This window comes from Aurantivibrio infirmus (assembly GCF_054767315.1).
Genome location: NZ_BAAFSK010000004.1, coordinates 461,126 through 514,639, shown reverse-complemented (window position 1 = coordinate 514,639; position 53,514 = coordinate 461,126). Strand labels below are relative to the sequence as shown.

39 protein-coding genes (1 of these 39 running past the window's edge) are annotated in these 53,514 nt (G+C 44.2%); 19 read left to right on the top strand and 20 right to left on the bottom strand.

Annotated elements, in window-relative coordinates; genetic code table 11:
- Positions 1-1,288: 1,288 nt before the first annotated feature.
- The 3 genes from ACYUCY_RS11720 (at position 1,289) to ACYUCY_RS11710 (ending at position 6,748) form a co-directional block, all read left to right on the top strand.
- The gene (locus ACYUCY_RS11720) at positions 1,289-4,072 is read left to right on the top strand and encodes a TonB-dependent receptor (RefSeq protein WP_460226674.1); all 2,784 of its coding nucleotides are present in this window, start codon (positions 1,289-1,291) and stop codon (positions 4,070-4,072) included.
- A gap of 561 nt (positions 4,073-4,633) precedes the next feature.
- A complete protein-coding gene (locus ACYUCY_RS11715; RefSeq protein ID WP_460226673.1) occupies positions 4,634-6,088 on the top strand; it encodes a multicopper oxidase family protein in 1,455 nt (484 codons plus the stop codon).
- 249 nt (positions 6,089-6,337) lie between these two features.
- On the top strand, positions 6,338-6,748 hold the full coding sequence (locus tag ACYUCY_RS11710; RefSeq protein WP_460226672.1) for a DUF1330 domain-containing protein: 411 nt from the start codon (positions 6,338-6,340) through the stop codon (positions 6,746-6,748).
- Between the two features lie 77 nt (positions 6,749-6,825).
- On the opposite strand, the gene ACYUCY_RS11705 is transcribed toward ACYUCY_RS11710, so the two are convergent.
- A complete protein-coding gene (locus ACYUCY_RS11705) occupies positions 6,826-7,863 on the bottom strand; it encodes a hypothetical protein (protein WP_460226671.1) in 1,038 nt (345 codons plus the stop codon).
- 140 nt (positions 7,864-8,003) lie between these two features.
- Complete coding sequence (locus ACYUCY_RS11700) at positions 8,004-11,087, bottom strand: TonB-dependent receptor (RefSeq protein ID WP_460226670.1); 3,084 nt, start codon at positions 11,085-11,087, stop codon at positions 8,004-8,006.
- 404 nt (positions 11,088-11,491) lie between these two features.
- Here ACYUCY_RS11700 and ACYUCY_RS11695 point away from each other — a divergent pair, with 404 nt between their 5' ends.
- Complete coding sequence (locus ACYUCY_RS11695) at positions 11,492-12,391, top strand: LysR family transcriptional regulator (protein WP_460226669.1); 900 nt, start codon at positions 11,492-11,494, stop codon at positions 12,389-12,391.
- A gap of 331 nt (positions 12,392-12,722) precedes the next feature.
- Here ACYUCY_RS11695 and ACYUCY_RS11690 read toward each other — a convergent pair whose 3' ends face one another.
- The 5 genes from ACYUCY_RS11690 to ACYUCY_RS11670 form a co-directional block, all read right to left on the bottom strand.
- Positions 12,723-14,258, bottom strand: a complete 1,536-nt coding sequence (locus tag ACYUCY_RS11690; protein WP_460226668.1) for a carboxylesterase/lipase family protein — start codon at positions 14,256-14,258, stop codon at positions 12,723-12,725.
- Between the two features lie 411 nt (positions 14,259-14,669).
- Positions 14,670-15,719: a hypothetical protein gene (locus ACYUCY_RS11685; protein ID WP_460226667.1), complete on the bottom strand. Its 1,050-nt coding sequence runs from the start codon at positions 15,717-15,719 to the stop codon at positions 14,670-14,672.
- A gap of 400 nt (positions 15,720-16,119) precedes the next feature.
- Positions 16,120-17,370: a dihydrodipicolinate synthase family protein gene (locus tag ACYUCY_RS11680; RefSeq protein WP_460226666.1), complete on the bottom strand. Its 1,251-nt coding sequence runs from the start codon at positions 17,368-17,370 to the stop codon at positions 16,120-16,122.
- A gap of 21 nt (positions 17,371-17,391) precedes the next feature.
- Entirely contained in the window at positions 17,392-18,981 is a 1,590-nt protein-coding gene (locus ACYUCY_RS11675) for a carboxylesterase/lipase family protein (RefSeq protein WP_460226665.1), read from the bottom strand.
- Between the two features lie 99 nt (positions 18,982-19,080).
- The gene (locus ACYUCY_RS11670; RefSeq protein WP_460226664.1) at positions 19,081-19,908 is read right to left on the bottom strand and encodes an IclR family transcriptional regulator; all 828 of its coding nucleotides are present in this window, start codon (positions 19,906-19,908) and stop codon (positions 19,081-19,083) included.
- Positions 19,909-20,088: 180 nt separating this feature from the next.
- Here ACYUCY_RS11670 and ACYUCY_RS11665 point away from each other — a divergent pair, with 180 nt between their 5' ends.
- The 8 genes from ACYUCY_RS11665 (at position 20,089) to ACYUCY_RS11630 (ending at position 30,852) form a co-directional block, all read left to right on the top strand.
- Positions 20,089-21,537: a carboxylesterase/lipase family protein gene (locus tag ACYUCY_RS11665; protein WP_460226663.1), complete on the top strand. Its 1,449-nt coding sequence runs from the start codon at positions 20,089-20,091 to the stop codon at positions 21,535-21,537.
- 65 nt (positions 21,538-21,602) lie between these two features.
- Complete coding sequence (locus ACYUCY_RS11660; RefSeq protein ID WP_460226662.1) at positions 21,603-23,216, top strand: carboxylesterase/lipase family protein; 1,614 nt, start codon at positions 21,603-21,605, stop codon at positions 23,214-23,216.
- The gene (locus ACYUCY_RS11655) at positions 23,185-24,744 is read left to right on the top strand and encodes a serine hydrolase domain-containing protein (RefSeq protein WP_460226661.1); all 1,560 of its coding nucleotides are present in this window, start codon (positions 23,185-23,187) and stop codon (positions 24,742-24,744) included. Before ACYUCY_RS11660 ends, ACYUCY_RS11655 begins: the two co-directional genes overlap by 32 nt.
- A gap of 38 nt (positions 24,745-24,782) precedes the next feature.
- A complete protein-coding gene (locus ACYUCY_RS11650) occupies positions 24,783-25,910 on the top strand; it encodes a serine hydrolase domain-containing protein (protein WP_460226660.1) in 1,128 nt (375 codons plus the stop codon).
- 233 nt (positions 25,911-26,143) lie between these two features.
- Positions 26,144-27,580 carry an MmgE/PrpD family protein gene (locus ACYUCY_RS11645; RefSeq protein WP_460226659.1) on the top strand — a complete coding sequence of 479 codons (1,437 nt, stop codon included), beginning with the start codon at positions 26,144-26,146 and terminating at the stop codon, positions 27,578-27,580.
- A 58-nt stretch (positions 27,581-27,638) separates the two neighbouring features.
- Positions 27,639-28,736: a hypothetical protein gene (locus ACYUCY_RS11640; protein ID WP_460226658.1), complete on the top strand. Its 1,098-nt coding sequence runs from the start codon at positions 27,639-27,641 to the stop codon at positions 28,734-28,736.
- A 107-nt stretch (positions 28,737-28,843) separates the two neighbouring features.
- A complete protein-coding gene (locus ACYUCY_RS11635) occupies positions 28,844-30,331 on the top strand; it encodes a tripartite tricarboxylate transporter permease (protein ID WP_460226657.1) in 1,488 nt (495 codons plus the stop codon).
- Positions 30,328-30,852 carry a tripartite tricarboxylate transporter TctB family protein gene (locus tag ACYUCY_RS11630; protein WP_460226656.1) on the top strand — a complete coding sequence of 175 codons (525 nt, stop codon included), beginning with the start codon at positions 30,328-30,330 and terminating at the stop codon, positions 30,850-30,852. The genes ACYUCY_RS11635 and ACYUCY_RS11630 overlap by 4 nt, the downstream gene beginning before the upstream one ends.
- A 9-nt stretch (positions 30,853-30,861) precedes the next feature.
- On the opposite strand, the gene ACYUCY_RS11625 is transcribed toward ACYUCY_RS11630, so the two are convergent.
- Positions 30,862-31,743: a hypothetical protein gene (locus ACYUCY_RS11625; protein ID WP_460226655.1), complete on the bottom strand. Its 882-nt coding sequence runs from the start codon at positions 31,741-31,743 to the stop codon at positions 30,862-30,864.
- 321 nt (positions 31,744-32,064) lie between these two features.
- Here ACYUCY_RS11625 and ACYUCY_RS11620 point away from each other — a divergent pair, with 321 nt between their 5' ends.
- Both ACYUCY_RS11620 and ACYUCY_RS11615 read left to right on the top strand, forming a co-directional pair.
- Positions 32,065-33,570 (top strand): amidohydrolase family protein, encoded by a 1,506-nt coding sequence (locus tag ACYUCY_RS11620; RefSeq protein ID WP_460226654.1) that lies wholly within the window; start codon positions 32,065-32,067, stop codon positions 33,568-33,570.
- Positions 33,567-33,863, top strand: coding sequence for a hypothetical protein (locus ACYUCY_RS11615; protein WP_460226653.1), 297 nt, complete (start codon positions 33,567-33,569; stop codon positions 33,861-33,863). Before ACYUCY_RS11620 ends, ACYUCY_RS11615 begins: the two co-directional genes overlap by 4 nt.
- 163 nt (positions 33,864-34,026) lie before the next feature.
- Here ACYUCY_RS11615 and ACYUCY_RS11610 read toward each other — a convergent pair whose 3' ends face one another.
- From ACYUCY_RS11610 to ACYUCY_RS11590, 5 genes are all read right to left on the bottom strand, one after another.
- Positions 34,027-35,046: a serine hydrolase domain-containing protein gene (locus tag ACYUCY_RS11610; RefSeq protein ID WP_460226652.1), complete on the bottom strand. Its 1,020-nt coding sequence runs from the start codon at positions 35,044-35,046 to the stop codon at positions 34,027-34,029.
- Positions 35,047-35,298: 252 nt separating this feature from the next.
- The gene (locus ACYUCY_RS11605; RefSeq protein ID WP_460226651.1) at positions 35,299-37,371 is read right to left on the bottom strand and encodes an outer membrane protein assembly factor BamB family protein; all 2,073 of its coding nucleotides are present in this window, start codon (positions 37,369-37,371) and stop codon (positions 35,299-35,301) included.
- A gap of 364 nt (positions 37,372-37,735) precedes the next feature.
- Entirely contained in the window at positions 37,736-38,692 is a 957-nt protein-coding gene (locus ACYUCY_RS11600) for a hypothetical protein (protein WP_460226650.1), read from the bottom strand.
- A gap of 62 nt (positions 38,693-38,754) precedes the next feature.
- Positions 38,755-39,726: an NAD(P)H-dependent flavin oxidoreductase gene (locus ACYUCY_RS11595; protein WP_460226649.1), complete on the bottom strand. Its 972-nt coding sequence runs from the start codon at positions 39,724-39,726 to the stop codon at positions 38,755-38,757.
- 361 nt (positions 39,727-40,087) lie between these two features.
- Positions 40,088-40,336 (bottom strand): hypothetical protein, encoded by a 249-nt coding sequence (locus tag ACYUCY_RS11590; RefSeq protein WP_460226648.1) that lies wholly within the window; start codon positions 40,334-40,336, stop codon positions 40,088-40,090.
- Positions 40,337-40,821: 485 nt separating this feature from the next.
- Here ACYUCY_RS11590 and ACYUCY_RS11585 point away from each other — a divergent pair, with 485 nt between their 5' ends.
- A complete protein-coding gene (locus ACYUCY_RS11585; protein WP_460226647.1) occupies positions 40,822-41,700 on the top strand; it encodes a 3-oxoacyl-ACP synthase III family protein in 879 nt (292 codons plus the stop codon).
- Positions 41,697-42,599 (top strand): helix-turn-helix domain-containing protein, encoded by a 903-nt coding sequence (locus tag ACYUCY_RS11580; protein ID WP_460226646.1) that lies wholly within the window; start codon positions 41,697-41,699, stop codon positions 42,597-42,599. Before ACYUCY_RS11585 ends, ACYUCY_RS11580 begins: the two co-directional genes overlap by 4 nt.
- Positions 42,600-42,702: 103 nt before the next feature.
- Here the strand turns inward: ACYUCY_RS11580 and dapE are convergent, their stop codons facing one another.
- The 3 genes from dapE to ACYUCY_RS11565 form a co-directional block, all read right to left on the bottom strand.
- A complete protein-coding gene (gene dapE, locus ACYUCY_RS11575) occupies positions 42,703-43,839 on the bottom strand; it encodes a succinyl-diaminopimelate desuccinylase (protein ID WP_460226645.1) in 1,137 nt (378 codons plus the stop codon).
- Positions 43,840-43,896: 57 nt separating this feature from the next.
- Complete coding sequence (gene dapD / locus ACYUCY_RS11570; RefSeq protein WP_460226644.1) at positions 43,897-44,931, bottom strand: 2,3,4,5-tetrahydropyridine-2,6-dicarboxylate N-succinyltransferase; 1,035 nt, start codon at positions 44,929-44,931, stop codon at positions 43,897-43,899.
- Positions 44,932-45,012: 81 nt separating this feature from the next.
- Positions 45,013-45,357 (bottom strand): ArsC family reductase, encoded by a 345-nt coding sequence (locus ACYUCY_RS11565; RefSeq protein ID WP_460226643.1) that lies wholly within the window; start codon positions 45,355-45,357, stop codon positions 45,013-45,015.
- 412 nt (positions 45,358-45,769) lie between these two features.
- On the opposite strand from ACYUCY_RS11565, the gene ACYUCY_RS11560 reads away from it, so the two are divergent.
- Positions 45,770-46,102, top strand: coding sequence for a hypothetical protein (locus ACYUCY_RS11560; RefSeq protein WP_460226642.1), 333 nt, complete (start codon positions 45,770-45,772; stop codon positions 46,100-46,102).
- Positions 46,103-46,152: 50 nt separating this feature from the next.
- Here ACYUCY_RS11560 and nth read toward each other — a convergent pair whose 3' ends face one another.
- The 4 genes from nth to map all read right to left on the bottom strand — a co-directional run bounded on the left by nth (position 46,153) and on the right by map (position 51,650).
- Positions 46,153-46,806 (bottom strand): endonuclease III, encoded by a 654-nt coding sequence (nth, locus tag ACYUCY_RS11555; RefSeq protein WP_460226641.1) that lies wholly within the window; start codon positions 46,804-46,806, stop codon positions 46,153-46,155.
- An 11-nt stretch (positions 46,807-46,817) separates the two neighbouring features.
- Positions 46,818-48,008 carry a succinyldiaminopimelate transaminase gene (gene dapC, locus ACYUCY_RS11550; RefSeq protein ID WP_460226640.1) on the bottom strand — a complete coding sequence of 397 codons (1,191 nt, stop codon included), beginning with the start codon at positions 48,006-48,008 and terminating at the stop codon, positions 46,818-46,820.
- A gap of 63 nt (positions 48,009-48,071) precedes the next feature.
- The gene (locus tag ACYUCY_RS11545; protein ID WP_460226639.1) at positions 48,072-50,840 is read right to left on the bottom strand and encodes a [protein-PII] uridylyltransferase; all 2,769 of its coding nucleotides are present in this window, start codon (positions 50,838-50,840) and stop codon (positions 48,072-48,074) included.
- Between the two features lie 12 nt (positions 50,841-50,852).
- Positions 50,853-51,650 (bottom strand): type I methionyl aminopeptidase, encoded by a 798-nt coding sequence (gene map / locus ACYUCY_RS11540; RefSeq protein ID WP_460226638.1) that lies wholly within the window; start codon positions 51,648-51,650, stop codon positions 50,853-50,855.
- 565 nt (positions 51,651-52,215) lie between these two features.
- Here map and rpsB point away from each other — a divergent pair.
- Positions 52,216-53,019: a 30S ribosomal protein S2 gene (gene rpsB / locus ACYUCY_RS11535; RefSeq protein ID WP_460226637.1), complete on the top strand. Its 804-nt coding sequence runs from the start codon at positions 52,216-52,218 to the stop codon at positions 53,017-53,019.
- Between the two features lie 199 nt (positions 53,020-53,218).
- Positions 53,219-53,514, top strand: the 5' end (the start) of a protein-coding gene (tsf, locus tag ACYUCY_RS11530) for a translation elongation factor Ts (RefSeq protein WP_460226636.1). 571 nt of this gene lie beyond the right edge of the window; only the first 296 of its 867 coding nucleotides appear in the window; the start codon lies at positions 53,219-53,221; its stop codon lies off the right edge, out of view.

Genomic DNA, 53,514 nt, shown 5'->3' with positions numbered 1-53,514 from the left:
ATACAAAAAAGGCCCCCTGTTTATTACAGGGGGCCTTTTTTGTATTTAATGTCTGTGTTTGACGTAGTGTCACTACAACGGGCCCCATGTGACAAATTTGTCAGGAACACATTTGGACTGCGAAGCAGCCCGAAGGGTGAGGCCCGGGACGGGCCGAATCACTGTAGGTCATTGTCAGGCTTTTAACTAGAAAACCCCAGTTGTGAAAGCAACTGGGTTTTTTTTGTGGGGAATCGAATACTTGCTCAGCGGTATCTGAATTCCAAAATCCTTGTATTGAAAGGCATGATGCTCTTTGAGCAGCTGGTTCTTATGAAAAACGTGGCACTTAAATTTTGTTTTGCTAAATTTGTCAGGTTTTAAATTAAAATCTATAGCGATGGAATTAACCAGGGCTTCTTTAGTTGTAAGTTTGTACCTAAGTTTTTCCTCAAAAGGTACTTCCGATTTGTGTGGGTTAGAGACGGAGCGGGATCTGGCTAGCTATAAATTTTTGGTATTACAGTGTTTTATAGATTTTGTTAACCCAGTGAGGCCTCTTTTGTTTTTTGCTTGGTGTGGAAGTGGTCTTTGTGAAAATAAAGGTTTTTAATTATTTTTTTAATAAAACTATCATGCGAAAAAAAGATACTGATGTCGCTATTGGTTTTTAATGGTTTCAGTTCTATACGAAAAAATTTGATGAGTTACAATAAATGTGTCTCTCGTTAACTTGATGGAGTATTTTCGCTCTTTATATAACGCAGAAATGCTAGTTTTGACTTAACACAAAGAAATGTTTAGAAATGAGTGTAGAATCATTTTTTTAAAGGAAGTCTGGGTTTAGTGCGACGGTTTTTTTAAGTGCAGATAGGTAAGACAAACAAGGGTGTTACCAAACGTTCGATAGGATAAGCCTAAAGAAGAGACCTAACGCTTGATTAAATATGGTGATTACCGCGATTGTTTGATGCTAATTTATTTTGTCAAGAACATGTCAATCGAGCACGAACTATCATCCTTTTAAAATAAAGTGCTAAGTTTGGATTTCGGAAAGGTCGCTGAGACTGCTGAGTTTTTAAAGCCGCGCTGATTAAACAACCAATTTGACTGATGAGTTTACTTTGGAAAAGTAAAATACTTCGCTCGAAATTACTTAATTGACTGTAAGTTGGACCGAAACTATAATTCGGTCGTTCGTAATCCTATCTATCTCGAATTTACTAGCAACGAGAATGGTGTAAATAAAACAACATTTACCTTCTTTCATACCTCTACCTTAAAATCGAAAAATCCTTATGGAGGACTTATGTCCAGGATATCTACTAAATTTTGTCTTAAGGCAGCATTGCTTAGCACCTTTGCTACTACACCGTTTCAGTCGGCCTATTCTCAAGAACAGGTTGGGGCATTGGAGGAAATTGTCGTAACCGCACAACGGCGGGAGGAAACGGCACAAACAGTTCCAATCGCATTGTCGGCTTTTTCATCGGAAGATCTAAGTGTCAAGAAAATTGAATCTGGTATCGACTTGCAAAACTACGTACCTAATCTTAGCTACACCGGTGGTGGTGGTATCGACTTTTCAATTCGAGGAGTAGGTGCGGCTGTGGGTGGCACGACTGGCGATAATGGAGTTGGCGTACACATTAATAATATTCCTATTGTGGTCCAAAGTGCGGGCAGAGAAATTTACGATTTGGAGCGGGTAGAAGTACTTCGTGGCCCTCAAGGGACACTTTACGGCCGAAATGCTACCGGCGGCGTCGTTAACTATTTATGGGCGAAGCCGGGCAATGACCTGTCAGGCTCAGTATTGTTTGAGCTTGCCGACCCGAACTCTACAAAACTGTCTGGCCACTTCAATTTGCCCGTCAACGATTCCCTAGCTTTCCGATTTTCTGGAATCTATTTTGATCGAGATGGTTATACGAAAAATGTTGATACGGGTAACGACGTAGACGGTCGTGATGAATGGTCGACTCGTGTCTCAGCGATCTTCGCACCAACTGAGGATATGCAATTTACTTTTATGTGGCAGCATTCAGAAGAAGATTCTACGCGTAACGGTGGCACCAATAATCGCTGTATAAACGACCCGGGCCCAACGACCATTGGTTCAACAGCTGTTGATCCAGCGTCACAACTATTTCTGTCGCGCGGTTGTGCCCAAGGCTCGGTATACGGTGACCAAGCCTTTGATAACTTCAATAGTGTCGCGACGTTTGGTGGGCGTTATGCCTACGCTTTATCTGCCGGTGGTGCGGTTCCAGGCTTAGTGCCGGGCGACGTATTCGCTGGTCAGGCGCGCTCGACAGATCCTAGAGACGCTACTTACTACATCGATCCTGAGTATATCGCTGAAACTGATTTCGTCAGTTTGGATTCCCAATTCTATCTAAGTGATACTTTACAGCTTAATGTGTTGCTCGGTTGGGAGGAAGATAAGCTAGATACTCGAACAGGAAGCCAAGAAGCTGCAATCGGTTTTGGCAATACTGCTTTTACACCCGGCGGAATTTTTACTGATGTACAGGGTGGGCCTGCGACGGGTATTCGTACCTTGACGACTACAGACAACTACACCGAACAGTTTTCTACCGAGATTCGCTTACAATCAGATTTTGACGGGGCCTTTAATTTTAGCTTGGGAGGCTTCTATTACGATTTGGAGCGGGAAAATATACTTTTTATTTCCACGAACTCTACAACTATCTTCGCTGATTTTGTCAATCAGACTGTAGGTATTCCAAACTTTGGTGTGCCCCTTTACTACTTTGACCCCAGTCCTGACCCAAGAGATTCTGACTATGATGGTCACCAATACTTTGTTGCTAAAACTCCTTACGAGTTGAAATCACAAGCCCTATTTGGTGAAGCGTATTTTGATTTAGACGATACCGTTCGCCTCACTGCCGGTTTCCGTTATACAGAGGACGAAAAAGTTACTGATTCCGTTCCCGTTCTACTTTTTATTTCTGAAGGCGCGAATGGAACTGGTACTGCAGGGCATCCTGCTACTGGTTCTGCGTCTATCAGGACTCAAGAAGCAGATTTTGATGAATGGACGGGCCGTTTGGTATTAGATTGGAGCCCAACAGAAAACTCATTGATATATGCTTCTGTAGCGACGGGTTACAAATCTGGCGGTTTCAATTCACCAGACGACCCTTCAAGTAGCGCAACGTTTAGCGCTTACGATCCAGAAACTGTGACCTCATTTGAAGTGGGTACTAAAAATCTATTCTATGACGGTCGTTTCCAATTTAACGCTACTGCTTTCTTTTACGATTACAAAGACTATCAAGTATCTTTTGTTGAGCAGTTCTCTGCGCGTAATACCAACGTTGATGCGGAAGTTTACGGTTTAGAGCTTGAACTCGCACTTGAGCCGATCAACAATTTATTGTTGACCGCAAACATCGGTTTGCAAGAATCTGAGATTCTTAAAGGTAGTTCTATTGATCCTTTTGATCGTATCCAAGGCCAAGCTGGACTTACTTACCTAGTCACTCCACAAACCGGCTGCGTTGTATCGACCGCTGCGTTAGAGCCATTAATTCAGGCGATTAATGCAGGAACAAACCTTGCCTTTGCAAACCCAACTACCCTAGCAAATAACACGACAGGTGCGGGTAACGATATTTGTGAGGGAGGGTATATGGCCGGTACTACCCGAGGAGATGCATTAGGAGTTGACATTGTTCCCAGTGCGGGCAACCCAACGCCACTTGAAGGCAACGAACTGCCCAACTCACCTCCCTTGTCATACAGCTTAAGTGCCGCGTACACCTTCGCAATGGGTGATTGGGATGCAACCTTAAGAGCTGATTACAGCTGGAAAGACGATTCTTATACGAGCTTTTTTAATGGGGAAGATTACGAGTTGAGGGCTTGGAAGAACGCCAATCTGGTATTCGATATGCAGAATGTCGATAGCGGTCTAGGCTTTCAGCTGTTTGCCAAAAATGTACTCAACGATGATGACACTGTCGTTGGCTACGCTTTAAGTGGGCAGGGCCTTGGATTGGCGAGAAACGTAACTTTGCTTGACCCTAGGGTTTTTGGTGCAAGTGTTAGATACCAGTTCTAATTGAAATGTTTTATTGGGATGGCGCATTGCTCTTGTCAACGAGAGCTGTGCGTGCCCAATTGGTTTAATTTTAATTGAGCGTTGGCTACAGCGGGCCACATGTGACAAAAAACTGTTCCTGAGATTTCTGTGCACAATACGTCCGTGTAGACGACAAAATTGTTAGGTTTTATATGAAAGCCCTGTTGAGAAATCAACGGGGCTTTTTTAATTTCCTGTAATCGCTTACCCTTTTTGAGAGCCGTCATGGCGATTCGCCACAATCATTTTTGGGTCTGAGCTACACTCCGCCATTGTGCTTCAATGTCCAGATTTGTTCTCAAAAGATTTTATATGGAAATGATTTTTATTGGCCAAAAAGTATCTGTTTAAAAATAAGGTAAGAAAAGGTTTTAATGCTTGATTTAACACATCATTTACTTTGATATTTCCTTATAGAATCATCAGGCTGAGGTGGACTTTTCTGTAATGTTAATTTATCGGGATATCTCAGTCCCAAAATAAATCAGTTCTCACTTCCCGTTTGAGAAAAATAAAAATTCATTCGACAAGGCTCCTTCTGTGCAATCAAAACAAAAATGGTTTGTCTTCTTGCTGGTCTTACTCATCACGGCTTGCGTTACGGAAAACCCAATTCAGTCACTTGAGGATACGCGCCAAGACCCCCTTCGTGCGTCCCAAGTCGAACAGCCAAAAGGCTGGGATGATGACCTCGCGTTAACCATTCCAAAAGATTTAAACCCAGACCCCAATATTCTTGAGATAAATATCGAAGCCAAAATTAAAAAAATGGAAATAGTACCGGGTACCAAGACGCCGGTTTGGACGTATAACGGATCGTTACCAGGCCCGCTTATAAAAGCGAAAGTGGGTGACAAGGTGATTATTCATTTTAAAAATAAACTACCAGAAGCGACGAGTATACATTGGCACGGAATACGAGTGCCGAACAATATGGATGGGGTTCCTAATGTTACTCAAGATTCTATTTCCCCAGGCGAAAAATTTACTTACGAATTTATCGTCAAAGACGCGGGGACATTTTGGTATCACCCACATATTAATACTGCGGCACAAGTTGGTTGGGGCATGTATGGCCCCATCGTAATTGAAGATCCGAACGACCCCGAAATTTTTGGTGATGAGCTGGTAGTGATACTTTCCGATATGAGTGTTAGGGAAAATGGTGAATTAGTTCCCGCCGATCAAGGAGGCGACATTGCCAATTTACTGGGCCGAGAAGGTGAAGTGTTATTGGTGAATGGTAAGGTGATGCCAACACTAAAAGTAAGAAAAGGTAAGCAACAACGTTGGCGGGTGATTAATGCCGCCCGCGCCCGTTACTATTCAATCCGTCACGATGATGCTGTGCTAACAAAATTGGGTGGTGACAATGGGCTCGCTGAAAAATCGGAAGCGCTTAAAGAAATAAAAATTGTTCCATCCGAGCGGGCGGATTTTGTGTTCACTCCTAGTGATGAACCTGGAACGCTTGCGACTTTATACTGGCATGCGATTGATCGGGGTTGGGGTACGGCGTTTAATCGTCCGGATGTAAAGATGATGCATATCGAAACCGTTAATCAACCGGAAGTGATAGCGGAAAAAATTCCAACGAACTTACGTAGTATTGCTCCTATTGATATAAGTAAGGCGAAAGAATTGCTGATTGATTTAACTGTTAGTCAGCCCGAAGGTAAGCCACTTGAAATGGGTATTAACGGCAAACCTTTTTGGGAAGTGGAACCTATACAGGTGAAGCTAGGTGAAACGCAAATATGGACTGTGCGGAACAATACAGACTTCAATCATCCGTTTCACTTGCATGGCTATTATTTTCAAGTGTTAGACGAAAATCTTGTACCTGAGTGGAAAGACACAATAGATATTCCAGTAAAAAGCGAAGTGAGGCTGGCAGTACATTTCGACGAGCGTCCGGGGACGTGGATGTATCATTGTCATATCCTGGATCATGCTGAAGTTGGCATGATGGGGCAGTTGGTTGTTTCGCCCTGAATAAGATATTTGTGAGATTTTCTTTTGCTTGGAAGTTAAAGTGGCTATGGTTTTTGATTGTGGTTATGGATTACGATTGATTCAAGAATCATGAAATCGAAAACGATTTATTTTGGTTTTGATATGTCGCCCGGTCATCGATGAATAATTACAAGCCAAAGATTAGGCGAATAAAAAAATTAATAAATGCCATTGAAGTTCATTAGTTTTTATCTTTCATCATAAGTATTTTTCTAGGAAGTGGTTAGTATGAAAAAAATAATGCCCCATATTATTACGTTAACTGTTGGCATTCTATTCGGTGCTTCAATTTCTTTCGTCGTTGCCCAAGAAGGTTCGCAAGCCAACCCAGATAAAACTAAGTTGGCTTATCTTATTGTTAGTGCCGACCGTATACCAGGCGTTACCAGTGAGGACTATGCACCTTATCGAGAAGCAGCAGGCCCTCTAGCCCAAACGGCCGGGATTAACGTAATCGCTCCTTCGCAGAAACCTCTCGTTTTAGAAGGTTCATGGCCACATGAAAATGTAACGATAGAAACCTTTAGCTCTATGGACGAGTTGAAAAAATTTTGGTATTCCGACGAGTATCAAGAGGCAAAAAAATTACGCGAAGGACTGTCAAAGGTAAACTTTATTATGGCTGTTGAAGGCACTTAGAATAACGTAAGCCAGATTTGTTTACCTAGGTCTTCTCAGATTCAATGTTTAAGCATGAAACAACCAATAATCGGTAATTACTGTTCATTGGTTGGTTCGTTTTGCTCTTGAAGGCGTGCACCTTTTAATATTCCGGGGAGGGCATAATTGCCTTCGTGGCAGGCATACTCATAGACCTGCTGATCTGATTTGTTAAAGATTAGCTCACCACCCCAAGAAGCTTGAGTAAAGCTTTCCGCATCGTCAATTTTAAATTCATATTTAATTGTGTTTGGGCCGACGCGAGTTAAACGTTCGGTGTATTTCGCGTTGGCACCGGCGCCGCGAAACCCTTGCTCTGGACGCAGGTTCACAGTTTCAATTATTAATGAATTGCCTTCGTAGTGACCGATCGAATCACCCATCCAGCGTTGTACGGCTTTAGGGTTGTGTTTGTCATCAATTCGTATGATGCGAACGTCGTGAACCATTTCAGCAAGAATCATTACTGAGTTTTCGTTTTGTACAATTTGATAATGGTTATTGTAAAGCTGGGGTAACATCGGAGGACCAGCGCTTGACCCAAAGGACATGATGCAGCGTTCACCTAAAGAACGCGATTCAGGTCCTGCGTTGGCGCCGTTGCGACGACTAGCAAACATTGAACGGCGACGTTCTTGTGCTGTCGGCGTTAGTGATGGCGGTTGACCATTTTTAGGATCCGTTATCATTGAAGTGCGCGGCTCTCCGTCGACTACCATTACCTTTGTACCGGGGTCTATCCAAAAGTGATTGTAGCCACAACTCACTCCGACGAATCCGCGGCCACAGTCTTTGGGTAAATCTTCGATGGTGAAGCTCGGGTCGGTGGCCTGATTAAATTTTTCTAGCTCTTGTGCTTCACCTTGTTCAATTTGGCGTACTTCTTTTTCTGTGTAGACGAGCTTATCACCCAATTCCGTAGGTCTTTGGAACGGCGTTAATGTGGCAGTGTCCCAATAGCCTTGCAAATCAGGATAACCTTCAGACGTTTTTGGTGGCGACCAATCATTGTTTGATGCCGCGAAGACTAAATTCGCGAGAATAAGTGAAAGTAATATAAAAGATAAATTCTTGCTAAAAATAGAAAGCGACATAGGGAATTTCCATTGACAAAATTTTAAAATATTAGTTTTTTATGGTTATACATTTAAAAATAAAGTTTTTAAGGTCCGAGCCTCCAAAAAAAGCCGGGCAAAAGCCCGGCATGAAGGGGTACTACAGGAGACGTTATAAATTAAAACTCGTAAGTTAGGCCGAGTTGGAACACCCGACCGCGGGCGCTCGCTTGCAACTGTAAATAGTTCATGAATGTCCGCGCTTGAGGTGGTTCCTTGTCTGTGACATTGTCGACACCCGCGCGAAGAGTTAATTGTTCGGATGCTTCCATCGTGTAAAACATATTTACGATGCCGAAACTATCGATATTTTGTGCGAAAGTATTTTCCGGTGCAGGGATGTCGAAACCTGTTACTGGTGAAAAACCCTGAATGCTTAAGTCTCTTTGTTGTGGTCGACGGTCCTTAACACCGGAACGGTAAACATAATCGACACGAAAATTATGGCGATCTTGGTTGTAGTTGAGAAATAATGTACCGCGTTTTTTTGAGTTGGGCTCTAAGCTAAAGCCTTCGTTCAGAAAACCATTCCCGTCAACGGGGGATTCAAATTCGATGCCTTGATAGGTAAACGAATCTTGCTCATACCTGGTGGTAATAGTTGATCGCAATCCCAGCGTAAACTGACCAGGTGTGAAAGGTGTATTAAAATTGTAGGTCAAATCAAAATCGAATCCAGCAACTTGACGACCAGGGCGATTAGTTCTGAATGTTGTGACGCTTCCGATATCTTGGCCACTTAAACCAGCAGTACAACTACCTCCGATCCAAGAAATAAGCCCGGCTAATTGATGACTACAATCAACCGCGCCGGCAGCTGAGACGACTTGATTCACAATCGCATCGGCATTAATCGTCGCAACTTCATCGTTAATAGTGATATCGAAATAATCTAAATAAATCGACATGTCACCTTCGCCAATTGAAAAGTCAAATAGCAATCCAACGTCCCAAACATCGGCAGTTTCTGGTTCGAGTGAGCTAGCTGTAATGATATCTATTCCAATCCAGCGGCCGTCGGCACGATCAATACTGGCAACGAAATTCGTTGTGTCGCCAGGAACGATAGATGGGTCGGGCTGTGCGAAGTTAGTTCCGTAGGATGCGCGAAGAGCCATCCAGTCAGTCGCTTGCCATCGCGATGCAAACTTCCATACCGTAGTATCGATACCTGAATCATATTCTTCGTATCGTGCGGCGAGATTAAAATCTAAATTGGATGTCACGGGGATCGCAAACTCAGAGAATATTGCGTTACTGGTTTGGGTTCTGCCACTTACGTTTTCATTTAGGGTTGTATACATGTATGGGCCTTCCAATCCAGGACACCCGATTTCCCCTACCTGTTGTTCTGGCCAAGCGCAGGGTTGTAAGGTGTTGGGGCCTGCATCAACACGAAATGGACTCCCTTCTTTTCGACTAAAATCGGTTTTTAAATATTGATAACCAGCAGCCCAAGAAATGTTCGCGACGGGAAAACCGAAGGGCATTTCTCCGTCCATGCCAAGGTTCAGCTCTGTCACTTTGGTTGTGGATTTTTGAGGTGCTCTATCAAATAACCAATTACTCAGTTCAACGGGGTTTTCATTTCCGGCTACAAATCGTGGATTGTTGGCGCCATTTATAGCGCCGCTTGCCCATGCTGAGGCAAAAGGATTGAAGTACATGCAGTCGCCTTGCCCTGCGAGCGCTGAGTTTTGTGTACCGAAAGTCGAGTAATCACCTTCTACATAAGGTACTAAATCAGGCGCGTTACAATTCGGGCCACCGAATCCATTGAGCGCTTCCTGAATTCGGAAGCCAAATTCTGTCGGGCCGGTCGTATCCAGGGTCGATTTTCTATAGCCGGCAGAGGCATCCCAGCTCATGGAGGTATCTGCGATATTGCCATTGAAGTTAAAACCGAGTTGTTGTGTGTTTTGTTCAATTCGCGAAGCGGCGGCTCCGTTTTTCGCTCTAACACTACTTGCTTCGTTGCCGTTTAAACCATAGGGCAACCACCACACTGCTGAGAAGCCGTAGCTCGATGGGTCGTTGGGATCAATACCACCGTATGTATTAAGATCGACGCCGCTTTGTGCTAGAAAGTCTTGAACGTAGGGGTTTGAACCGGGGACGGTCCACTGATCCGTAGCGCCTCTGTTAACGGCATAGCCGCCTGGACCAATAGATACGGCATATACAGGCGAGCGACGGCTTTCCGGCATCAGCGATTTAAATAAATTTAACGACACAGAAAAATCAACATCGTTTCCAAGGCTGCCGGATAGTTGGCTGTAACTGCGAGTAAAATCTTGCTGTGCCTGTACCGTAATAAAATCAGTGTAGTTCCAGCTACAAACAGGAATAGCAAAGCCGGATGCAAACAATCCTCGATACGCTCCTCCAGGATCTTCACATGATTGTTCATCGAAATCGGGAATAATCGTCGGGCCGTTGAATGATGCGCTCGGAGATCCAAGCAAACCATAATTTCCTGACGCGTCGCGAGACATTATCCGAAAAGTACCGGGGTTCCCAAACGGTGCAGAGCTGGTTGAATTTACCGAATAGGGTAGAAGTGTGTAAGGTCGGTCTCTCGCATCAATTTCTGGTCGCGATTCATGTTCAACCGAGGTATAAAAATTTAAGTCTTCGCCACCAATTCCCCAGAGAAAACCGAGATTATATTCAGCGTCTGCATCAGCAATGTGATTGTACTCGGTGGTAATTTTAAAACCTTCGTAATGATCTAAGGTTAAGGCGTTAACAACACCACCGACTGCGCTTGCTCCATAAAGTGCCGCTGCACCCTCTCGTAAAATGTCCAGTCGATTCATGGCAAGTTGTGGGCTGGCATTTATGTCCGGATTAGTTCGCAAGCCATTCAGCAAGGTCAAGGTTCTAGCATTTCCCAGGGCCCGAAGATTAAATTGCGTCGACGCGCCGGCTCCGGTTAAGTAACTGTTTTCTCCACTCGTGTTGCCTTGAATACTTAAAGACTTGGCAAATTGCACCGGTGAAGGCGATCCAATTTTTGCCAAATCTTCACTGGTATAAACGTCTACTGGCAATTGTCCGTTTTTTGGAACACCACTAATTTTGGTGCCGGTGACAACAATTTCTTCGACTTGATCTTGTGCTAAAACATAGGCGGGTGAAACGAACGATAAACTTGATACAGCAACAGCTAATGACAATTTATTGAAAACTATATTTTTCATGGAGCGTCTCCGACTGCTAGATTTTATTTATTTTTTATAACGAACTACTTCCTACTGACGTGATTGATCCCAAGCAAAAAAATTGCTTGCAATAAAAACAAGTTGAAAACTTTTTAATTGACTTTAAATGTTAGGTTTAACTGTAAAATTTTTAATATTTATTGTTATGGGGCTTGTGTTAACGAACTTACATTTGTTTGCGGGATGCTTAATGTTTCCTGAAGGCTTTGCATCCGGCATCCCCGTCGCCTGGTCTTTATTCGGCCACTTGTCGATTCGGCTTTGTCACCAAATCATTATTTTTACGACATATCCATCATAGAGAATACCAAGGTATCATTGAAATCAATTTACATAATAAGATAACATTCAGAGTTTGAATAACGAGGTTGAAGGGGTGAATTATGAGACTGGATAAGATTGATCTAAATTTATTTCGTGTACTCGATGCGGTTTACAGTGAGCGGAACCTCACGCGTGCAGCGGATACGCTGCACCTCACTCAACCAGCTATAAGTAATGCATTGTCTCGCTTGCGAAGTGCCTTGGATGATCCGCTTTTTGTGCGAACGCCCCAAGGTATGGTGCCGACCCCAGTGCTTGACGGTGTTATGCCGACAGTGCATGAAGCCTTACAACTACTAGGAAAGAGCGTAGATGCTTTGCGAAAATTTGAACCAGAGCAGTCACGACGTACTTATCGTTTAAGTGTGAATGATCTTGGCGAGGCTTTATTGCTTCCGCACTTGCTGAAACTTTTAGAAGAGGAGGCACCTTTATCTAACATCAGTAGTTTTAATGTAGCGAGAAATGAGGCATCGGCAGAACTCGCAACCGGACAACTCGATTTGGTCATCGATATTCCTTTGACGAAAAGTTCGCAATTAAATCAGGTACCCCTGGTAAGCCAGCCTTATTTTTGCGTGATGCGACATGATCACCCTTTAGCGAATGGTGAATTGACAATGGAAAAATATCTCAATGCAACTCACGTTCATGTATCCAGTCGGCGGCGGGGGCGAGGGCAGGTTGATATTGCTTTAGATAAGTTGCAGCTTTCAAGGCGGATTGTTCTACGCGTTGTCCATTATCTTATTGCAGCGCGAATTGTTGCAACGAGCGACCAACTGTGGACAGTGCCGAAAGCACTCGCGCAACACCTGCAATTACATATTGCGCCTTTACCTTTCGAAGTGGATGATCTCGATTGGCATTTATATTGGCATCGTAGTGCAGATAGTGATCCTTCTAATCTTTGGTTGCGAGAAAGATTGTTGCAGATATGTAATGAGCAGTTGTCGTAGTATTGAAAGTATTTGCTAAAAATATTTTTGATTAATTCGAAAATTTGCTATTTATTTTCTAGTTTGTGATTCGCGATTGAGAAATTCAGTGATCAAACATTTTTTATCACTTAATTTATGTGCTAGCTATTAAGTATCTGATGCGTTTTATTCTTGTTGTGAAAAATAAGAAACGCGGTCAAAACGCGGTGCAAATGCGATAGAAAGTATGAAAAAATATTTGTTCATATAATTCGTTTACGCGTAACAATGATCGAGTTGAAGCATAAAATAAAAAAGCCCCCGGCCTTTAAAAAAGATCGGGGGCTTTTCTTTTGCGGCCTAATTTTTATTACTCTCCTCTGGGTGGGGGGGCTACATAAGAATCTTCGATTCCTGTTTTTGCAGTTAAAGGCGCACTGATATCGAGGTAATTACTATTTTCTTCAGTGTACGCTGGCCATTCAATCAAACCTTCAACACTTGGGTCGCCGGTTCTCGCAAACTGTGCCCACACCGTTGCAGCTTGTTCTGCAACTTTCATATCTTCATCATCATGTTCTGGCACTGCTACTGAACAACCACCGCCCGCTGCTAAAAATTGTGTGGTGCGTGATGATAAGCCTAGTGGAACTGCACCGAATACGTAAGTTAATTCGAGACCGTGGAAGGCGACACAACCTTCTTCTTCTCGCCAGCCTTTTGGTAATTGTGTGAAGTTATAGGTATAAGTGTTTGGTGATCCGGTTTTGCTGTGCAAATTTGCCATCAAAGGAACACTGGTTTGCAAGCTTCTTTCACCTTCATTCGCACCGACGATAAGAGGAACTTTTGCTTGCAAGCCTTCACTAAAAATATCGCTAACGGGTTTGGGAATAACATGGCCGTCGACAACAACGTTCGCGCGGAATCCTACTTCTTCACTGGAAGCAGCGGCGATAATATCTTCCCAGCTAACTTCGCGAAGGGCAGATGCAACATCTTCAGCGTTTTCTAAACCAAGCTTGGCAACTAATTTGTCGCCAATTGCTTCGGCATCTTCAAGCATCGTAACGCGTTGTGGAGAAACTAATGCAGAACCGCTTTCAACAATGGCGCGGTGGAAAAGGTCTCTGGCTAAAGGTGTCGCCATTTGTGAAATGGTTTTAGTACCGCCGCCGGACTCGCCGAAAATGGTGACATTATCTGGATCACCACCAAAGGCTTTGATGTTGGCTTTAACCCAATCCAAAGACGCTTTTAAATCAAGGGTGCCGTAATTACCGGAACCAAATTCGGATTCTTCAGTAAGTGCTGTATGTGCTAAGTAACCAATAGGTCCAAGGCGGCTGTTGACGGTGACGAGTACAACACCCTTATTTGGAAGCATTGGGTGGTTATAGGTTGTTGAATTACCTGTACCGGATGTTAAACCACCGCCGTGAAAGAAAACCATTACGGGTAGGTTGTCACCAGCGGATTTTGCGGCAGTAACGACGTTGACGTGTAGACAGTCTTCAGAGATCGGACCACCTGCGCCCATGCTACTTTCCCCCTGCGGACAACGGTTGGGCCATTCGATGGCGTCGCGTATGCCTTCCCAGGATGCTGGTGCTTGTGGTGCTTTCCAGCGCAATTCCCCAATCGGTGCCGCCGCGTATGGAATGCCACGAAAAATTTGCGCCGATAAACCAATTTCAGTGACGGTTTCACCGCGTACGGCTCCTTGTTGGGTTTGTACTACATCAGTTATTGCTTCGGCTGCACTGCTTGTTTCGCTGGCAGTTTCGCTAATTGCTGCATTAGCGGTGGATTCGCTTTCTACTGAATCACTAGATTCATTACTACATGCTGCCAAAAACGCGGCAACAAAAAATGCTGCGGGAATTCGGAGGTTAAATTTAGACATGGGGTTCACCTGTATATAAGTTGATATTTATTATCGGGAATCTGATGCTGTTTTTTTTAATACGATGCCGCTGGACAAAAGAGAAGGTTATTGTACAGAGCGAGTAAACTGATCTGAAACCCAAGATTATTATTAGAATTAGCTTTCTAGGCGTGTTTTTCAAAACAGTCCAAGCGTATTGCAAACCAGAAAGAAAATCTACAGGTTAATCTGCGAAATGCACAATGAAAGGAGACTGAAAGTTGGACCCAGAGAGAAAGAGCAACTCATGAATAATTTTGGTCACAAAACAGGTAAAGAGGCAGGGAAAATTGTTCGGAGTACTTAGCTTTATCTGGAAGGGTGGTAGATAAATCAAAAGGGGTGCTATTAGCACCCCTGTAAATATTTACGCTTAGTTATTTTTCGAGTTTACTCGTCGGCCGCTCTCAGTAAACCATTCAAAATTCCAGGAAGAGCGTAGTTTCCTTCGTGACAAGCGTATTCATAAATCGGTTGATCTAGCGCGGAAAATTCATATTCACCACCCCATGGTTTCTCCCACATTGTTGGGTCTTCGATGGTAAATCCGTAGTGTAAGCGCTCGTCAGAGACACGGGTAAATCGCTCGGTTACCGTTAAGTTCTCCCAAGATCCACTGTACTGTAATCGCGCTGGCATATTGGTCGTTTCAACAACCAAAGTATCGCCTTCCCACCAACCGATTGAATCACCCAGCCAGGGTCGAATGCCATCGGTACGGTGTTCGCTATTCATGCGGATAATGCGCGTTTCGTGGATCATCTCCACCAAAATCACAATATTCTCTGGCGTCTGTACAATTTGGTAGTTGTTGTTGTAGAAGCCATTGGCAAACATTGGAGGTTCTGCGTTACGACCAAAACTTTTAATGCAGCGATCATTCAAGCCCCGCGTTTCGTAGCCAATGTAGCCAGCAGGCCGATTACCTCTAAAAAAACGACGGCTTGGCGTGGAGCCGTCAAGGCGCGCTGGGTATCTGCCATCTGGCGTAGTTAACAAAGAGGTTCTGGGTTCACCACCAACACGCATCACTGAATTGCCGGGGTCTAACCAAAAGCGGTTATAGCCGCCGACATCACCACCACCTGCGCGACTTGCCGCCGAACGCTCGAAAGTGGTTTCTGCGCGAAATTCAGCGGGTGCGTCGGGGTCAGTGGCTCGATTAGCTTCTTGCTCCATGATGTCAGCGCGATTTTCTATTTTTGCCACTTCCTCTTCTGTGTATACGGCAGTTGTGACATCCCGTGGTCGAGACACTGGGGTTAACGTAGCGTTCGTCCAAAAGCCTTGTAGATCAGGTTGGTTAAATCCAGTTTTCGGAACCTTGTAATCGCCATAGAGTTTTTGTGCTTGCACCGGGCTGGCACTAATTAAAATTGTTGCCACTATCAACGCAATGTTTTGGGCAGCGAAAGTGCATTTTGGAAAAGGTGTTTTCATCAGTTGTCTCCTTAATGACCAAGGCGTAATTAATTGGACGCTTGGCGTCATACAATGTTTCCGTTTTTCTGTTGGTAGGCAATAGACAGGCGGTGACTATTGCCCGGTTATTATTCTTGGTTCGTTGTCACTGCTCATGGGCATAATTAAGCGGCAGGGGAGATTAACACTGGCTCTGCGAATTTGTAACAATTCCTAAAATTATTAAGGTATAGAAAGGTAATTAAAGGTTTTGTAGGTTTGGGGTGTCTACCTAAAGCTAGCGTTGCTTGTAAAGAGTATAAGACTAGTTCAACTGAAACTTTTGCCGATTTTAGTCTCTTTTATAAAAGATTGAAGAAAAAATTAGCCAGCACGGAAAATACAATACGCTCACGATTTTCTAGTTTAATTTTAAAAACTATGCGACGTATTGCGGTAATGCTGGTAAATCTTTTGGTCGCACGCCGCGTTCGTAAGCAGCATTGCCAACCACAAATGCATCGTCAGGAAGATCAACAATTTTTATTCCAACGCGATGAAAAATTTCTCGGCATTGAGCACGACCTTGTGGGTCAAGATGGGGGACAAAATCCGTTGATTCATTTAGATCTGCTAGCAGTCCGCCGTTGCCACCTGTTAGCCACTTCATATATTTAATATGCAACCACGGGTGGCCGCCAATACGTAGAGAGGGTTCTTGCAGTCGAAAAAAATTGCTCGCAATGGGTTCGTAGCGCCAATAAAGTTCGTAAGCTTGTTGGTTTTTTCCGGTGCGCAATAAATCAAGAAATTGATTGACCCATGGTGTTTCTGGGGATTGCAAAGAGTCGATGCCCCACTGACCAGTCCATTGCATTTTGTATTTTGCCGATAGGGCCAACATAATTTCTAAATCAACAACGCCCAGTAACAAACGGTCGCCGAGTCTTTCTGCAATGCCGTAGCATGTTAGAGGGCGCAACGTCTGAGTAAATTTAACGCCGACCACATTGTCATGATTTGCAAGTTTATCGAAAGTGTCGAGTGGAATACCTGTTGGATCTAGGTGAGTAATATTGTTGCTGGGTTTTGCATAAAGCACGATGCGTAAAGAGGTATTGTTGATTATTTCAAGCATTTGTCGATACATGGCTTCTTGTGTTGCGAGCTCGGGATTAAAATACATCAGCACATGAGAAACTCCCTGGCCCTCCATTTCCCTTACCGATTTTTTCTTTTCTTGCCACGAACCGGGACGAATTATTCCAACAGTTAAAATTTTTCCTTTCGCCTCGTCAGCAATAACAGTTTGCATGTGCTGTTCAGTCTTTGAGTCTATGCCCAGGGGAAGGGGCATTATGGAACAAAAACCTTGCGCGATTGAATGCCTAACGTCGCGGCGAATGCCTTCTTCGTCAAGTGTTTTCAAATTTTTCTTGAGTGAGGGAAGGATAAATGCTTCGCCGCCACGTAAGTTTTGTTGAGCCCAAGTTTTTTTCGATATATCGCTAGCTTCATTTATCTCCGCACTAAGGGCCGATCTGCTATTTGATAATAGAAATCCCCCTGCCATAACAGACAACCCAGTTTTAATTGAGCTATTGATAAACGTTCGCCTATTAAATTCATTATCGATAGAAATAGTGTTTTTAATATTATCGTTTGAGGTTTTTGTCGTTTTGTTTTTCATGGTAAGTTCTCAAATATTTTTTTATGCTTTTGCCCAATATTCACGAAATTCTTTTCGTGGATCGTTGACAGCGAAACTAGGGTGGCCAAAAACCATAGTGCTACGATCTTTTTTGTCGTAAGCGGGCCAAGTGGGAGTGCTCGGATTATTCGGGTTGCCGGTGCGAGCAAGAGAAATCCACGCGCTTGCAATTTGTCCAGCTAATTTTTTATTCTCGGCGGTGGGGCCAGCGAGAGGGAAACGAATATCGTACATAGAGTAAGACACATCGATACCATGGACTGCACCGTAGCGACCTCCGAAGGCAGCGCTGGGCGCGGTCCATAAATATTTATAAACCGGCGCGCCACCTCGCGCTGCTTGTTCGGCTTTCAAATCCGACATGATGTGTGCGTTTTTTCTAAAGCTATCATCAGTGATGATGCGCGCATTAATAATAAATGGACTGGCCGCTGAATCTTCATTGCGATACATCGTCAATACGTCATCGGCATCTTTGCCAACACGTTTCTTAAGCATTGCTTTTACATCGTCCCAGGTCATTTCGAAATTACGTTCGCGATAGGTTCTTTCATCGAGCACAGTGCTGACAACGAGAGGAATATCTTTTGATACTGGTGGCGCATTGGGGCTGAAAGGATCGCGCGGAATTGTGTCGCCCATAACCGGTGAAAAAGAGCGAGGCGCCTCACCTCGTGAACGTTCAGATGCTTCTACTTCGGCTTGGGCATTGAGCAAAGTGGTAAAGGGAATGTTTTGCAATCTTTTAATTTCTTTGCGATTAACGCCGAGCTTTTTTAGTAAGCGATCAGACGCTTGTTCTGCATCTTCTCGCGACATAGCGGTTAAGCGTGAGCCGCTCATTACACCGGCGCTGTGATACAAGCCTTGTGCACTCGGCATCGCTAGCATGTGACTCACTTTAGCGCCGCCACCTGATTGTCCGAATATCATTACGCGATTAGGGTCGCCGCCAAAGCGTTCAACATTTTCTTTTATCCATTTTAACGACGCCACCAAATCTTGCATGCCGACGGAGCCGGAATCGGCGAAATCGCCTTCGTCGCCAAGAAATAGAAAACCCAAAGAACTGAGACGGTGATTAATGTTAATCACCACGCAATCGCCGAGTTGTGACAACATCCAGCCATCATTGCCGGGAGTGTTGCTTGAGCCGCCGTAAAATCCGCCGCCGTGAAAGCGCACGATGACCGGACGTTTGCCACCGGCTTTGGGTTCCGGCGTCCATAAATTTAGCGTTAAACAATCCTCACCCATCCCGCCAGATTGCACATCGTTAAGAATTAAATCCGCATAGACGTGTCGACGGTTACCAGGTATCTGCGGTGCAATTTGACCAAAACCAAAAGCATCTTGAATGCCGCCCCATTTTTTAACCGGCTGTGGTGCCATAAAGCGATTACTTCCACTGCTATCCGCTGCGTAGTTGATGCCTTTAAAAACCGAAGTACCACCAATGACTTGGCCGCGCAATTTTCCGTTTGCTGTTTCAACCACGGGGAAAATATCTGCTTCCGCTGCACCGACTCGGCCAAATAAAGTTGACGTTGTGAGCGCGGTTGCTCCCATTAAAAAATGTCGTCGTCGCATTTTGGTCATCCTCGAAATATGTTGTCGTGAATTATTTAAGGTGTCTTATCTGAATAAATAAATTTACTTGCGTTTTGGGTATGCGAATGTTTATTTTTTTCAGTGTGCTCCCAAAGCTGTGCTCAATTCGGTACAGGTATTTAATAAGCTCGGTATCGCTAATTGCATTTTTTCTTCAGTAAATCGTTCTTTCGCTCCGGCAACAGCTATCGCCCCAATAGGCATATTGTCGACACCGGTTATTAATCCCGCCAAGCTGTTAATTCCTTTACGCCAAGTACTCGCCGACATGCCGTAATGATTTTCACGGATGTTTTTCATTTCAGTGAGTAGTTCGCTGAGCTTGAATGGGGGTTTAGGGTTTTTTTGTGCGGCATAAATTGCACGAACATTTTTTTCATAATTGTGTTGGAAGGATAAAATGACTTTTCCGGAGACCGTAAGAATTGCTGGCGCACGTTCACCAACTGTCGAGCTGGTGCGAATCGGCACACTGGCAGAAATTTGGTGAATATAAAGTGAGTCGTTCCCGTCGAGCGTGATTAGATTTATTGTTTCTCCCATTTCTTGATATAGCCGATGCATAAAAGGCAGTGCTGCCCGGCGCAGCGTATTGCGTGAAATCACTTTCACACCCTGTTCCCAAATACGTAAGCTGGGAAAGTAATAACCTTCATCGTCTTGTTTAACGTAGCCTGCCTCGACCAGGGTCGTGAGTGTTCTGTGTACGTTGCTCTTGGGTAGATCAAAGGCGGAGGCTAGGTTGGAAACACCCAGCCTTGTTTCTGATTGATTGAGGTATTCGAGAATCTTAAGGCCTTTTAGTAATGTCGAATCTAGTCGTGAATGCTTGAGAAGCTCTGCCTGCGGAGTGACTGGTTTAATGGTGCCAGTGTTTTTATTTATCGTGTTCGATTTGTTGTTCATCAATCATTAATCCCCGAAGTGGTGAAAAAATATCCAGCAGAGTGTCTAATAATTTTTGTAATGTTGAACATTGTTTCATTTAACAGAACGCTGTTCAAATGTTATAGTCGAAAAATCGACGACAATATGTAAATAATAATAAATCTCTCTTCCGACGAAAAAACCTATAAGTGAGCTCTCATGAAGATTCCAGTATTAATAATGGTCGCCTCATTTATCTTCTGCAGCCTGGTATCTGAATCCGTTACAGCGAAATCAATCAAACTCACCACGGATTCCGGTGTGCTACGAGGCGAGCAAATCAAAATCTCCAATGGCAGCGACAACGCTTCAAGCGCAAATGTGAATGTATTTAAGGGAGTTCCCTTCGCTAAGCCGCCGCTCGGTGACTTACGTTGGATGCCGCCCCAGCCAATAGCGTGGGAGGGGGTTCGCGAGGCAAAGGATTATTCGTTGCCTTGCTTGCAAAGAACGAATGCCGATGGCTCCTATAATGGAGCGGGTGTAGTTGGCCCCAGTGATGAAGACTGTTTGTATTTAAATGTGTGGGCGCCAGTGAAGGCTAAGAATGCACCCATTATGCTATGGATTTTTGGTGGTGGCGGCGTAATGGGGGCGGGCAGTGTGGCGACCTATAACGGTGAAGCCTTCGCACGCGATGGGGTCATCTTGGTGACCATTAATTATCGCTTGGGTGCACTGGGCGGTTTTGCTCATCCGGCGTTAAGTGCAGAAGCAGAAGCTCTTGGCCATCCATTCGGTAATTTCCATTTGCTAGATTCAATGGCGGCATTGCGTTGGATAAAAAATAATGCGGAAGCCTTCGGTGGTGACCCCGAAAATATAACCGTTTTTGGCGAGTCCGCTGGCGCCACAATTACCGCAAACCTTGTAACTTCGCCGATGGCGAAAGGTTTGTTTAATAAAGCCGTCATAGAATCTACCGGCTCACTACCGACTCCAGCGACGACTTTAGAAGCGGCCGAGCAACAGGGTGTGGCGGCGCTAAAAACGTTGGGTTACCCGGAAAATATTAGCGTCGCGGAGATGCGTGCAATCCCCGCCGAAGACATCATTATGAATCGTAGCGCCGGTCGTGGTGTGCGAACTATTCTTGATGGCAAAGTGAAAACTCAATCCATTCTTGATAGTTTTGCCGCAGGCAATGAAATAGACGTCCCCATGATTATCGGCACAAACAGTGATGAAGACCGTTTACGTGGTACCCAACTCGTCGCAACTCACGCCCAAAATGGCGCACCGGTTTGGCAATACTTTTTTGATTATGTACCTGAGTGGCGTCGCCAAGAACAACCCAACGGCGCACCACATGCGGCAGAAATTCCGTATGTGTTTGATACCGTAAAAGCTGATCGTCGTGTCGGAGAACAAATGACAGAAACCGAAGAAGCCGTTGCGGCACGAATTCATTCCTGTTGGGTGGCTTTTGCGAAAGCGCCCCTATCGAGTAAAACGATTGAGTGTGCGGACGGTTTTCGCTGGCCAGCAAGAACAGATGAAAATCATCAACGTATTGCAATTTTTCAAATGTTTCCGTCCCTTGGTTATGCAAAAAACTTACGTTCACCACCCAACGGCGCAGAGCCAGGCCCAACGAGTCGACCTTAAAAAATCTAATTTAATAATTGCCCAAATAAAGTCGTGTTGCTTTTAAAAAAATAATGGAGAAAAAAATGAAACGTAGAATATTTATTGGTGGAGGTTTAGGTCTTACTGCTAGCGGCTTATTAGTGCCGCGCATGGCTTTGGCACAAAACCAACCAGTGGTTGAAACAGCGCAGGGAAAAGTTCGGGGTCTCACCAATACTCGCGGTATTCACGTTTTTAAAGGTATGCGTTACGGCGCAGCTACGGCAGGTGAAAAACGTTTCTTACCGCCGACGGCGCCGCCGAGTTGGGCTGGTGTACAAGATGCGTTTAATTACGGCGATCAATCTCCTCAAGCGCAAACTCGACTCGCCGCCGATGAAGCGATGACCGACGATTGTTTGCGTATTAATGTTTGGACGCCGGGCATCGATAACGCAAAACGTCCGGTTATGTTGTGGTTTCACGGGGGCGGTTTTGAAGCAGGGAATGGTTCAGAAGCTCTCTATGAGGGAACTAATATTGCGCATCGGGGTGATGTTGTCGTTGCCACAATTAATCATCGACTTAATGTGTTTGGACACTGTTATCTTGGTGGCGTCTTGGGTGAAGACTTTCAACAATCTGGCAATGCGGGATTCTTAGATTTAGTGGCTTCGATGAAGTGGGTAAAAGAAAATATCGCGGCCTTTGGTGGTGATCCCGATAACGTGATGATCTACGGTCAAAGCGGTGGTGGTCGTAAAGTAAGTTTGAGTTACGCTTCTCCATTTGCCAAAGGACTATTCCACAAAGGTGTTGTGCAAAGTGGTTCGCATTTAAAAGTGCAGTCAGTCGAGCGGGCCAACGGTCTCACTGAAAATTTATTAAAAGAATTAGGTATTGCAAAAAAAGATGCACGAAAATTACAAACTATCGACATTCCCACGCTGACGAAAGTTCAGCGCAAAGTTATTGCTGCCGCCGGCGCTCGCTTTTCCCCAATGCTCGACGGCACTACCTTTGTTACTCAACCTTGGCTGCCGGATGCGCCAACAATTTCCAGCCATCTTCCGATGATGTTAGGGCATAACCAAACTGAGCTGACTAATCAGATGGGTGGGATTGAAGGCATTTTCGATATGAATGAAGCCCAAGCTAAAGCGCGATTGAAAGGTTTTGTTCTTGATGATGAAGTTGATCAAGCTTACGAAATATTTAAAGCCTCTCGACCGCAAGCGAATCCTTCCGAAGTATTTTTCAAAATTGTTTCCGCCCGTGGTTATGGCCGCGATCAAACTATCATGGCGGAACAGCGCGTGAAGGCGGGCGGCAGTGGCAATACTTACGTGTACAAATTAATGTGGCGGCAACCAGTTGAAGGCGGGCGTAGAGTATCGCAACACTCCTTAGATTTACCTTTTGTGTTTGATAATGTTGCTGCGGGTGCACACATGACCGGGCCGGAAACTGAAGCTACCAAGGCGATGGTAAATAATATGGCAAACGCTTGGATAGCCTTCGCGAAAAAGGGCGATCCCAATAATTCTAGTATCCCCGCGTGGCAGCCTTTCGAGTTAAATAATCGCAATACCATGATGTTTGATGTGCCGAGTTACGCTGAAAATGATCCACAAAAATCTGAGCGAGAATTTATGGTGAATTATCCAAGCCAACAAGATGGTGGCAATGCCTTACATCGCCGAGCAATGGCAAGTTAGTGCTAGCAAAAAACAACTCAATAAAAAATACGAGAAAAAAATGAAAAATAATTATTTATCTAAGCCAGCGTCGGGATGTTTTACTAAAACTATTTTGTCGGTCTTGCTGGCAACGATACCCTTACTGGTTTTACCCGGTCTCGCCCAGGCCCAGCAGTCGGCTTCGGGACCTCGTCCAGCAGCGGCGACAACGAGACCAGCACCGAAGTTAGTCACTGACCGGCATTCTGCAGCGCGCGCCGCAGGTTATCGTGCCTTACATCTTTGTACCGGTACTTTTACCTCGGGTTTGTCCGAAGAAATGGTGAATAAAACCATGAGCGGTCGAGCTTCATCGGGAATGGAAACCATCATTGATCAAGAAAATAAATTCGTCAGTGTAAAGTTTGCCGATGATATGGAGCCTCGTATCGCGGCTTGGCGTCCGGCTTTGGGTTGTACGCAGTTGCCGATCGGGGCAACGACCGCAATGATTGAACATTTACCACGTATGCCAAAGTCAGTAAAAATTCCGAACTATGATGACAAACCTTGGCCGATGGGTGACGCAAATGCTGCTGCTTCATTGAATGCCGAAAAAACGGAAGCGATATCTGAAATTTTTAATGAAGCATTTAAAGATCAAGCGGGAGCATACCAAGGTAATACGTGGGGCGTTGCTGTTATCAAAGATGGAAAAATTATTGCTGAACGTTACGCCGATGGTTGGGGTATGCATACATCGTCGCGTACAAATTCAATGTGCAAAAGTATCAGCGTGTCCTTGGTCGGTGTTGGTGTAAAAAAAGGCTTGTTAGATGTAGATAAAAAAGCACCGTTAAAAGCGTGGCAACGAAGCAGTGATCCTCGTGGCGAAATTACCTTGAATAATATGCTGCAAATGGCGAGTGGACTTTATACTGAGGCAGGTCGTAATCCCCAGGGTGAAATTTACGGCTCCGGTGCACCTACCTCAGAAGTATCGATGCCAAATGTTATCACGTCTCGACCGGGCGAACGTTTCGTGTATGCCGGCTCCGATACAATTTTGTCAACTCGGGTTTTACGCGAAGCAGTTGATAACGATAAAAAATGGGTGAGCTACCCACACGAAAATTTTCTTTGGAAAGTGGGTATGACCCGAACGGTGTTAGAAACCGATTGGCTTGGAGACTTTATTACTTCTGGACAATGTTGGAGTACCGTACGGGATTTTGGTCGTTTCGGTATGTTGTATTTGAATGATGGTGTGTGGGACGGCGAACAAATTCTTCCCGAAGGTTGGTCTGATTATGTTTCTACACTTGCCGCTGCGCAGCCTGGTTCTTATGGTTCTCCGGGTCGCCCAGGCTATGGCGCACAGTTTTGGATTTATGACGGTTTAGAAGGCTTGCCGGAAAAAGCTTACAGTCCTGGCGGCGCCTTGGGTCAATACGCAATGATTATTCCCGAAGAAAACTTAGTCATCGTACGACGCGGTTTAGATATCGGAGGAGGTTTTAATATCGCAAAGTTTTCTGGCGATATTTATAAGGTGATCGCGGAATAATTTTTCGGATCAATGGTTTAAATCCAAGAAGGCTAATCATGCTAAATCGACGAAATTTTTTAGCGGGTACTTCCGCTGTTGGTATCGCCACGATAACAAGTGCGTGTTCGCGTATTGCCGGTGATGCTGGGTTGAGTGGAGACTCAGGTCCTGGTTTAGGCGCTTGGCAGCATATCAATCCCAACGCCGTAGGTTTGTCATCCAACGCGCTGGAATCTGCGGCGACTCAATTGGCTTCGCGAGGCGAGCGACAAGGGCTCGTTGTGATTCGCCATGGCAAGCTTGCCTTCGAAAAATATTGGGCAAACGAATATCACCAGGCGGTACCTGAATGGAAAAACGTTTCGTTTTCTTCAGGGAAATCCTGGGGCTCTACGATGGTAGGCCGCGCCGTTACGCAAGGGAAATTGTCCGTCGATGACCTAGCGAGTCAATACCATCCTGCTGAGATCTCGGGTTTAAAACCTGAAACAACCATTAAGCATTTATTGACGATGAGTTCCGGCGGCACTATGAACATGAAACCGAGTTCTGTGCGACCAAAAAAATTAGCCGATAAATCGCCACCAGGGCCGGGAGCTGAATACGAATGGTATGACGAAGCCGAAAAAGGCACGCCGCCTGGTTACGGTATTAGCATTCAACCCGGCGAACAATATTTTTACGACGGCGCTCCCGCAGATCATCTTGCGGATATTGTTGCGGCGGCAGTGGGTAAATCCAGTCACCGTTATATGTTAGAAGATGTTGTCGCACCTCTCGGTTGTGAAAACTTTAGCTATCAGGTAGAGGGCGTCGACAAAAAAGATAATGTGCGTATTGGCGGCTCGGTATTAATGTCTTGTCGCGACTTAGCAAGACTCGGTCAGTTATATTTGAATGGTGGTCGTTGGGCGGGCCAACAACTTGTCAGCGAAAGCTATATTCGTGATGCGATAAGCTCTTCAGATCTCAACGCCGGTTATGGTTACTTATGGTGGCTAAATTATGCGGGTCGAGTGAAAGCCGCCCCTAAAAATATGTATTTTGCCGCTGGTGCCCGTGGGCAATTTTGTTTTACTTTGCCGGATCAAGATATGGTAATCGCAACTATGGGTTTCGGAAGTGAGGCCTTGTCCGCGGATCAAGCATGGGAAACTCTGCGAAATATATTGCCTGAGTCTTAAATTATCACTGGTAAATTAACTCTGTTTTATTCCACCCCCGTTTAGGCCACCCTTCGTTGAGACGGATTCTTGTGAGTGATGCATTGGCGGAGTGACCGACACATATAGTAAAAATGTAAAAAAATTTAAAAGCTTAATAGCTTGCAGTATTTGACAAAGCTAATTGGCTGCGTGATCAATATTTACGATTGATTAAAACCGTAATAAAAAATTTGAAAATTAAGGCAGTATGAATGACAAATAGGTTAGAGGCGGCATTGAGTGCTGTTCAGGAAAATCCACAGATAAGCGACAAACAATTAACGGGACCTTCTCCAACGTTGGCCTTGTCTCGCTATATTGCAACGAGTCAGTCCAGCGATATACCGGCTGACATTTTGGAGTTAGGTAAAAGACATATTCTAGATACTTTAGCGTCATTACTTGTTAGCGCGAAACTTAAACCCGCGAAACTTGCGCAAGATTTTGCACTCATTCATGGTGGTTCAGCGAGCGACGCCACTATTCTCACCACCAATAAAAAAACCACAATACTTGACGCGGTGTTTGCCAACGCAATGACGGCGCATGCGGCGGAAATAAATGATTTTTGCCCCTCGGCGTTTGTCCAACCTGGCCCACCAATTCTCTCCACGCTTTTATCGATCGGTGAAACCATTCATTGTAGTGGTGATGCTTTGTTGCGTGCACTAGTCACGGGCTATGAGGTGGCGTGCCGGTTTCCTAAAGCCTTAGGCATAGCAAATTTGCGAGATGGTGGTCTAAGTAATCATGGGTTTGCTCCTGTTTTTGGTGGCGCGGCAGCCGCGTCTTCAATTCTCGCTATTCCAGAAAATAAAATTTCCGATGTGCTTGCCTATTGTGTGCAACAAGCATCAGGTTCTTACAATTGGATGCGCGACGAGGAGCATATTGAAAAAGCCTTTGTGTTTGCAGGAATGCCCGCTCGTAACGGCGCCGCTGCTGCGCTGTTAGTTCACAACGGCTTTACTGGAACCGGCGATCCCTTGCAAGGTTCGCCCGGTTGGTTGCAGAGTATTTTATTTGTTGGTCCTGAATCTGATATGGATCGGAATAAATTAATCGATGGTCTCGGCGTGGATTTTCAAATGCCCTTGGTAGCCTATAAGCGCTATCCAGTGGGCGGACCTACGCAACCGAGCGTTGAAGCTATGTTGCATCTGGTTAAGCAAGTTGATCCCGAAAAAGTAGTAAAGATAGAAATTAAAATGCCAGGTAAGCCGGAAATCTTCGCGAACGCAAAAATGCCTGCGTTGAATTTACCTTATCTTTGTTCCGTTATTTTAGAGGATGGAAAGCTAGATTTTCACGCGGCTCAATCTCATGAGCGTTTTCATTCAGATTCTATTAGACAAAAAATGTCGCGAGTTTCCGTTTTGTATGACGGCAGTATGGAGCGCGAGCCTCGGACGGAGCCGGCGAAGGTAAGCATGACACTTAAGGATGGCAGCACTAAAGAACATTTTGTCGAGCATGTTTTGGGCTATCCAACTCGACCTATGTCGCGTGAAGATGTCGAACAAAAAGCGTTGGAGTTAATCGTTCCGGTTATTGGTGAGCAGCGCGCGAAAAATTTAGTAGAGACCATCTGGAATATTGAAACGATGACGGATATTGCGGATCTCGTACCCATGCTAGAAATTTCATGAGTGGAGTTTTTAGTTATCAAAAAAACTATTAATAATTTAAATAATGTAGGTGTTCCCTTTGAAAAAGATAAATCATAAATTTCTCTTCCTTACCGTTTTAGCGTGTAGTTTACATTTTTCTTCTGCTCTCTATGCGGCTGAGCCTTATTACGCAGACAAGCGTATTGAAGTAATTATTCCCACGTCGCCTGGGGGCGGTACCGATTTGTTTGCTAGGCTTTTGGCGGATGGCTTTAATGAATTTATCGATGGCGATCCAAAAATTATTCCTCGCCAAATGACCGGCGGTGGCGGGATGCTCGCGGGGAATTGGGTGGTGGAACAAGCACCGAAAGATGGCACAATTTTACTGGCTGGTACTGGGCAAGGTGCTTTGCGTCAATTGCTTCGGCAAAAAGATATGCGCACCAAGCTTGATGACTTCGAAGTGATTGCCGCTATTCCGGTAACGCGCAATGTATTTGTTGCGGCGAATAAAGGTGTAGAAAGCCGAGAGCAGCTTAAAAATTTGCAAGGCGGTGAGGGGCTTTATACGGCACTTGTTGATCCAATTGCAGGTATTTCTTTCATGCTACAAGCTGGTCTCACCGACATGAAATTAAAAGTAATAAAAGGTTTTGAAGGTGGCAAAGACCGAGATTTGGCAATGTTACGTGGCGAAATCGATATCATTCAGCAAATTTCACTGCAGTATGATTCCACGTCAAAATTATTTTTGCGGCGTGGTGCGATCCATTTATGGAATGATGGTTTACTCAACCGTGACGGAAAAATCATCGGCGACAAAGCCTTTCCAGATATTCCTTCATTCCCCGAGGCCTATGAACAAGCGTTTGGTGAGTTGCCCAGTGGTGAGCTCTATGAAGCTTATAAAGCGGTAATTCCTTTGGTGGGGAATACGGGTAAAACAATTCTTGTTTCAAAAGATGCACCCGAAGAAGCAAAAGCCGCACTGCGTGCAGCAGCAGCAAAAATGGCGGAGGATCCAAAATTTTCTAAGCGTGTTGAAGAGCAGAGCGGCGGTTACGGCGTTCTTTACGGTGAGGAATTAGACAAGGCTTTGTCAAAAGCGCGCGATATGAGCCCAGAATTGATTACCTTTCTGCAAAATTACATAAGTGCTCGTTATGAGATTGAATTCGAAAAAGTTCAGTAATAACAATCCACCAATAAAAACGCAGTAATAATAATTTAGCAATAAAAATAAAGTTGATCGGCAAGGCAGCTTGTCGCGACGTAATCGTTAATAAAAGAAAAAAGTTTATGTTTGATTCTGCCATCCAGGCTCTACAAATTCTTACTCAACCCGACCATTTTCTATTTCTTTTCCTTGGCGTGGTGGTTGGTTTGTTTATCGGAATTTTACCCGGACTTGGCGGCATGGTAGGTATGGCTCTATTGATGCCACTTACTTATGGCATGGATCCCGTTTCAGGTGTGGCCATGCTTATTGGTTTGGGTTCGGTTATTACGACCTCGGATACGTTTCCCTCCGTCCTTATGGGGATTCCTGGTTCTTCTGGTTCGCAAGCGACAATCATGGACGGTTACCCACTTGCCCAAAAAGGAGAGGGTGCTCGCGCACTGAGCGCAGCGTTTATTTGCTCCCTTGTCGGCGGAATAATTGGCGCACTCATGTTGTCGGCGATTTTACCTTTTGCTGTGCCAATTGTATTAGCGCTCGGAACGCCAGAGTTGTTAATGATCACACTCTTGGGCTTGGGTATGGTTGCCGTATTGAGTGGCCGCAACCCGGTCTTAGGTTTGTTGGCGACAACAATGGGTTTGATTTTAGGTTCTTTTGGTACCGCACCAACGTCTGCGGTTTATCGTTTTACTCTCGACACAGACTATCTGCTTGATGGTGTAAAGCTCACTAGCTTAGCGATTGGGTTGTTTGCGATTCCTGAATTTATTGCCTTGCTTTCTAAAGGTGGTGCGATCACCGATAAGAAAACTGATTTGGGTGCGGGTTGGATGCAAGGCCTTCGCGATGTAATGAAAAATAAATTACTCGTCGTGCGTCATGCTTTAATCGGCGCCGGTATTGGTTTTATTCCGGGCTTGGGAAATGCAATTATTGATTGGATTAATTACGGCGTAGTGATTCGCTTTGCCAAAGATAAAAGCCAATTTGGTAAGGGCGACATTCGTGGCGTAATTGCGCCGGAAAGCGCAAACAATGCCAAAGAAGGTGGGGCATTGATCCCCACCATTTTATTTGGCATTCCGGGTAGTGGCAGTATGGCGTTGTTATTGGCGGCGTTGGTTATTATGGGCGTTGAGCCAGGCCCGGATTTAATTCTCACTGAAGCGGAGTTAGTTTTCGTTATTGTTTGGAGTATCGCAATAGCCAATGTCTTGGGTGCCGCAATTGCATTTATTTTGAGTGGCCCGATTTCCAAACTTGCGGTTATTCCTTTTTATAAAATTATGCCTTTTATTTTGTTGCTAATTTCTGTAGGTGCTTATCAGGCAACAAGCCATATTGGCGATTTGTTTTCATTGCTGGTGTTTGGTGTGATTGGTTGCATCATGCGGCAAACTGGAATTCCCCGTGCACCGATGTTAATCGGCTTCGTGTTGTCGACGCCGGTAGAGCGCTACTTATGGCAAGTCACTAGTCGATACGAGATGGAGTGGTTGACGCGACCGGGTGTATTGATAATAGGCGCTCTTATGGTTTTCATTATCGGCTTTAGTTTGTTTAGTTCTGGTCGAAAAACTAAAAGCGTGGGTGAACAAGAATGAGTGCGAAGCTATCTATGAAGGCAAAAGTGAAAAGTGAAGTCGCACCTTGGGATAAGCGATTATTGTTGTTCTTCGTCGCTGCTTTATTCGTTTTATTTCTAGTCCTTAATCGCGAAGCGAATACCTTTTTACCTGATGCTCGACTGTATCCTTATGTCACGACGATCATGGGTGTTTTTTTAGTCGCCTTGTCCGTTGTTCGAATAATAATGGGAAGGGAACCTAACTTGGACGCGCAGAGCGGTAAAAATCAGGAAGAAACGGAAGAACAAACGCGCAATGCTTACCGAAAAATAGTTGCCTATATGGCGGTTTTTTGTTGTTTTTATTTTTCTATTTGGATTGTTGGGTTCAGGATTTCGGCCGTCGTTTTTGTATTTAGTTTTATCCGCTATTTTGGCCATTCTTATCTTCGATCAACGATATACGCACTTATGGGGCTCGTGATGGTAGAAGCATTAAGTCGTCTGTTGAGTTTAGAATTACCGCCGGGTTTCTGGCATTTACTGTTTGCCGATTAGCTTTTCTGTCTAAGGCTTTGCGCCGTTCTCTATCCATTCGAAAATCGCTTCTATTTCTTTTGCTTCCAAAGGAATGTTTTGCGGCATAAAGCCTGAAGCGACTGCTCCATACAAGGGGCTGTCGGCGGCATTACCGGGTGTAATTAATTTCATGATGTTTTCGTAAGAATCTAGATGCGTGCTCTGCCCATCATGACAAACGCGACACTGTTTTTGAAAAATATTCTCGTTAATCCACTGCCAGTTCGGTTTGGCTTGGAGAGAATTAAGTGCGCCCTCATCAAGCCAGGTATTAACATTGGCTAATAATAGGGCGGGTATTTCAATTGCTGGATGGCTAGCACGATTACTATTAATGATTCGCTGAAGCTCGTCGTCTAAATAATTCGATAAAGCGTCATAGTTTTCGTTGCTGCTAAAATCTAAGGCGATAATTCCTGGGTTTTTGTTTTCAGCATGACAGTCCGCGCAATAGTTACGAATAACGTTTTGGTTGATCCACTGCCAATCACGATCTAACACAGCATTATTACTGGCGCCATGGTAAATCCAAAAGTAAAGAATATCTTTCTCTTCTGAACTTAACTTGGGTCTATCGCCTTCAGGCATTAAGTCGACATTGGCGAAAGTAAATAATGCGCTTTTAATTGGATGGCCGGGAACGACGAGGCGCAACACTTCGTCATAGCTCGTTAGTTTGTAACCCCCCTCCAAGCGGCCAGAGGCAAGTTCGTCGTTGTGGCATAAAACGCAATGTGTATCCAGGATTTTTTTAACACTCGACCAGCTATAGTCAGGTGAATCTTGCTGAGCAATGGCGATAGTTGTGAATAAATTCAGCGAGACAGTCAAAAGAAACAAATATACAGCTGAGAAGATTGATTTCGGCATAGAGTTCCGGGCTTGGTGCAAGAGTTAGCTGTGGTAAAAGATAGATGCTGAGTTTAATATACTCAACGCAATGACGACCAGTTCGTGTTTTGTTTTTGATAACGCCAATGAGAAAGTTAAGCTGGCTTATTGTTTATTATTCAGTGTAGTGATTGTCGCAATAAGGACTCTAATTATAGAGAATTGAAAAGTAAATTTAGTCGGTTAATTTTTTGTGCCTACAATTAATTCGTTTTCAAATTGCTGTATCTCAAAATAAAGTTAAACATACATTATATTCCGATCAAATCTTTCGACTAATAATATAAAGAGGGAAAGCCAATGTGGATCAGAAAATGGGAAAAAGATGAAAAAGACGGCATTGAGTCGCCTATCCCCACGCAGTTAGTGTCCAACGAAGAGTTTATTCCGCCACCTCAAACTAAACAACAAAAACAGTGGCAAGATCAAATCGATGCAATGATTGCGGAGAATGCAAAAAAACTTAACATGTCGAAACGTAGTTTTTTGCGCTCATCGATGGGTTTGGCAACGGCCTTTGCCGCTTACAATACAGTTTTTGGTAATACTTGGGATGTTCATGCCGATGAGCTAACCGATGCGGCTGCCATTGAAGAAAAATTTCCTAAAGGGGAATATTTTGTTTTTGATGTGCAAGCGCACTTTACCCAAGGCTATGCTTTGAATTTCCGCAATAATGAAGCAATGAAAAATATGGGCTTCAATCTTGATAATTCTGCAGAGGCTTATTCATTTAATAATTTTATTAAAGAAATGTATTTGGATAGCGAAACTAGCATGCTGGTTATCTCTGGAGTGCCCGGAAAAGAAATTAATAAGGGTGAAGATGGAAAAGTTCTTGAGGGCAGAGATCGTTCGCGGGGTTTGCTACCTAGCTGGTTGATGTCGGAGAGCCGCGACAAAATCAATAATGGTGCGGGTTCGGTTCGCGCTTTATGCCAAGGTAATTGCGCACCGAATCATTATTGGGATGCGAAAAATCGCCGTATCAATGAGGAGCAACTGTTCGAGCAGATGGATCGTGAGGTAAACATATACGGTATTAATTCTTGGAAGTGGTACTGCCATACCGATCCAGGACGCTCTGGGAACGGCTTTCAAATGGATGACGAAGGTATGACCTACACGTTTTACGATAAAGCCCGTGAGCTTGGAATGAAAACCTTTAGCGTACACAAGGGCTATTCCGCGCAGTCTCGCACTTTAGGCCATTTAGCCCACCCCAAAGATGTTGAGAAAGCGGCCTTGGATAATCCCGATCTCACTTTCATTATTTATCATTCCGCGATCAAAGATACGCCCACTGAAGAGCTTGCAAATAATCCAGAATTTTTTAATCGCGCCACTGGAGATTTCCCTTGGCACAGCGACCTAATTGCATTGAAGGAGCGCCACCCCGACGGACTGAAAAATGTCAACGTAGAAATTGGATCAGCGTTCGGCACGACGGCGATTGTTAGCCCTGAAATGTGTATGCATTTGATTGGTAAAAACATTAAGGCCTATGGTGTTGATCATGTCATCTGGGGGACGGATTGTTTATGGTGGGGTTCACCACAATGGGTTATTGATGCCATGAAACGTTTCCAAATTTCGGATGAATTGTGTGAGAAATTTGGCTACAGCAAATTAACAAAACAAGATAAGGCTAAAATCTTCGGTCTAAATGCCGCGAGAATTTATGATATTGATGTCGATGCCCAATTAAAAGCGATTCCCAATGATATGCTAGCGCAAGCGAAAACACGCTATCTGGCGGCGGGTGGTCAAACCGAAAATAAAGTTCACGGTTGGGTGCGAGCATGATGTCTATGGTAAATAACTCTGCTGTGGGTGATCCCGCTAAGTTTGAATCCTCGTCGTCGACACCCACTGACGAAACTGATTTGGCCTTGCGTTTTTATGTGTCCGAGCTGAGCGATGACAAAGTTACTCAATATCGACAAGCCTGGTCTCAACAAGAACTGATGGATTGGTGTGGGGATTTTCGTTCGGATGGTGCACTGATGCTCGTGTGTTGTGAGCGAGACGTAGAGGTAGAAGACTTTCGCGAAGTGTTGGAAGAATATATCGCCTATCGCGGTTTACCACTCCGATAAAATCAAGACGACATGTTTTTCTGGTTAATAATGAATAAAAATACTCGATAAATGTAAGCTGCGTCTCTATATAGAGACGCAGTTTTAATTAAGGGGCATTTTTTTAATTCTTCGATGGGATTTTATTTTTTTAATTTTTGATATTTAATCTTCTTGTTCAATGCTACTGAGTAGCTTCAATAACAGCCGACTCAACGAGTCGATAAGCCGCACGCGTATGAAAGCGTCGTTGTGGACCGGGGATACTACTCGAAGTAACAACAACGACAATATTTTCTTCCGGTACTAATAGAATAAATTGCCCTCCATAACCCCAAGCGTAGGGCGTTTCGAAGCCCGCCGTATCGCGTATCCACCACCCGTAACCGTAATGCCGGCCCTGTCCGCGGGGTGACGCAACTCGTTGTTTAAGTGATTCACTAATCCATTCTGATGAAATAACTTGTTTGTTTTTATATCGACCTTGGTTTAAATAGAGTTCACCAAAAGCCAGCATTTGTCGCGGTGTTAATTCCATATCATTACCGCCAAAATAATTCCCCTGCGGATCTTTTGGCCATGCTCCAAGATACGTTTCCATTGGTGAGAACAAATATTTCCGTGCAAAATCCAGCGCGTTCAGCTCGCTAGAGCGAGCGACAGCTGTCGCCAATAGATGAGTGTTGCCGGTGCTATAAATCATTAAACCATCGGGTTCGTCATAAAACGGTTGCTCAAGGGCAAAGCGAATCCAGTCTTGGCTCAACACCCAAGCACCGTAATTTCGATTGCTCGTAGATTCCAAACCCGATTGCATACTTAACAAGTTGCCAACAGTGATCTTGGATTTTTCCGTATTTCCATTGAGTTCCTTGGTGAAAAATGACGAAATATTCTGGTCCACACCGCTCATGAACTCTCGATCAATCGCTATCCCAACAAGGGCAGAGACAACGCTTTTTGATGCGGATTTTATATTGGCAATATCCGTTGCTTTCTTGCCATTAAAATATTTCTCTAAGACTATTTCTCCATCTCGACTCACCAATAAACTATACAATCGCGGCAAGCTATTTGCTGAATTCAAAGTGTTTTGCCAACGTTTGGATGTTTCCTGGCTATGGGCAATAGGCAGATACGCCAAAAAAAGGAAAATGTAAAACGCGATGCTTTTGTTTGATTTAGATAAGCTATTCAGTTTCATATCGTCTCGAAATGCATGTTTTCGGAATAGTCATAGAAAGGTATGTTGATAACCAAAAAAAGACTGATTGTAAAGTGGCTGTACATCTTAGCCTTGGCTTGTACGTTTCTGTCAGTTTAATGAGTCTTCATTAGAATCGTGAAGGGCTTCTAACGCGACCCGGAGATGTGACCCTCCGGGTGGTTATTTTTATTGTCTTCTAAACGCATTGTTATCGTCGTTAGTTGCGAGTAATGACGAGACCCTTGGAATTTATTCTTTCCCTAATTTGGTTGCGACAAATACGGCAACATCTCTAATTTGTTCTGACGACAGTACTGCGCCAAAGGGTGGCATTTTTTCCTTACCATCAGTTGCTGTTGTTGCAACATAAACTGGCGATGCGACGGCGGTAATGTCCGGTCCGACACCGTGACCACCTTGACCGGTTTCGCCATGACATTGTGAACAGGACTGCTCAAAAACTAATGCCCCGGCTTCTGGATTGGCGTCGTCGAAATTAAAACGCGCTGAGCCTTGGTTCTGGTCGAGTGACTCTAAAGTGCCGTCCAGAGAAAACAGCCAAACATTGTCACCCCCTTTGGAACCCGCAAAAAGATTTCCTGCGGCGTAAACCACAACTTTTTGTTTGCCTTTATGTTCGAAGGTTGTCGCTGTTGCATTGACACCGGCGCCGGTTTGGAATTCCCATAATATTTTGCCATCACGAGAATCTAAGGCTTGTAGTTGGCCTTCGTTGCGACCGACAAAGACTAAATCGCCTGCCGTGTTGATTGATCCACTCCAGCAACTATCCTTCCAGCGCTGACTCCAGACCATTTTATTGGTGCGCATATCAAAGGACGCGAAAATTCCGTTTAAAGGAATTTGCGTACTGCCGAAGCGACCACCCATGTAATGTTTACCTGCCGTCGGTTCTTCTTGTTCGCCGTTGGCGGTAAAAAATCCCATGCGATCATTAGAACAAATATATAAATGACCACGTTCTGGATCGTAAGAGCTCGGTGGCCAATTGGTCCCACCCAAGCCATTAGGTTTTGACACGACTGGATCTTCCCAGAAGGGAGTGAAAATTCTGCCTTCATTAATTAATTCGTAGCCCGCGGGAGCAATGTCGATGTGGTGAGGAATGACGGGGTCGCCAATTGGAAAGGGCTGAGTTGGTGATGTCATTTGTCGAGGTTCTTGGGGAACAGGTTTTTCTTCAATGCCAATTAACGGTTCGCCATTGGTTCGATCAAGAATGTAGGCCCATCCAGTTTTGCTTACTTCCGCTAAGGCCTTACGCATTTCGCCTTTGTACTCTATATCGAAAAGCACGACGGGACTCGGTGAATCAAAATCCCAAAGATCATGGTGTACTTGTTGGAAGTGCCAGCGATATTTTCCAGTTTTTACATCTAAGGCAACAATAGAAGAGGTAAATAAATTATCACCGGGGCGAACAGCTCCCAATAAGTCTGGGCCTGGGTTGCCGGTCGAGAAATAAATTAAACCAAGATCAGGATCGACGGCCGGTGTTTGCCATACTGTGCCGCCACCATGTTTGTAGGCGTCGCTGTCCTGAGGCCAAGTGTCGTGACCGAATTCACCAGGACCTGGAACCGTGTAGAAAGTCCACAGTAATTTTCCGTCGTCAGCGTCATAAGCTTTAACGCGTCCGCGGGTTGCAAATTCAGCACCGGAAAAACCAGTGATTACCATGCCGTCATAATAAAGAGCCGCACTTGTAATGGTGTAACCTTCTTGCCAATTTTCCGCTTGGATAGACCAAACTACGTCACCGGTTTTTTTATCTAGGGCGACTAACTTGCCGTCCAATTGGCCAAGAAATATTTTGTCTTCGCTTAGGCCAACACCACGGCTCGACCAACCGCAGCAGACGGTGTTGATGGCAGAGTCGAGGCCAGACTTATAGACCCACAGTTTTTCTCCAGTCTCCGCGCTTAATGCGAATACATCATCAGCACCGGTGGGAATATAAATTATGCCGTCTTCAACAATGGGTTGAGCTTCGCCGGAATAGGGAGGGCCGACACCAGAGCCATCCAAATGAGTCAGCCATTCACCTTTCAAGTTTTTGACGTTTTCTGTATTGATTTCTGTCAGCGGAGAATAACGCTGGTTATAAATATTACCACCGTTAGTTATCCAGTTTTTTCCCGGTAATTGCACCAAAGGATGAGAAGATAAGACCGAGGTCGTAGTAGTTTCTTGCGGGTCTGATGACTGTGGCGTTTGCTCTTCATCAGTAGCGGAATTGTCGCTGCAAGCGGCCATCAAGATCAGGCTTATGAGTGAAATGGATAATTTTGCTAATCGCATTGCTAGAGTCTCACTTAATTTATCAGCGGCAAGCCGATGTTTTTTTAATTTTTATTTATAGTTTGGTATAAGGTTGAGTTTTATAACTCGTGTTTAAAAGCCACAAAATAGGCGTTTACTCAACTAATGGAGCCGGAAATTTGTGATACAAGAGATTAACAGGTCTTTTGGGAGCGCACAGTTATTTTTTATTAATGGGAAACATCTAAGGAATTGAGTCAGAAGATGTGCTGCTTAAGTGAGGATTTTCGCTTCGATCGTTGAAATTTTCCAGACGGGTTAAAAGACAACGCTTACTAAAATATTCAAGTTGGTAAGCATTGTCGAAAACTGATTTAAATATCCAAATTGCTACTCTAGAAGTTTATTCAATAGTTTTGCCAAGTTGCTTCGCGTCTTCTTCGTATTTTTTATAAGAGTTCTTAACGATTGAGTGATTAAGAATGCATTCAGCAACCAAGTCATTAGTTTCTTCGTCGTAGACTTTCGTTAAGGTCCAGCGAGATTCGACACGGCGGCTTTCGCTTAAGGCCACGATTTCTCTTTCTAGTCGATAAGGATGGTTTACGAATAACGGCCCTTTAATAAGTTTGATTTCTTGATCAGCAAACAATCCCACGGCTGGTCCTTTGATGGGATACTCCGCCGTTCGGGAAGTATATTCAACTAAGACACTAATCATTTCGAAAGGAATAATTGCCCGACCCCAAGGAGAGCTACTGCCACCTTCTTGCGTGTACCAAGGCGTCGTTTCGGTAATTTTTTTCAATTTATCATTCAAACTGAAAGGATAAAGATCTCCCATGTGTTGATCGAAATCCATGATCGCTTTTTCCGGTGTCTTACCCTTCATGCCAACATGACAGTCGGACAAAATCACTAACTGTTCCGAAGGTCTTAAATTAGCTCGTCGACGATCTAATTCACTTTCGCCATGATTCGGGCCGATACCAGCGGTACCTGTTAGAACCGGTGTCCCATCTTTTTTTTCTGCCCAGATTTTACAAATCTGTTTGTTGTCGCTTAGTTCGGCAAATGCTCTTACTTCTTCGCCTTCGACGACCATGTTTTGGTAGTGCGAGCTTATGCAGCCGGTTTCAAACCAGGCATCGCCAAAAATTTTGTGGAGCAAAGGAATAAATAAGCTGAAATGAGTTGGCCCTTCGATCGGTGCTCCGGAAAAACCCAAGTCCTCTGCCATTTTGTCATCGTGAATGGATACATGGCCGTCATAGGTTTGGTCGCCAAGCATTTGTCGCGGATGACGAAAAGGGCCACAAATTGAAAATTCTGTATTTGGGAATACCGTTTCAGAAGACATTAAAAATCAACTCCGTATTTTATTTATATATACTTATTTTTTATCGATCTAATTAAAAGCCATTAAGCGAATTTGTTCAGGCGGTTTTTGATGATGTCGTCCGCCTCATGCATTATTCGATCAATCAATTCTTTAACGGTAGGAATGTCTTCAATTAAACCCGCAACCATTCCGCAACTCCACGCCCCAGCTTCCATATCGCCTTCGCGCATAATTTTTGGATAAACACCGCCAACATATTGCACAATGTCCCCGAACTCGATGTCAGCACCTTTTTCTTTTTCTAAGGCAACTAATTCCTCTACTGCACTATTTGTCATTACGCGTTCGGTGTTTCTGAGATTCCGCATGACTAAACGCGTATCCAGTTCAGATGCTTTTAAAATAGCGTCTTTAACATTTTGATGGACGGGTGCTTCTTGCGTCGCTATGAAGCGCGTTCCCATATTGATGCCATCTGCCCCCAAGGCGAGAGCCGCAACCATTTGTGAAGCGGTGCCCATGCCACCAGAGGCTACAAACGGAATCGTTAATTCAGCAGCGGCGCGAGGCAATAAAATCATGTTGGGAATGTCATCTTCGCCGGGGTGACCACCACATTCGAAACCATCAACGCTTACCGCATCACAACCAATTTTCTCTGCTTTTAGAGAGTGACGAACAGAGGTGCATTTGTGAATGACTTTAATGTCCGCGCCTTTTAATGCATCCATATATGCTTCGGGGCTGCGTCCGGCCGTTTCTACAACTTTAATTCCACCTTCGATAATCGCTTTGATATAGCCGGGGTAGTCAGGTTTTGCCATGCCGGGCAAAAAGGTCAAATTTACACCAAACGGTTTGTCCGTCATCCCCTTACAGCGTTCAATTTCCTGGGCCAGTGCGTCTGGGTTGGGTTGAGTTAGCGCGGTCAAAATACCGAGGCCGCCAGCATTGGCAACGGCCGACGCTAACTCCGCGAGCCCAACGTAGTGCATTCCACCCTGAATAATGGGGTGTTCGATACCGAGTAGTTCTGTAATTCTTGTTTTCATTGCCTTTGTCTCGTCTCGTGGTTGGATATATTCGAGGTCTTAAACCAAGATTTGGTCGGTTGGAGGGGCGAGGATTATATCAGGCATAACGCGTTTTCGAATGTTTTGACTTTCCTATCTTGGCGATTACCGGAAAAATCATTCTAGGCATATATTAGGGCTTGTTGCTTATTGGGAAAGGACCAAGATTGCTAAGCCTCATCTGAATAAGATGTGTGGGTCCGATAACTGGGCACTGCTGTTGGGTAGTGGTGGATGTTGGGCTTTTTAACAAGCACGTTGGTAGGAGATTTGGAGGCCTATGAGGTGCTAACGGGCGTTGGCACCGCACAAACCTGCCTGCTCGTCACTGAACGAGCACTTAGTCGAAATGTTTGTTTAACAGTTCCCGCAATTCGGTAACTTGATCTTCGATAATAATGGAGTAGTGATTGCGTGCTTGTGGGCTTAAAACGCAATCATTGGAATCTATCTGTGATTGTGCCGAGCAAAGTGCATGAAGTTTATCCACAGCGAGAAAAATTTGGTCCTCTAAATTCGCATCATTTTGAATTCCTTTTTCAGCCGCATTGGGTTTACTCGCGTTATCTTTGTCGATGGACTGCAACATAATACAAACTTCCTTCATCTTATAACTTTAATTTTCGTTTTATTGAGATATTAGATCTGAATTATCTAATAGGTTCGAGACGGCGAATATCTTCGAATAAACACAGCTTAAAACTGACTTTTTTGTCAAAAAACGGCACTGATTTTTCAAGAAATAGTCTTGATCTGAGCTTATGGTTCAGTGGTTTTGTGTCAAGCAATAACTTTTTTTTCATTTCATGTGCGCATCTGTTCGGGGGGTGGACGTATCTGTCCTGTGAATTCAAATGCCACTTTAAATCGTTGAGTGCCAATGTTTAGGGGGCCTCAGGCGCCATGACTATTCTCTGGTTTTTCTTGTTCACAAAACCAGGGGTAAATGTTATGGAAACTTTAGGAGTTACAAAAGTCGCAGGTGTTGGTTCTTATCTTCCAGCTCAGTCAGTAAAATCTGATGACTTAATGGCCGAAGTCAATGCGAGGAGGTTTGGTATAGAGGAAAATTATATGTCCAGTCAAATAGGCATAGTTGAGCGTCGAGTTGCAGAAATTGGTTCTAAGCCATCAGATTTAGCAACTTTGGCGTCCGAATCTGCGCTAAACAATTCTGGTGTCAGGGCAGATGAGATAGACTTGCTGATCTTTGCTGGCATCACTCGAGACTACGATGAGCCTTCTACAGCGCACAATGTTCAGAAGAAACTGGGTGCTGTTAATGCTAGTTGTTTTGATGTCTCAAATGCTTGCTTGGGATTTATGACTGCCTTGTCCGTGGCTGATGCATATATAGCTGGTGGGATGGCAGATACGATTCTGGTTTGTACGGGGGAGACCTCGAGTCAAACGATGGAGGAGTTTCTACCCTTACTTAAATACACCAAAGACAAAAATGAATTTAAAGCCAAGCTCGGCGTGTTGACTATCGGTGATGCCGGTGGCGCGATGATCATCCAGCGTGATGATAGCAACGAGCATGGCTGGAATTGGAAAAAAATTCAGTCGCAAGGGGAGCATTCGGAACTGTGTTATTACACCCGAGGCAAGACAGGAGTGGAAGGGCAAATGGTGATGGATCGCATTTGCGCCATCACTATCAAACGCCATATGGAATTGTTTGAATTAACGAAAAAGAATCTACCTTGGTCGGTAGATGAGGTAGATAAAATTTATTGTCACCAGGTAGGCGCGACGCCTCATAAGCAACTTTTATCTCGTACACATTTACCCATTGATAAGGCGCCGACGTCCTATCAATATTTTGGAAATCTGGCGAGTGCAACGATACCTGTGCTGATGCAACTTGATGCACCTAAGAGAAGTGAGAAAATCATGTTTTTTTGTTCTGGGAGTGGGATTTCGGTCTTTCAAGGAGGAATGAAGTTTTGAATGAATTAATACCGTCATATGCAATCTTTAGTATTGCGGCCTTGCTGGCGAAAATTGGCATACTGTCAATTAATTTTGAAACTATTAAAAAAGCCAATTATTGGTTTTTAAGTTTTTTCGTTGGCTTGTTTGGCATCAATCTAATTGAATTGGTCGGGTTTTATTACCCAAGTGCAGACCAGCTCGCTCTTTTCCTTATTACTCTTTATTACCTTTTTGTCATGCTAATGGCGATGACTTTGTTAGGGATATCTGCGCAAATTGCCGGCAGGTTGAGTAAGAATGTTACGAGAGTGATTCAAGCATTATTGGCGCTAAGTTGTTTGGTGTTGGTTATCCCCGGCGCAGCATTGGCCGGGGTACAAAGTATTGGCTATACCTATACCAGAATTGCTGGGCCATTGTATTGGGTAGTGCAAATTTTACTTGTCGGTGCCTTATTGGCCAGCGTTAGCTTGTTAGCCGTGACCGCTAAATACGGTAAGGATTTGCTTTCGAAAAGAAAAGCAAAAGCGTTATTGGTCGCGATTATTCCCATTGTGGTGGTTTCAGTGGGCGTCGTTATTCTGATGCAATTTGGCTTGCAGGTTACCGGTTCTGTTGTTGGATCGTTTGCGATTTTGTTTTTCCTAATCGTTTTCGTCATTATCGAAAATGAACAAAAGTTATTTGGGTTTTTGTCTTTTGTTCCTGCGACTGCGGAATTTAAGTTAGCCACTGAAGCGCGTTCAGCTCTGAGTAGGGTAGGGTCCGCTGATCTACAGTCCGTTGTCACTTATTTTGAGAAGGCGATCATTAATGATGCCTTAGATAAATGCGAGGGGAATAAAACCTCGGCCGCCGATATGTTAGGTATTTCCAGAACGACATTGAGACGGAAGTTGGAGGCTGCGGCGTGATTGCTTCTGTTCTGAATGGTCTTTATTGAGTGGTTTCAAATAAATTTTCTCGCAGCATAAAATATGCATGCGAGAAAATTTTATTCTAATAAAAATATTATTTCTACTTCATTAATTGTCGTAAACACTCTTCATACACTTGAGATAGTTTATCTAAATCCTCTACCTTCACGCACTCATCGATTTTGTGAATACTTTCATTGATCGGTCCAAACTCAACAACCTGGGTTCCGTAGGTCGCAATAAATCGCCCATCCGATGTGCCGCCAGTGGTTGAAAGTTCCGGCTCGTTTTTTGTGACGGAGCTTATCGCTGTTGAAACGGCATTTACTAATGTTCCTTTTTCAGTAATAAAGGGCTCGCCGCTGAGTTGCCAGTCAATTGTAAAGTCGAGATGATGTTCTTCCAGAATTGTTTGAGTTTTTTGAATTATTTTTTCTTGAGTGAGCTCGGTCGAAAAACGAAAGTTACCTACGATTTTCACCTCTCCCGGAATGACATTAGTCGCACCGGTGCCCCCATTGATATTTGATATTTGAAAACTGGTGGCAGGAAAATATTCATTCCCTTTGTCCCACTCTACATTGGTGAGTTCGGTCAACGCAGGTGCCATGGTATGAATTGGGTTTTCGGCTAGGTGAGGGTAGGCGATATGGCCCTGTATGCCTTTAACTGTCAATTCAAAATTTAAAGAACCGCGGCGACCATTTTTAATCATGTCACCAAATTGTTTCGAGCTTGTTGGTTCGCCAATAAGACACCAATCGACGTGAGTGTTATTTGACTCTAGCCACTCCATGACTTTGACTGTGCCATTTTTTGCGGGACCTTCTTCATCACTAGTAAGAAGAAAACCAATGCGGCCCTTGTGCTTAGGGTTTTGTCCAATAAAATTTTCACAAGCAGTGACCATTGCCGCGAGACTACCTTTCATGTCTGCTGCGCCACGACCGGTAAGTATGCCGTCTTTAATCGTCGGTTCGAAAGGCGGTGACGTCCAAGACTCTTGTGGTCCGGTTGGTACGACGTCGGTATGTCCAGCGAATACAAACAAAGGACCCGAATCTCCCTTTATTGCCCACAAATTTGCAACGTCTTCAAAAGGTAAGGGCTGACAAGTAAAACCTATTTTCTTTAGTCGCTCGGAAATGACTTCCAAGCAGCCGGCGTCTTCGGGGGTAACAGATTGGCGGCTTATCAGCTCGCAGGCTAACGAAACTGTCGGTGATTTACTTGTCATAACCATTTACTTTTGCGTTTATGTTTGAGTTCGGAAATTGAAACAATTTGCTTACGTTTAATTGTTTTTATGAAGTTCTTCATTTAATTCAAATGCGGTTTTATTTGTTTTACATTCTACTGCACCTGATTGTGAGTTCCGCCAAAATAACAAATCTGATTGTCCCGCTAAATCGCGTGCTTTTGCATAGCTGGCGACTTTGCCTTCTGCGTCAAGCATCGCCACTTTCGTTCCTGCAGTGATATATAACCCGGCTTCGACGATGCAGCGATCACCTAAGGGGATACCGATTCCGGCATTAGCGCCGACTAAACATTCTTTGCCCAGACCATTGACGAGTTTGCCACCACCGGACAAGGTTCCCATTGTTGAACTGCTGCCACCTAAATCGGAACCAGAACCAATCATCACGCCCGCGGAAATTCGACCTTCTATCATACCTGGGCCTTCAGTGCCGGCATTAAAATTTACAAAACCTTCGTGCATGATTGTTGTTCCCTCACCTAAGTGAGCGCCAAGGCGCACGCGGGCGGTATGCGCAATTCTCACGCCCGTTGGTACAACATAATTACTCATCTTGGGAAATTTATCGACGCAAGCCACTTCTAGCACTTCGTTATTTAGGCGCGCTTGCAGTTGTCGTTGAGGTAATTCGCTTACGTCAATGGCACCTTGGTTGGTCCAGGCTACATTGGGCAACACGCCGAACAAACCGGTAAGGTCAGTTTCGTGCGGTTTTACTAAGCGATGGGAAAGTAAGTGAAGTTTTAAATAACCTTCTGGGACACTGCTTGGCGCAGTATCAGTTTCCAGTAAGGTGGCGACAACCGGACGCGAGCTGGATGCACATAACGATGCAAGTTCCGCTAATTCAGGCTGATTATTTTTTTCGCATGCAGTTTTTAACGATTGCAATTGTTCTGCACTTGGAATGATTGCTTGATTACCCGACTGGAACCCAAAGACGCTTGCTAATAAATCACATAATTCTGGGGAAGGGTTGAGAAGAGGTTGAGGGTAAAAAACTTCTAACCAATTGCCGGTCGAATTCTGAGTGCCGATCCCTAATCCAAAACTGTAAAGCTGAGCCATGATGTGTTCCTATGCTTGAAGGTCAAAAAAAATAAAATGTAAAAGGGCTAAGGTGTAGATAATTATATTTGTGAGGCGGAGCTACGAAAAAAGTGCGAGGTACTCTTTTTCTTTAAAGCCAACCAAGGTGTCTTTTGGGGTCTCTATTAAGGGACGTTTTATAAGCGTCGGATTTTCTAGAATAAGCTCAATAGCGGATTTTTCGTCGAGCATATTTTGTTGTTTGCTACTCAGATTCTTCCACGTGGTGCTTCGTTTGTTAATGAGTTTCTCCAAACCGATTGCTGCTATCCAGGTTTTCACTTGGCTTTTTGCTAAGCCGTCGGCGCGAAAATCGTGGAATTTATAGGGTATTTCTTTCGAATTCAGCCAATTGCGCGCTTTCTTAACGGTGTCGCAATTGGGAATGCCGTACAGTGTGGTCATCGCTGTAGCCTTAATTTTGAAAGCTGGCAAGGATAGCAGATTCAGCACAGCAATTTGTAGGGACTAAGGCCAGGAAAGTAAATTAATAGTTGGCTTAGCTTCAAAAATCGTTTGGAACTTATAGCTGTTAAGCGTGGAATTGGGTGATTAGTGAGTATGGTTTGAACGCTAGACAGGTAGACTCTAGCGCCAGTACAATACCTGCTCGTTCTATGCGAACAGTCGGTGGGTGGCGTTATCTAGATCGCCGCTATATTTGAACAATTTCCTAGTTAAGAATTGAGAATTCATTCCACTTATTTAAAGTTGGGGAAGGTGAGCGGAACCTCGGGTTCTCGTGTGGTTCTCCATCATTAACTATTGATGCAGTGCTGACGTGTTTAAGGATCATAGGTAAAAGAGGTAGGGAGCAATGGAAACTTATCGAATTGTTTTTTGGGGGCAGATTTCCGAAGGGCGTAATCGTTCGGAAGTCTTGTCGGCTTTTGCGAAAACGTTCAAAGTGACTGACGCGCAACAGCTGAAGAAGTTATTTTCTGGCCGAGTCACTACATTGAAAAAGAACTTGTCTTCTGAGCATGCTCACCGTTATGTTTCCGTATTGCAAGACATGGGTTGCATTTGCAGATTAGAAAGTGAGTTTAAAGATTATTTCTTTGAAACCGAATTTAAGCAGCGAAATAGCGTAAATTTTCTGCAAAAAGAATTTGATGTTGAAACGCTAAGCCTAACCCCGAAAGAATAAGCAGCTTTAAAATCAAATCTCTACACTCACTCAAGAAGGCATAATCGCGATTATGCCTTTTTAGTAATTTTCGCACGCTTCCTATTTGGATAGCAGGTTCTACAAATTTCGCATACTCTGCCATCACACCCGCGAGCTGAACAAAATTCCCTGCCATAATAAATAAATTGTAAATGCAGCTTGTTCCAACTTTCGACAGGAAATAATCTTTTTAAATCTTTTTCTGTTTGCGCAACATTTTTCCCGTTTGTTAAACCCCAACGCTGCGCTAGTCGATGAATGTGAGTGTCGACCGGAAAGGTGGGTACGCCGAATGCCTGGCTAAGCACAACACTTGCGGTTTTATGGCCAACACCGGGTAACGATTCCAAAGCCGCCATATCGTTTGGCACCTCTCCTTTAAATTCTTTGATTAAGATCTTCGACAAATTAGAAATGGCTTTAGATTTTTGCGGTGATAGTCCGCAAGGACGGATAATCTCCTGAATCTTGGCGACTGGGATTTTAGTCATCGCCAAAGGATTATCCGCGAGTGCAAATAAAGCAGGTGTTATTTGATTGACGCGTTCGTCCGTACATTGGGCCGATAACAAGACCGCAATCAACAATGTATAGGTGTCTTGATGGTTAAGCGGAATTGGCGGTTCGGGGTAGGTGTTTTGAAGCGTTTTTAATACGTAGGCGGCGCGTTCGCTTTTTTTCATTACAGTCGTCGTCATTTGTTGATGAAGCGTAGAATTCTGTTTGCCGCCTCCATACACTCATCATGATTAGCGACGAGTGCTATTCGAACATGATCCTCTCCGGGATTTAACCCTGAAAATTCTCTGGCGATAAACCTACCGGGCAGCACCGTAATGTTTTCTTCGCTATATAAACCTTTTGTAAAACTAAGATCATCTGTCGGCGTTTTTAACCAAACATAAAAACTTGCTTCTGGGATAGTTGCAGGCAGGTGCGGTGCTAAAGCGCCGACGAAAGAAGTAAATTTTTCGCGATACAATTCTCTATTCTTCTGCACATGAATTTCGTCTTGCCAAGCTAAAGTGCTTGCGATCTGTGTAGGCATGCTCATGGCGCAACCGTGATAGGTTCGATACTGCAAAAACTTTTCGAGGATCGCAGCGTCACCAGCGGCAAAGCCTGAGCGTAACCCTGGTAAGTTAGATCGCTTTGACAGGCTATGAAAAACCACACAGCGCTCGTAATTGTCCCTGCCTAGTTTTGAACACACCTCTAGCAAGCCCACCGGTGGTTTTGTTTCATCCCTATATATCTCTGAATAACATTCGTCGCTAGCGATTATAAAATCATATTGATCTGCGAGTTCTATTAACCGTTGCAGTTGTTCTGATTGCATTACTGCGCCGGAGGGGTTGCCAGGAGAGCAGATATAAATGAGTTGGCATTGTTGCCAAATCGAAGGTTCAACACTGTCAAAATCTGGCAAATAATTATTTTCTGCCGTGCAGTTCAAAAAATGCAGGTCAGCGCCCGCTAGATAGGCCGCTCCTTCATATATCTGATAAAAAGGATTCGGAGAAACCACCAAAGGTTTGTTACTTGGGTCGATACAAGCTTGAGCAAAAGCAAACAATGCTTCACGAGTTCCATTAACCGGCAGGATCTGTTGGTCAGGGTTTATCGCGCTCAACGCGAAACGTTTTTCTAGCCAGGCAGCAATGGCTTCTCGAAGTTCGGCCGATCCTTTAGTGCTTGGGTAGGCCGAAATAGTGTCTAAATTATTCCGTAATGACTCCAACACAAACTCGGGAGGGGCGTGTTTAGGTTCGCCTATTGATAAGGAAATATGTTTAGTTTTTTCGTCGGGCTGTCGAGCCGAAGACTTTAGCGCGTTAAGTTTCTCAAAGGGGTATGCTTGAAGGCGAGCTAAGTGAGGATTCATTGATTTAGTCTATTCGGTCGATGTATTTTGGAAATCATCTTTAAATATCAATAGATGGTGAGTTTAAAACCTAAGGCTATTTTTAATATCTTCGACGTGTTCATCTAGTTGCTTGCAAATTTCTTTTTGAAGATTATCACACACGACAGGATCGCTTAGTGGTTCCCCATGTTTGTCGGCAATAAAAAAAACGTCTTCAACTCGTTCGCCTAGTGTGGAAATTTTTGCATTTAGCAATTGGATATCGTTGTCTAAGAAAATTTTACCGATACGTGCAAGTAGGCCCGGTCGGTCAGGGCTAATAACTTCTAACACCGTGTGAACACTAAGAATGTCGTTGCTGATTCGAGTTCTCGTGGGCATGGAAAAATGCTTTAGTTGACGTGGCGTCCGTCGGTTGATCGCAGTGGAATAATCATCGACTAGCGTTAGCTCTTCAAGCAATGCTTGGCGAATGTGTTCGAGTCGCGGTGCGTCATCACCGATTGGAGAACCATTTTGATCAAGAACATAAAAAGTATCGGTGGTGTAACCCGATTTTGAATGATAAATCCGAGCGTCTTGAATGTTTAAGTTGAGTTGATCTAAGCAGGTTGCAACTGCGGCGAATACATTGCGACTTTCCTTCGCACGGACAAAAATTTGCGTTGCTCCTTCGTGAAAATTGTTGATACTTTTGTCTATTAGCACGAGTGGAGAGTCGGAATTATGTTTTGAAACTGCTTCGGTATGCCAAACGATATCGAGGTAACTTTCTCGTATGAAATAGTCTTCACCCATTTCACTCCAGATCGCTCTTGCTTGCTCTTCGCTAAAGCCCCTTCGTGATAATTTGTGGAGTGCAGCAGCTTGGGTTTCTTCTATGAGGTCTTGTTTGTCAACGGTATTTTCAAGGCCGCGACGTAATGCACGTTTGGTTTCCAAATAAAGTTGGCGAAGAAGGCTGGCGCGCCAGCTGTTCCATATGTCGGGGTTGGTTGCATTCATGTCAGCGACAGTTAATGCATATAAATAATCCAGATGCATTTGATCGCCGATTTCAAGGGCGAAGTTATGAATAACTTCGGGATCGGAAATGTCTTGTTTTTGGGATACAGAAGACATGAACAAATGTTTTTCAACCAGCCAGCAAACGAGTCGAGTTTCGCGTTTGGATATACCGTGGGCGAGACAAAATTTTTCGGCGTCTACTGCACCGAGAACTGAGTGATCACCGCCACGCCCTTTGGCAATGTCGTGATAAAGACCTGCAATATAAAGTAAGTCTTGGCGGGGAATACGTTTCATAATGTGGGCCGCGACAGGAAACTCTTCTTCGGCACCTGGATGACGAAATTGCCGTAAAAATTTTACGACTAATAAGGTATGAGCATCTACGGTGTAAATGTGAAATAGATCGTGCTGCATTTGCCCGGTGACGCGGCCAAATTCAGGAAGGTAGCGGCCTAGAATTCCATATCGTTTCATGCGCTTTAGTTGAGTCACTAATCCGTGAGGACAACGCAATAACCGCATAAAAAGTTTGATATTTTTTGAGTCAGCACGAAAGTCATCATTGACTCGCACTTGGTTTTCTCGAATTAGCCGAATCGTTGAAGCTCTAGGCCCTTTGATTTTTGGGTCGCGACTCATTAATACAAAAATTTCTAACAGTGCCGAGGGGTATTCTTCAAAAATCGTTGGGCGAGTGACTTCGATGTAATCATCGAGCAATTGGAATCGATCATTAATTGGCGAAACTTTTTTGTCTAAGCCTTTTTGTAGGATTGCTTCATCTAGGAACTGTAAAAGCACATCGTTTAGTTCGCCTAGTGCAAGAGCAATGCGGTAGTATTTATGCATGAATTGTTCGATCGCTAGCCTACGATCATTGTCTTTGTAGCCAAATTGATTGGCGAGCTGCAATTGAAATTCAAACAGTAAGCGTTCTTCCGGGCGATCGGCGAGCATGTGTAAGCCGTAACGAACTCGCCATAAATACTCTTCGCCAGTTCTCAGTATTGTGTATTCTTCATCAGTAAAAAAACCACGGCCTTGTAATTCACGTAAGGTTCTTACACCGAAGAAGCGTTTAGCGACCCAGTTTATTGTTTGGATATCACGTAAGCCGCCAGGCGCATTCTTGATGTTGGGTTCAAGATTGTATTCGGTGTCGTTATGTTTGCTGTGGCGTTGAGTTTGCTCGGTAAGTTTTGCTCTAAAAAATTCATCGGCTGGCCACATGTGTGCTGGCGAAGTTAATTCTATTAATCGCTGACGAAGCGTGTCGGCCCCAACTATTGTTCTGCATTCCATTAAGTTGGTTGCAACCGTAATGTCTTCCCGAGCGATGTCTAAACACTGTTGTACTGTACGAACGCTTTGGCCAATCTCTAAGCCAATATCCCACAATAAAGTGATAAATCCTTCAATGCTATCTTTGTGGTTTTGCGTGTCTTCGTTGTCAAGTAAGATGAGCAAATCAATGTCTGAATGAGGGTGCAGTTCGCCGCGCCCATAACCACCAACGCCAATTAAGCTAACGGGGGTACATGCCTCATCTTGCCAATTAAAAAGATGCCAGGCGTAGTGCAGAATACAATCGACAAAAGAAGCGCGTTCATAAACTAGGGTGCGAATATCTTCGCCTTCTTCAAAGCGACGATTAAATTGTGTGTTGGCAGCATTGATCGCATCTTTAAACACGACAATATGGTTGTTATCACCCAGTGACTGGCGAAATTTATTTTGATCAAAGAAAAATAACGGGCGCCCAAAATTAGGAATACTCTCGAGAGTATTTTTATTCGCGAATTCATTTTTGTTGTTTGATTGAGGTTCGGCGGGATTCATGAAGATGTTTACTTAGCTCGCCGTATTGTGAATTGCAGGATTAAAAAAGGGCTCGTCTTGTCTTGCGGTAAGCACTTCGACGCCATCACTGGTTACTGCCATGGTATGTTCCCATTGTGCAGAGAGACGTCCGTCTTTTGTTTCAACAGTCCAGCCATCACGCTTTAATTTTGTTTGCGGTTTTCCAGCATTGATCATTGGCTCTATCGTAAATGTCATGCCTTCTTCAAGAACTAGCCCTGTACCCGGTTTACCGTAATGCATAACTTGAGGTTCTTCGTGGAAAATTCTGCCTATGCCGTGGCCGCAATAATCGCGCACAACCGAATAATAATTACTCTCGGCGTATTGTTGAATGACGTGGCCGATATCGCCCAAGGTCGCGCCGGGTTTAACAATTTCAATCCCTTTGTATAAACATTCTTGAGTGATCTGAACTAGGCGTTGGGTGTGGGGAGCGGCTTCGCCCACGAAAAACATATGGCTAGTGTCACCATGGAAGCCGTCGTAAATTAAAGTGACATCGATATTAATAATGTCTCCTGACTTTAAAATTTTGCTTTCAGAGGGAATGCCATGGCAAACCACCTGATTAACTGAGGTGCAAATCGCCTTTGGGAAGCCTCGGTAACCAATGCATGCTGAAATCGCCCCTTGGTCCAGGATCATTTGATTGCAAATTTCGTCTAACTTTGCGGTGCTAACTCCCGGCACCACGAATTCTCCAATCTGCTCTAGGACTTTAGCTGCCATGCGGCCAACTACGCGCATTTTTTGGATGTCTTCTGGGGTCTTTATCGATACAGGCATAATTTAAGGCAGTTTCTTGTTTTTCGTTTCTTGGGTTCTACTTTGAGTGTGATTGGCGGGTGTGTTTCCCAGTAAGCGCTTGATATCACTTCAATCAGTGTAGGCTTGATCAATCGAAGTGGGGCATTGTAAACCAGTCTTTTACTAAAAGATGCATTCAGTCAAATGCTTGAGTCGCCAGATCGATTTTGCTGACTTAGCTTGAATTGTTTGCAGAGCTGTAATTTAAATGTTTTATAAATGCTCATTGTTTTGTAACTCATTGAAATATATACATAATATTGAAAAGACTGGATCTTCGCTCGACAAGAACTGCTTTATCACTTCACGTATATATGGTATAAAGCGCGCGCCGAAAAACAAGTCGGCAAATAACAGGCGGCGGGCTGGCAAGTAATCCCTTATGGATTATCGGTAAATCTGGCCGCTTAATTTTTTAATGAATGTCACACATATACCGTCACGTGTATCTGGGTGCTCGTCATTTGAGTCAGTCAAAGGCTCTGAGAAGCGGGTTGATGCATGGGGTGTATGGAGGCCTAACCCATACAATTAGGAAACGACTATGACTACCGTAAGCATGAGAGATATGCTTCAGGCGGGTGTGCACTTTGGGCACCAAACCCGTTACTGGAACCCTAAAATGTCCAACTTCATTTTTGGGGCACGCAATAAAATCCATATCATTAATTTGGAACACACTGTTCCAGCCTTCAACGAAGCACTAGCCATTGTCACTAAGATGGCAGCTCAGAAAAAGAAGATTCTTTTTGTGGGTACCAAAAGAGCTGCGCAAAAAATTGTTCAAGAGCAAGCAGAACGATCTGGCCAGCCTTTCGTTAGCCACCGTTGGTTAGGCGGTATGTTGACCAACTATAAAACTATTCGTGGTTCAATTAAGCGTTTCCGCGATTTAGAAGCGCAAAGTAAAGATGGCACCTTTGAGTTGCTCACCAAAAGAGAAGCGTTAACGCGCACACGCACTATGGAAAAGCTGGAGCGTTCGATTGGTGGTATTAAGGACATTGGCGGCTTGCCAGATATCTTATTTATCGTTGATGTTGAGCATGAGCGAATTGCCATTCAAGAAGCGAATAAATTAGGCATTCCTGTTATTGGTATCGTCGATACTAATAGTGATCCCAGTGGCGTAGATTATGTCATTCCTGGCAATGACGACTCAATTCGCGCTATTAAATTGTATGTATCGGCTATCGCGGACGCTTGCATCGAAGGTGCCCAGTCTGGTCAAACTGTAGTTGCTAGCAAAAAAGATGAATTCGTTGAAGTTCAAGAAGACGCAGTAGCCGAAGTGAAAGCCGATAGCGAAACTGGCGGTGATGAAGCCGCAGAAGTTAAGGCGGACTAGTTAGTATCCCGGTTTAGAAATTAAAGGGGCAAATTAGCCCCTTTTTTTTCAATGCAGCTTAAGAATGTTAGATGTATTCCTTCAAGTGAAAAATTCTAGAGCGTATTTGTTGGTCTGCAAATCAGTGTAAATACCTCTTACTGTAAACATGTTACGTTTTATCAAATTAATTTATTAACGATTGAGTGAGGATTAAATCATGGCGGCTATTTCAGCTTCGATGGTAAAAGAACTGCGTGAGCGCACAGGGTTAGGCATGATGGAATGCAAGAAAGCATTAGTCGAATCCGATGGCGATATCGAATTAGCGATTGAGACAATGCGCAAAGAAAGTGGACTTAAAGCGGCAAAGAAAGCGGATCGAACTGCTGCTGATGGTGTTGTCGCAATTCAATTGGCAGACGATGCAAGTTGCGGTGTGCTTGTTGAAGTAAATAGTGAAACAGATTTCGTTGCTAGGGATGATAATTTCTTGGGTTTCGTTAATACAGTCAC

What these genes read in the sequence shown, in the direction of transcription:
- ACYUCY_RS11720 (WP_460226674.1), top strand. Translation starts at nt 1,289, where the DNA reads ATGTCCAGGATATCTACTAAATTTTGTCTTAAGGCAGCATTGCTTAGC.
- ACYUCY_RS11710 (WP_460226672.1), top strand. Translation starts at nt 6,338, where the DNA reads ATGAAAAAAATAATGCCCCATATTATTACGTTAACTGTTGGCATTCTA.
- ACYUCY_RS11705 (WP_460226671.1), bottom strand. Translation starts at nt 7,863, where the DNA reads ATGTCGCTTTCTATTTTTAGCAAGAATTTATCTTTTATATTACTTTCA.
- ACYUCY_RS11700 (WP_460226670.1), bottom strand. Translation starts at nt 11,087, where the DNA reads ATGAAAAATATAGTTTTCAATAAATTGTCATTAGCTGTTGCTGTATCA.
- ACYUCY_RS11695 (WP_460226669.1), top strand. Translation starts at nt 11,492, where the DNA reads ATGAGACTGGATAAGATTGATCTAAATTTATTTCGTGTACTCGATGCG.
- ACYUCY_RS11690 (WP_460226668.1), bottom strand. Translation starts at nt 14,258, where the DNA reads ATGTCTAAATTTAACCTCCGAATTCCCGCAGCATTTTTTGTTGCCGCG.
- ACYUCY_RS11685 (WP_460226667.1), bottom strand. Translation starts at nt 15,719, where the DNA reads ATGAAAACACCTTTTCCAAAATGCACTTTCGCTGCCCAAAACATTGCG.
- ACYUCY_RS11680 (WP_460226666.1), bottom strand. Translation starts at nt 17,370, where the DNA reads ATGAAAAACAAAACGACAAAAACCTCAAACGATAATATTAAAAACACT.
- ACYUCY_RS11675 (WP_460226665.1), bottom strand. Translation starts at nt 18,981, where the DNA reads ATGCGACGACGACATTTTTTAATGGGAGCAACCGCGCTCACAACGTCA.
- ACYUCY_RS11670 (WP_460226664.1), bottom strand. Translation starts at nt 19,908, where the DNA reads ATGAACAACAAATCGAACACGATAAATAAAAACACTGGCACCATTAAA.
- ACYUCY_RS11665 (WP_460226663.1), top strand. Translation starts at nt 20,089, where the DNA reads ATGAAGATTCCAGTATTAATAATGGTCGCCTCATTTATCTTCTGCAGC.
- ACYUCY_RS11660 (WP_460226662.1), top strand. Translation starts at nt 21,603, where the DNA reads ATGAAACGTAGAATATTTATTGGTGGAGGTTTAGGTCTTACTGCTAGC.
- ACYUCY_RS11655 (WP_460226661.1), top strand. Translation starts at nt 23,185, where the DNA reads ATGCCTTACATCGCCGAGCAATGGCAAGTTAGTGCTAGCAAAAAACAA.
- ACYUCY_RS11650 (WP_460226660.1), top strand. Translation starts at nt 24,783, where the DNA reads ATGCTAAATCGACGAAATTTTTTAGCGGGTACTTCCGCTGTTGGTATC.
- ACYUCY_RS11645 (WP_460226659.1), top strand. Translation starts at nt 26,144, where the DNA reads ATGACAAATAGGTTAGAGGCGGCATTGAGTGCTGTTCAGGAAAATCCA.
- ACYUCY_RS11635 (WP_460226657.1), top strand. Translation starts at nt 28,844, where the DNA reads ATGTTTGATTCTGCCATCCAGGCTCTACAAATTCTTACTCAACCCGAC.
- ACYUCY_RS11630 (WP_460226656.1), top strand. Translation starts at nt 30,328, where the DNA reads ATGAGTGCGAAGCTATCTATGAAGGCAAAAGTGAAAAGTGAAGTCGCA.
- ACYUCY_RS11625 (WP_460226655.1), bottom strand. Translation starts at nt 31,743, where the DNA reads ATGCCGAAATCAATCTTCTCAGCTGTATATTTGTTTCTTTTGACTGTC.
- ACYUCY_RS11620 (WP_460226654.1), top strand. Translation starts at nt 32,065, where the DNA reads ATGTGGATCAGAAAATGGGAAAAAGATGAAAAAGACGGCATTGAGTCG.
- ACYUCY_RS11615 (WP_460226653.1), top strand. Translation starts at nt 33,567, where the DNA reads ATGATGTCTATGGTAAATAACTCTGCTGTGGGTGATCCCGCTAAGTTT.
- ACYUCY_RS11610 (WP_460226652.1), bottom strand. Translation starts at nt 35,046, where the DNA reads ATGAAACTGAATAGCTTATCTAAATCAAACAAAAGCATCGCGTTTTAC.
- ACYUCY_RS11605 (WP_460226651.1), bottom strand. Translation starts at nt 37,371, where the DNA reads ATGCGATTAGCAAAATTATCCATTTCACTCATAAGCCTGATCTTGATG.
- ACYUCY_RS11600 (WP_460226650.1), bottom strand. Translation starts at nt 38,692, where the DNA reads ATGTCTTCTGAAACGGTATTCCCAAATACAGAATTTTCAATTTGTGGC.
- ACYUCY_RS11595 (WP_460226649.1), bottom strand. Translation starts at nt 39,726, where the DNA reads ATGAAAACAAGAATTACAGAACTACTCGGTATCGAACACCCCATTATT.
- ACYUCY_RS11590 (WP_460226648.1), bottom strand. Translation starts at nt 40,336, where the DNA reads ATGTTGCAGTCCATCGACAAAGATAACGCGAGTAAACCCAATGCGGCT.
- ACYUCY_RS11585 (WP_460226647.1), top strand. Translation starts at nt 40,822, where the DNA reads ATGTCCAGTCAAATAGGCATAGTTGAGCGTCGAGTTGCAGAAATTGGT.
- dapE (WP_460226645.1), bottom strand. Translation starts at nt 43,839, where the DNA reads ATGACAAGTAAATCACCGACAGTTTCGTTAGCCTGCGAGCTGATAAGC.
- dapD (WP_460226644.1), bottom strand. Translation starts at nt 44,931, where the DNA reads ATGGCTCAGCTTTACAGTTTTGGATTAGGGATCGGCACTCAGAATTCG.
- ACYUCY_RS11565 (WP_460226643.1), bottom strand. Translation starts at nt 45,357, where the DNA reads ATGACCACACTGTACGGCATTCCCAATTGCGACACCGTTAAGAAAGCG.
- ACYUCY_RS11560 (WP_460226642.1), top strand. Translation starts at nt 45,770, where the DNA reads ATGGAAACTTATCGAATTGTTTTTTGGGGGCAGATTTCCGAAGGGCGT.
- nth (WP_460226641.1), bottom strand. Translation starts at nt 46,806, where the DNA reads ATGAAAAAAAGCGAACGCGCCGCCTACGTATTAAAAACGCTTCAAAAC.
- dapC (WP_460226640.1), bottom strand. Translation starts at nt 48,008, where the DNA reads ATGAATCCTCACTTAGCTCGCCTTCAAGCATACCCCTTTGAGAAACTT.
- ACYUCY_RS11545 (WP_460226639.1), bottom strand. Translation starts at nt 50,840, where the DNA reads ATGAATCCCGCCGAACCTCAATCAAACAACAAAAATGAATTCGCGAAT.
- map (WP_460226638.1), bottom strand. Translation starts at nt 51,650, where the DNA reads ATGCCTGTATCGATAAAGACCCCAGAAGACATCCAAAAAATGCGCGTA.
- rpsB (WP_460226637.1), top strand. Translation starts at nt 52,216, where the DNA reads ATGACTACCGTAAGCATGAGAGATATGCTTCAGGCGGGTGTGCACTTT.